The sequence below is a fragment of the Flavobacteriales bacterium genome, assembly GCA_021739695.1.
In the GTDB taxonomy this organism is placed as follows: Bacteria; Bacteroidota; Bacteroidia; order UBA10329; family UBA10329; genus UBA10329.
In genome coordinates, this window is record JAIPBM010000025.1 from 1 (window position 1) to 57671 (window position 57671).

The 57671-nt window shown below is 45.0% G+C and carries 51 protein-coding genes and 1 pseudogene (1 of these 52 running past the window's edge); 25 read left to right on the plus strand and 27 right to left on the minus strand.

Going from position 1 to position 57671, the window contains the following annotated elements; translation table 11 throughout:
- Positions 1-199: 199 nt before the first annotated feature.
- Positions 200-991 carry a pyrroline-5-carboxylate reductase gene (proC, locus tag K9J17_14130; GenBank protein MCF8277868.1) on the minus strand — a complete coding sequence of 264 codons (792 nt, stop codon included), beginning with the start codon at positions 989-991 and terminating at the stop codon, positions 200-202.
- A gap of 127 nt (positions 992-1118) precedes the next feature.
- Here proC and K9J17_14135 point away from each other — a divergent pair, with 127 nt between their 5' ends.
- Together K9J17_14135 and K9J17_14140 are read left to right on the plus strand one after the other, a co-directional pair.
- Entirely contained in the window at positions 1119-2732 is a 1614-nt protein-coding gene (locus tag K9J17_14135) for a T9SS type A sorting domain-containing protein (GenBank protein MCF8277869.1), read from the plus strand.
- Positions 2733-2785: 53 nt separating this feature from the next.
- On the plus strand, positions 2786-3259 hold the full coding sequence (locus K9J17_14140; GenBank protein MCF8277870.1) for a hypothetical protein: 474 nt from the start codon (positions 2786-2788) through the stop codon (positions 3257-3259).
- Here the strand turns inward: K9J17_14140 and K9J17_14145 are convergent.
- Positions 3245-4273: a PHB depolymerase family esterase gene (locus K9J17_14145; protein MCF8277871.1), complete on the minus strand. Its 1029-nt coding sequence runs from the start codon at positions 4271-4273 to the stop codon at positions 3245-3247. The two genes, K9J17_14140 and K9J17_14145, sit on opposite strands and share 15 nt — an antisense overlap.
- Between K9J17_14145 and K9J17_14150 the strand changes: the two genes are divergently transcribed.
- The 5 genes from K9J17_14150 (at position 4245) to K9J17_14170 (ending at position 10158) form a co-directional block, all read left to right on the plus strand.
- Positions 4245-5231 carry a L,D-transpeptidase gene (locus K9J17_14150; GenBank protein MCF8277872.1) on the plus strand — a complete coding sequence of 329 codons (987 nt, stop codon included), beginning with the start codon at positions 4245-4247 and terminating at the stop codon, positions 5229-5231. The genes K9J17_14145 and K9J17_14150 overlap by 29 nt on opposite strands.
- Before the next feature lie 28 nt (positions 5232-5259).
- On the plus strand, positions 5260-5442 hold the full coding sequence (locus K9J17_14155; protein ID MCF8277873.1) for a YegP family protein: 183 nt from the start codon (positions 5260-5262) through the stop codon (positions 5440-5442).
- A gap of 89 nt (positions 5443-5531) precedes the next feature.
- Positions 5532-7373 (plus strand): alpha-glucosidase, encoded by a 1842-nt coding sequence (locus K9J17_14160; protein ID MCF8277874.1) that lies wholly within the window; start codon positions 5532-5534, stop codon positions 7371-7373.
- 67 nt (positions 7374-7440) lie between these two features.
- Positions 7441-8868, plus strand: a complete 1428-nt coding sequence (locus K9J17_14165) for an amidase (GenBank protein ID MCF8277875.1) — start codon at positions 7441-7443, stop codon at positions 8866-8868.
- Between the two features lie 114 nt (positions 8869-8982).
- Entirely contained in the window at positions 8983-10158 is a 1176-nt protein-coding gene (locus K9J17_14170) for a T9SS type A sorting domain-containing protein (protein MCF8277876.1), read from the plus strand.
- A gap of 54 nt (positions 10159-10212) precedes the next feature.
- Here the strand turns inward: K9J17_14170 and K9J17_14175 are convergent, their stop codons facing one another.
- Entirely contained in the window at positions 10213-10899 is a 687-nt protein-coding gene (locus tag K9J17_14175; protein MCF8277877.1) for a 1-acyl-sn-glycerol-3-phosphate acyltransferase, read from the minus strand.
- Between the two features lie 161 nt (positions 10900-11060).
- On the opposite strand from K9J17_14175, the gene K9J17_14180 reads away from it, so the two are divergent.
- Entirely contained in the window at positions 11061-11558 is a 498-nt protein-coding gene (locus tag K9J17_14180; protein ID MCF8277878.1) for a hypothetical protein, read from the plus strand.
- Positions 11558-12358, plus strand: coding sequence for a hypothetical protein (locus tag K9J17_14185; GenBank protein ID MCF8277879.1), 801 nt, complete (start codon positions 11558-11560; stop codon positions 12356-12358). The genes K9J17_14180 and K9J17_14185 overlap by 1 nt, the downstream gene beginning before the upstream one ends.
- A gap of 16 nt (positions 12359-12374) precedes the next feature.
- Here the strand turns inward: K9J17_14185 and K9J17_14190 are convergent, their stop codons facing one another.
- The 6 genes and pseudogenes from K9J17_14190 to K9J17_14215 all read right to left on the minus strand — a co-directional run bounded on the left by K9J17_14190 (position 12375) and on the right by K9J17_14215 (position 20324).
- Entirely contained in the window at positions 12375-13550 is a 1176-nt protein-coding gene (locus K9J17_14190; GenBank protein MCF8277880.1) for a hypothetical protein, read from the minus strand.
- Between the two features lie 63 nt (positions 13551-13613).
- The gene (locus K9J17_14195; protein MCF8277881.1) at positions 13614-15050 is read right to left on the minus strand and encodes an NAD(P)/FAD-dependent oxidoreductase; all 1437 of its coding nucleotides are present in this window, start codon (positions 15048-15050) and stop codon (positions 13614-13616) included.
- A 154-nt stretch (positions 15051-15204) separates the two neighbouring features.
- Entirely contained in the window at positions 15205-16614 is a 1410-nt protein-coding gene (locus K9J17_14200) for a TolC family protein (GenBank protein MCF8277882.1), read from the minus strand.
- 2 nt (positions 16615-16616) lie between these two features.
- Positions 16617-17969, minus strand: a complete 1353-nt coding sequence (locus K9J17_14205; protein MCF8277883.1) for an HlyD family secretion protein — start codon at positions 17967-17969, stop codon at positions 16617-16619.
- Positions 17970-17979: 10 nt separating this feature from the next.
- A complete protein-coding gene (locus K9J17_14210) occupies positions 17980-19653 on the minus strand; it encodes an ABC transporter ATP-binding protein/permease (GenBank protein MCF8277884.1) in 1674 nt (557 codons plus the stop codon).
- A 2-nt stretch (positions 19654-19655) separates the two neighbouring features.
- Positions 19656-20324 (minus strand): annotated as a pseudogene (locus tag K9J17_14215) (TetR/AcrR family transcriptional regulator).
- Positions 20325-20441: 117 nt separating this feature from the next.
- Between K9J17_14215 and K9J17_14220 the strand changes: the two are divergent.
- Positions 20442-21122 (plus strand): YdcF family protein, encoded by a 681-nt coding sequence (locus K9J17_14220; GenBank protein ID MCF8277885.1) that lies wholly within the window; start codon positions 20442-20444, stop codon positions 21120-21122.
- Here the strand turns inward: K9J17_14220 and K9J17_14225 are convergent.
- Positions 21116-22036: a LysR family transcriptional regulator gene (locus K9J17_14225; GenBank protein ID MCF8277886.1), complete on the minus strand. Its 921-nt coding sequence runs from the start codon at positions 22034-22036 to the stop codon at positions 21116-21118. The two genes, K9J17_14220 and K9J17_14225, sit on opposite strands and share 7 nt — an antisense overlap.
- A gap of 344 nt (positions 22037-22380) precedes the next feature.
- Here K9J17_14225 and K9J17_14230 point away from each other — a divergent pair, with 344 nt between their 5' ends.
- The 7 genes from K9J17_14230 (at position 22381) to K9J17_14260 (ending at position 27060) form a co-directional block, all read left to right on the plus strand.
- Positions 22381-22683, plus strand: a complete 303-nt coding sequence (locus K9J17_14230) for a hypothetical protein (GenBank protein MCF8277887.1) — start codon at positions 22381-22383, stop codon at positions 22681-22683.
- Positions 22680-23639, plus strand: a complete 960-nt coding sequence (locus tag K9J17_14235; protein ID MCF8277888.1) for a sodium-dependent bicarbonate transport family permease — start codon at positions 22680-22682, stop codon at positions 23637-23639. The genes K9J17_14230 and K9J17_14235 overlap by 4 nt, the downstream gene beginning before the upstream one ends.
- Positions 23640-23788: 149 nt before the next feature.
- Positions 23789-24445: a hypothetical protein gene (locus tag K9J17_14240; protein MCF8277889.1), complete on the plus strand. Its 657-nt coding sequence runs from the start codon at positions 23789-23791 to the stop codon at positions 24443-24445.
- The gene (locus tag K9J17_14245; protein MCF8277890.1) at positions 24439-25053 is read left to right on the plus strand and encodes an outer membrane beta-barrel protein; all 615 of its coding nucleotides are present in this window, start codon (positions 24439-24441) and stop codon (positions 25051-25053) included. Before K9J17_14240 ends, K9J17_14245 begins: the two co-directional genes overlap by 7 nt.
- 94 nt (positions 25054-25147) lie before the next feature.
- Positions 25148-25825 (plus strand): YdcF family protein, encoded by a 678-nt coding sequence (locus K9J17_14250; GenBank protein ID MCF8277891.1) that lies wholly within the window; start codon positions 25148-25150, stop codon positions 25823-25825.
- Between the two features lie 122 nt (positions 25826-25947).
- Positions 25948-26361: a hypothetical protein gene (locus tag K9J17_14255; protein ID MCF8277892.1), complete on the plus strand. Its 414-nt coding sequence runs from the start codon at positions 25948-25950 to the stop codon at positions 26359-26361.
- 180 nt (positions 26362-26541) lie between these two features.
- The gene (locus K9J17_14260) at positions 26542-27060 is read left to right on the plus strand and encodes a hypothetical protein (GenBank protein ID MCF8277893.1); all 519 of its coding nucleotides are present in this window, start codon (positions 26542-26544) and stop codon (positions 27058-27060) included.
- Positions 27061-27162: 102 nt separating this feature from the next.
- On the opposite strand, the gene K9J17_14265 is transcribed toward K9J17_14260, so the two are convergent.
- Entirely contained in the window at positions 27163-27645 is a 483-nt protein-coding gene (locus K9J17_14265) for a TlpA family protein disulfide reductase (GenBank protein MCF8277894.1), read from the minus strand.
- A gap of 139 nt (positions 27646-27784) precedes the next feature.
- On the opposite strand from K9J17_14265, the gene K9J17_14270 reads away from it, so the two are divergent.
- Positions 27785-28051: a hypothetical protein gene (locus tag K9J17_14270; GenBank protein ID MCF8277895.1), complete on the plus strand. Its 267-nt coding sequence runs from the start codon at positions 27785-27787 to the stop codon at positions 28049-28051.
- On the opposite strand, the gene K9J17_14275 is transcribed toward K9J17_14270, so the two are convergent.
- From K9J17_14275 to K9J17_14290, 4 genes are all read right to left on the minus strand, one after another.
- Positions 28048-28704 carry a sterol desaturase family protein gene (locus K9J17_14275; protein MCF8277896.1) on the minus strand — a complete coding sequence of 219 codons (657 nt, stop codon included), beginning with the start codon at positions 28702-28704 and terminating at the stop codon, positions 28048-28050. The two genes, K9J17_14270 and K9J17_14275, sit on opposite strands and share 4 nt — an antisense overlap.
- 93 nt (positions 28705-28797) lie before the next feature.
- The gene (locus tag K9J17_14280; protein MCF8277897.1) at positions 28798-29340 is read right to left on the minus strand and encodes a hypothetical protein; all 543 of its coding nucleotides are present in this window, start codon (positions 29338-29340) and stop codon (positions 28798-28800) included.
- Positions 29341-29435: 95 nt separating this feature from the next.
- Positions 29436-31349: a tetratricopeptide repeat protein gene (locus K9J17_14285; protein MCF8277898.1), complete on the minus strand. Its 1914-nt coding sequence runs from the start codon at positions 31347-31349 to the stop codon at positions 29436-29438.
- A 125-nt stretch (positions 31350-31474) separates the two neighbouring features.
- Positions 31475-34435 carry a T9SS type A sorting domain-containing protein gene (locus K9J17_14290; GenBank protein ID MCF8277899.1) on the minus strand — a complete coding sequence of 987 codons (2961 nt, stop codon included), beginning with the start codon at positions 34433-34435 and terminating at the stop codon, positions 31475-31477.
- A gap of 357 nt (positions 34436-34792) precedes the next feature.
- On the opposite strand from K9J17_14290, the gene K9J17_14295 reads away from it, so the two are divergent.
- From K9J17_14295 to K9J17_14315, 5 genes are all read left to right on the plus strand, one after another.
- Complete coding sequence (locus tag K9J17_14295; GenBank protein MCF8277900.1) at positions 34793-37036, plus strand: tail fiber domain-containing protein; 2244 nt, start codon at positions 34793-34795, stop codon at positions 37034-37036.
- A 118-nt stretch (positions 37037-37154) separates the two neighbouring features.
- Positions 37155-38726, plus strand: coding sequence for a T9SS type A sorting domain-containing protein (locus K9J17_14300; GenBank protein MCF8277901.1), 1572 nt, complete (start codon positions 37155-37157; stop codon positions 38724-38726).
- A gap of 5 nt (positions 38727-38731) precedes the next feature.
- Entirely contained in the window at positions 38732-38920 is a 189-nt protein-coding gene (locus tag K9J17_14305; protein MCF8277902.1) for a hypothetical protein, read from the plus strand.
- 9 nt (positions 38921-38929) lie between these two features.
- Complete coding sequence (locus K9J17_14310; GenBank protein MCF8277903.1) at positions 38930-39805, plus strand: hypothetical protein; 876 nt, start codon at positions 38930-38932, stop codon at positions 39803-39805.
- 63 nt (positions 39806-39868) lie between these two features.
- The gene (locus tag K9J17_14315; protein MCF8277904.1) at positions 39869-41890 is read left to right on the plus strand and encodes a hypothetical protein; all 2022 of its coding nucleotides are present in this window, start codon (positions 39869-39871) and stop codon (positions 41888-41890) included.
- Positions 41891-41947: 57 nt separating this feature from the next.
- Here the strand turns inward: K9J17_14315 and K9J17_14320 are convergent, their stop codons facing one another.
- Complete coding sequence (locus K9J17_14320; GenBank protein MCF8277905.1) at positions 41948-42610, minus strand: SCO family protein; 663 nt, start codon at positions 42608-42610, stop codon at positions 41948-41950.
- A gap of 135 nt (positions 42611-42745) precedes the next feature.
- On the opposite strand from K9J17_14320, the gene K9J17_14325 reads away from it, so the two are divergent.
- The gene (locus tag K9J17_14325; protein ID MCF8277906.1) at positions 42746-43297 is read left to right on the plus strand and encodes a hypothetical protein; all 552 of its coding nucleotides are present in this window, start codon (positions 42746-42748) and stop codon (positions 43295-43297) included.
- A gap of 3 nt (positions 43298-43300) precedes the next feature.
- Here K9J17_14325 and K9J17_14330 read toward each other — a convergent pair whose 3' ends face one another.
- The 3 genes from K9J17_14330 to K9J17_14340 all read right to left on the minus strand — a co-directional run bounded on the left by K9J17_14330 (position 43301) and on the right by K9J17_14340 (position 46417).
- Entirely contained in the window at positions 43301-44881 is a 1581-nt protein-coding gene (locus K9J17_14330) for a peptide chain release factor 3 (protein MCF8277907.1), read from the minus strand.
- 67 nt (positions 44882-44948) lie between these two features.
- The gene (locus K9J17_14335; GenBank protein MCF8277908.1) at positions 44949-45659 is read right to left on the minus strand and encodes a DUF4197 domain-containing protein; all 711 of its coding nucleotides are present in this window, start codon (positions 45657-45659) and stop codon (positions 44949-44951) included.
- Entirely contained in the window at positions 45656-46417 is a 762-nt protein-coding gene (locus tag K9J17_14340; protein ID MCF8277909.1) for an MBL fold metallo-hydrolase, read from the minus strand. Before K9J17_14340 ends, K9J17_14335 begins: the two co-directional genes overlap by 4 nt.
- Before the next feature lie 90 nt (positions 46418-46507).
- On the opposite strand from K9J17_14340, the gene K9J17_14345 reads away from it, so the two are divergent.
- Complete coding sequence (locus tag K9J17_14345) at positions 46508-49972, plus strand: hypothetical protein (protein MCF8277910.1); 3465 nt, start codon at positions 46508-46510, stop codon at positions 49970-49972.
- Positions 49973-50071: 99 nt separating this feature from the next.
- Here the strand turns inward: K9J17_14345 and K9J17_14350 are convergent, their stop codons facing one another.
- From K9J17_14350 to K9J17_14385, 8 genes are all read right to left on the minus strand, one after another.
- Positions 50072-51046, minus strand: a complete 975-nt coding sequence (locus tag K9J17_14350; protein MCF8277911.1) for a hypothetical protein — start codon at positions 51044-51046, stop codon at positions 50072-50074.
- A gap of 250 nt (positions 51047-51296) precedes the next feature.
- Positions 51297-51581 carry a hypothetical protein gene (locus K9J17_14355; protein ID MCF8277912.1) on the minus strand — a complete coding sequence of 95 codons (285 nt, stop codon included), beginning with the start codon at positions 51579-51581 and terminating at the stop codon, positions 51297-51299.
- A gap of 147 nt (positions 51582-51728) precedes the next feature.
- Complete coding sequence (locus tag K9J17_14360; GenBank protein MCF8277913.1) at positions 51729-52127, minus strand: hypothetical protein; 399 nt, start codon at positions 52125-52127, stop codon at positions 51729-51731.
- A 389-nt stretch (positions 52128-52516) separates the two neighbouring features.
- Positions 52517-53017 (minus strand): hypothetical protein, encoded by a 501-nt coding sequence (locus K9J17_14365; GenBank protein MCF8277914.1) that lies wholly within the window; start codon positions 53015-53017, stop codon positions 52517-52519.
- A 527-nt stretch (positions 53018-53544) separates the two neighbouring features.
- A complete protein-coding gene (locus tag K9J17_14370; GenBank protein ID MCF8277915.1) occupies positions 53545-54330 on the minus strand; it encodes a hypothetical protein in 786 nt (261 codons plus the stop codon).
- A 308-nt stretch (positions 54331-54638) separates the two neighbouring features.
- Positions 54639-55109: a hypothetical protein gene (locus K9J17_14375; GenBank protein ID MCF8277916.1), complete on the minus strand. Its 471-nt coding sequence runs from the start codon at positions 55107-55109 to the stop codon at positions 54639-54641.
- Between the two features lie 167 nt (positions 55110-55276).
- The gene (locus K9J17_14380) at positions 55277-55669 is read right to left on the minus strand and encodes a hypothetical protein (GenBank protein ID MCF8277917.1); all 393 of its coding nucleotides are present in this window, start codon (positions 55667-55669) and stop codon (positions 55277-55279) included.
- A gap of 526 nt (positions 55670-56195) precedes the next feature.
- Positions 56196-57671, minus strand: the 3' portion of a protein-coding gene (locus K9J17_14385) for a type I restriction endonuclease subunit R (GenBank protein ID MCF8277918.1). It continues 1482 nt past the right edge of the window; the window shows 1476 of its 2958 coding nt (coding positions 1483-2958); the start codon falls outside the window, past its right edge; it ends in the stop codon at positions 56196-56198.

Below are 57671 nucleotides of genomic sequence, written 5' to 3' on the forward strand. Positions count from 1 at the left end.
GAAGTAAATAGCGTCATTGCGAAGGAGGAACGACTGAAGCAATCTCATCATCAGGCAACCGCCCTTCGCAAGAGATTGCTTCGTTCCTCGCAATGACGTAAGTGTCACTTCGAGTGATCTGAGGAACGAAGATCGTATCGAGAAGTCATTTCAACCGTTCTCGATACGTTCCTATCGGAACACTCGAACTGACCCACCGCTATTTCTCAATCTTCTTATAACTGGCCACAATTCCCTTTATCAGCGCAGAACTGAAACCAGCGTGTTCCATTTCGTTCAGTCCGGTGATGGTGCAGCCTTTAGGCGTAGTTACCTTATCAATTTCACTTTCAGGATGTGTTCCATTCTGAATGATGAGTTCTGATGCCCCTTTCATGGTCTGACTGACAATGGCCGTGGCGGTCTTGGCATCAAAACCTACTTCTATTCCACCTTGTATCATGGCGCGCATAAAACGCAGCACGTAGGCAATGCCACAAGCACCCAAAATGGTGGCAGCTTCCATCAGACTTTCATCGATATAAAGCGTAGAACCGATCTTATCGAACAAAGAGGTGATGTAATTCCGCTGCTCGGCAGAAGCACCGTTATCGCAGATCATGGTCATGCTTTCATTCACATCGGCAGCCGTGTTTGGCATGGCCCGAAAGGTCGGTAACGATTTTCCACTCCACTCTGCCAGTTCGCTAAGTGTGATTCCTGTGGCCAGACAGACCACAATATGTTTTTCATTCAGCGAAGCACCGATTTCCTTCAAGATCGGTTTGACATTGTAAGGCTTCACGCCAAGCACGATCACCTCCGCTTGGGTAACAGCTGCCACATTATCGGCAGTGATCACCACTCCTTTGCCTCCAAGCTCACTCAACGATCTGATATTTCTGCGCGTAGCGATCAGATTTTCGGCTTCAAAACCATCATCCAATAATCCATGTGCAATGGTCAATCCAAGGTTTCCGCAACCGATAATGGCAATTTTCTTCTCTTCCATGATCAATATTTCCTGCTGGCGAATTTACGCACAACAATGCTGAATGGAGGACTAAAGGCCAAAGGTGACGCTTATCACATTTAAAGATGCTTGAGCGATCTACATTCACGCCCTCAACCTTTGTACAATGAAACATCTACTTACCGTTTTCCTTCTTGCTGCAACGCTATCTGTATTCGGACAGACGCATTTCAACCTTTCTATTGAAGAAGTATCGCTTACAGATGCTCCGGGTCTACAATCCTTCGTAGTTGGCCAATATCAAGGCAAATGGCTGCTGATTGGCGGTAGAACGGATGGTTTGCATCAACGCCAGCCCTTCGCTTCTTTTTTGGCTTCAGGCAATAACCTGATGGCTTACGTGGTTGACCCTGTCAATCTTCAGCATTGGTCTGTTTCGCTTTCCAGTCTTCCAACAGCCATGTATGAGCAGTTGCAAAGCACGAACATGTCCTTCATTCAGCGCGATACGGTGCTATACATCGTTGGTGGTTATGGCTACAGCGCAACCGCTGGCGACCACATCACCTACGGACAACTTACCGCAGTGAACGTACCTACGTTGATGTTTCGGATCATGAACGATGGCGACATCACAGGGCAATTCCGTTCACTCAGTAACTCAAACATGGCCGTAACGGGCGGTTACATGGGTTTGATGGATGACACCTTTTATCTTGTTTGCGGACAGTATTTCGAAGGCCGCTACAACCCGATGGGACCGAACAATGGACCAGGATTCATTCAGGAATACACAGAAGCCATTCGCAAATTTAACATCACGGATAGTGGTTCTGTGCTTGGCATTACCAATTACACCGAGACCGTAGACAGCGAAAACCTTCACCGAAGAGATTACAACATGGTTTCTCAGATTTTTCCGAATGGCGATGAAGGTTTTACCGTCTTCTCGGGTGTGTTTCAACCAACGGTGGATCTTCCTTGGCACAACACGGTTGATGTGACGGCTACTGGCTACACGGTCAACAACAATTTCGATCAATTATTGAATCAATATCATTCGGCCAACTTGCCAATTTATGATGCAGTGAACAATGAAATGCACACGCTTTTCTTCGGAGGAATCAGTCGCTACCACTATGATGTGACCACTGGCAATCTGATAGACGACCAGAATGTTCCCTTCGTGAAATCAATCAGTTTGGTTACCCGTCATAGCGATGGCAGCATGGACGAAACACAATTGGAATTGCAGATGCCAGGCTTTTTGGGTTCAGGTGCTGAGTTTATCCCTGTAGAAAATGTGTCGTTCATCAATACCGAAATTCTTGAACTGAATACGTTGCAGCCAGAGCAGCCAACATTGGTCGGCTATATCTATGGCGGTATTGAAAGCACGGCTGAGAACATCTTTTTCATCAACACAGGAACTCAAAGCCAAGCAAGCGGGCGCTTATTCAAAGTGTTCATCACTGCTACAGAGACCACGGGCGTTGGCGCTACAGAGGTAACTGCCAATGATGTTTTTCAACTGGAAGCCTTTCCGAATCCTGCCACCCAAATACTCAACGTAAAAGTGTCTTCTGCTTACCGCACAGTCGGAACCGTTGAATTACTCGACACAGCGGGGAAACTGGTAAACAGCAACCAACTGAACCTTCAGAAAGACCACAGCGGAACTGTTCAATTCGACTGTTCGAAGCTGAAGAAAGGGAATTACAGCGTACGATTCAGCAATGGGGCTTTTTCAACAGCAAAGCAGGTGATCATTGCGCGATAACGCTACTTTTAGTTGGTCAAAAACGACCAGCTATTAGTTAGACAATCGTATTCATGAAGGCTGTTTTCGTGTTCCTTAAGGTTATTCCAATGGCACTTTGCTTGATTGGAATGACGGGTTGCACAAAGGACACGACCGAAACATGCTCCGAACAAACCACCACTGCGAATTTTAGCGTCAACGGTTCCGATTTTAATTCCTTGCAGGATAAGACATGGCTGCATTCTGGCGACTTGAATTCACTCTTATTCATGCAAGCTGAAGCAAATGGCGATCAGTACGTGGTCAACGTCATATTTGTAGGAGATACCATCGGAACCTACCGGCTACTGGGCATCAACGCTACCAACCGCGCTTCCTATTTTGCGCCAGGCATTAACGGAACCACTTTTCCAGATACGGTGATTCCAGGAACGCTCGTTATCACCAACTTTGATTCGGAACCAGCTTGCCTTTCAGGACATTATTCATTCGCTGTTGATACGCTCATAGTTTCGGGCGAATTCCAGAGTCTACGGCCGGATTAGACCAAACTCCTTCGCAATCCAATAGGTGGAGTGAAAACCGATATCTACTGAGAACAACCCATCGCTGCCGCCTTGGTCTTCGCCAGCACCTACATTCACAGCCAAGGCGTGGCCCATTCCTTTGAATTCGTATTGAACAATCCATTCAGTTCCTGATGTATCAGCCCAAGAACTGCGCTTCACCTTCTGATTGTCCTGAAAATTCTCCTCTACTTTTTCCGCTTCGCGATCAATCTCCTGCAAGCCTGTCCATTGCTCCACAATCTCATTGGCATTCTTTGGATTACACACAATATCATCCGTTCCCTGAAGTACAATCATCTTTGGATATTGTCCACGATAGCCACCATTGGCCAAGCGCACCCTCCTCGCCCATTCCCATGGCTTTCTGTCTACCCAACCGAACATGCTTCCAACACCTGAAATGATATTTCCAGAACCGAAAGGTCCGCCAGCGTAAGAGGCCACGCCCGAATAATCTCCCGGATATAAAGCTGCTGCCGTTACCGCCATCACAGCACCTGCAGAAACACCCGTTATGCAAACGCGGCTTTCATCTACCGAATAGTTCGATTTCATGTATTCCACCGCCTGATGGATGGAAGCCACTTCGCCTTGGTCCAATTCCGTGTCTTTCCCATAAAACCAATTGAAGCAGCGATTGGCGTTGTTTGTCCCTTTCTGTTCGGGATAAGCAACAATAAACCCTTGTTCATCTGCCAGTTTATTCCAACCGCTTAGGCGCATCATGCCATGCGCATCTTGCGCGCAACCATGCAGAACCACCACCATCGGCACATTTCCTTCGGGAAGATTTTCGGGGATGTGCACAAACAGCCGCAACTTACCCTGGTTCTTTCCGAAGTTTTCAATTTCGGGCATGTCTTGCGCGTTTGCGCAGAACGAAAAAAGAAAAAGGGATATTGCGAAAAGGAAGCGAGGCATCGGTTGTATCTTCAACGCCAAAGCTGCTGAAAAGTATTCAATGCGTTTTACTCCACTGTCATTTTCCATCCTTCCACACACACTGATAATACTGGTGTTGTCTCTTGGAGCATGCCGTGATCATTCCACTACGCCATCAACTGATGGTGTCAATGAAGAAATGGTTGATTCTAGCGAATCGCTAGAAACAGTGTCGGTCATTCCGATACGCGGAATCTACACGGAGCCATTTCCAGATTCGGTAACCATCAAGGATTATTTCTGCACCATGGATAGCCTTGTGCTGCGCTACGATTCGCTGGAAACCTACCCGATAACCGAACACATCATTGTGCAGGCCAATCCGTGGATCATTGATTCTTTGGCTGCCACCGATTATTACGTTCTGAAAGCGCGAGGCATTTTCAATAACGACCAAAGATCGTTGGCAATCTTCAGGAAAGGTGACCGCTTGTTGATTCCAGATTCTGCCTATGCCTCAGAATTGAAACAGCGACTTGATTCCGTGCTGATTGACGTGAATGTGCACGAATACCGACTGCGTATTTTCTTAGGCAAAGACACACTTTACTCCTTCCCCGTTCGTGTTGGTCAGAATAAGACAAAATTCCTTCAGATGGCTGGATACGTGATGAGTTTACAGACCAACCTTGGCTCGGGTACAATCGTACGGATTGAGCGCGACCCAGCGTATATCAATCCCGTAAACGGCCACCGTTATTACACCACCCTCCGCGATGATGGACGAAGGACCAACTTACCGCAGATTCCATTTTTGGAGACGGAGTTGGACGGCATTCGTACGGGCGATATGATCCATCCGACCACCAACCCATCAACCTTAGGAAAAGCATGGTCTAACGGCTGTATCGGTACCCGAGAAGGCGATGCTTGGCGCATCTATTACCATGCTCCGTTGGGAACGCGGGTCACGGTGCGCTACGACTTGGATGTGGTTCAACCCAATGGCGATACGCTCCATCTGCCCAATATCTACGATCTGGTAAAGAAAAAGGCCTTAAATTGAGTTTTCATTAACATCAAATATTCAATACATGAGCAATCCAAAATTTCAAGTATTCAAAGGAGAAGACGACCAATTCTATTTCAGACTGAAAGCAGCCAATGGCGAAATCATCTGTGCCAGCCAAGGATACAGTACGAAGCAAAGTTGCCTGAACGGCATTGCAGCAATCAAATCGGTGGCCGCTGCCGCACCGATCGAAGAGCTTGATTAAATAGAGATCAAACAGTCATGTTTTCTGCTCTGTTGAAATTGCTATTCCTGCTTTTGCTAGGATTTAGTTGTTTATCAGCCTCTGCCCAAATGAGGGCTTCTGACATCAAGAAGATCGAATTTTATAGTGGAACCTTCACGTTTGAAGGAAAGCTTGGTTCATATAAAGTCAAAGAGCACAAACTTAAACCGCTGAATATTGACCCAACGGTTATTGTTACCGACAGCTCTCTTTTTGTTGGTTCAGAGTCGGCAGGAGTAACAGAAGTGACCGTCAAGGTACAAGAGGGTCTGCGCTATTTCGGTGGTGGCGAACAGTTCTCGAACATTGAATTGACTGGCAAGAAAGTGCCCTTCTTAGTGGAAGAAAATGGCATTGGCCGTGGCGATCGACCCGTTACACGAACCGCCAACCTTGCTGGTGTAGGCGGCCACGAATGGAGCGCCTACTGCCCTATTCCGCTGGTTATATCAACCGAAAACGCAGCATATCTGATTGAGAATGACTGCTACTCAGAGATAGACCTGTCCGTTGATGGAGAACTCACTTTCATCCTACACGATAACGAGTTGAGACTGCGAACGTTTGAAGCTGATTCCCCGAAGGAACTGTTAGGAAAAATCACTGCAGTCACTGGCCGAATGCCTGAGCTACCTGAATGGACCTACGGCACCATTCTCGGAATCCAAGGCGGAGCAGAACGAGTGACTCAATTGGTGAAGGATGCCAAGGATTACGGCAATCCGGTTTCTGCTATCTGGATACAGGATTGGGTTGGAAAGAAGCAGACAAATGTTGGTTCTCGCTTGCGCTGGGAATGGAAACCTGACGAAAACACCTACCCCAACTTCAAGCAATTCTGTGCGGATATGAACGCGCAGGACGTGAAAGTATTGGGCTACATTAATCCGTTCCTCTTAGAAGGCACCGAAATGACCAATGAAGCCTTGGAGAAAGGCTATGTCGTTCACAGAATGGATGGAAGCCCGTACCTCACTCCATTTGGTGGTTTCAAGGGATATATCATCGACCTTAGCAATCCAGCTACCAGAGAATGGATCAAGGACATCATCAAAACCAATATGATCGGTAACGGATTGAGCGGTTGGATGGCGGATTTTGCGGAGTACCTGCCATTCGACTGTAAGCTTCATTCTGGGCAAGACCCAAAAGATTACCACAACCGATTTGCTGCTGATTGGGCCAAGGTGAATCGCGAAGCTGTGGAAGAAGCAGGAAAATTAGGAGAAGTGGTCTTCTTCTCCCGTTCGGGATTTACTGGTTCTTCAGGTATTTCCACGCTGTTTTGGGCGGGCGACCAGATGGTTGAATTCGGAGAGAATGACGGACTTGGTTCGGCCGTTACTGCCATGCTTTCATCTGGGTTTAGCGGACTGGCCATAAATCACTCAGACATAGGTGGTTATACGGCTTACAAGTTTCCTTTTGTCAAGAACTATCTGAGAGATAAGGAAGTACTCTTCCGTTGGATAGAATTCGAGGCTTTCACTCCGCTTTTCCGCACACATGAAAGTGTTTTGCCAGAGGATGTCGTTCAAACCTACACCGACAGTTCCACTCAGGAATTCTTCGCCCGTTTTGGTAAGATTCACAAGGAACTGGAACCCTATTTCAAACAGTTGATCAAAGAAGCTTCCGAAACAGGCGTCCCCGTGATTCGGCATCCTTGGTTGGTGTATCCTAATGACACTAATTGTCTTGAAACCAATTACCAATTCTTTGTTGGTGATGATCTTCTTGTAATTCCTGTTACGGATCGAGGACAAACCTCTGTTCGTGGTTACTTTCCCAATGGGAAATGGGAACACTTCTTTACCAAGCAAGTGCTGGAAGGCGGTACTTGGCACGAGGTGGACGCACCGATTGGAACGCCTGCTGTGTTCATTAGAATAGGTTCAGATTTATTTTAGAATACTTGAACCTATGTAGCGTATTTGTGCGTTACAGATTTATATCTATACCTCAACCCCTATTAGAATGAATGAGAACGGAAAGAAGGTGCATGCCTTCAGAAATGATGCCCTTGGAGAACTGGATGCCGTGGGTATTGCCCAGCGAATCAAACAGAAAGAAATAAGTGCCAAAGAAGCAGTTGTCGCTTCCATGGAAAGGGCTCAGGCCATAAATCCGAACATCAATGCCATTGTGACGGAATTGTATGACCACGCGTTGAGTGAATCGGAAAAACCACATGATGGTCCGTTTGCAGGTGTGCCCATGTTCTTTAAAGATATGCTGATGATAAAGGGCGTTCCTGCCCATCATGGTACCACGGCCAACAGGAACATGAAGGCTTCTACGACCACTGATCCTATTGTAAAACAGATATACGCGCAGGGATTCATCAATATGGGTATGAGCACCATGCCCGAATTCGGGTTTACGGCCTCCACCGAATTCCATAATGCAGAAGCCACACGTAACCCATGGAATACCGACCACTCGGCAGGTGGTTCTTCGGGCGGTTCGGCTGCCTTGGTAGCTGCAGGCGTTGTTCCTTTTGCCCATGCGGCAGATGGTGGTGGTTCCATCCGCATACCTGCCGGTGCCTGCGGATTGGTCGGACTCAAAGCAAGTCGAGGACGCTTGTTGCAAGCCAGTAAGTTTAAGCGCCAACCAGTGGAAATTGCCATTGATGGTGTGGTGAGCCGAAGCGTGAGAGACACGGCAAACTTCTATGCCGAAGCAGAGAAATTCTACAAGAACAAGCGCTTACCAGACATTGGACTGATAAGTGGGCCATCCAGCCGCAAATACAAGATCGGATTCACGGGCAATTCGGTAAAGGATATGAAAGCCGATGCTGCAACGATGCACGGACTAGAGCAGACAGCCAAACTGCTGCAAGCAATGGGGCACGAAGTGGTGCCCTTCGACCTTCCTGTAAAAGACCGTTTTGTAGAGGATTTTGCCAACCTGTGGAGTGTAGGCGGATTCTACTTTGAACGTTATGGGAAAAAGGTATTTGGCGATCATTACGAACCTGCCGAACTTTCTGGACTGACCAAAGGTCTGTCGGAACATTTTCAACAGAACAAGGCCAAGACAGTGGGCTCCATTGTACGATTGCGCAACTCTTTCCGCCAATACCGAAGGATGTTCAATCAATCGGGGTTGGACCTGATTCTCACTCCTACTACGGCACATGTTCCGCCAGCCATCGGCTATCTGAGCATGACTCTGCCCTATGAAGAACTGTTTCAGCGTATTCAGCAATGGGCAAGTTTTACTCCTTACCACAATGCCACAGGTGGCCCTTCTATTTCGGTGCCTGTTCAGCATTATCAAGAAGAAGACCTGCCTATGGGCATGATGCTTTCTGCCAACCTCGGACAAGAGGCTTTGCTACTTGATATCGCTTACCAACTGGAGGCTGCCAATCCGTGGAGGAAGATCACAGATTGACCATTGTTTGAAGCAAAGCTTGCACGAAGTCTTTTGCTTTTATGTGACATAACTCATGATTGCTGCGATTTCGGGAGTCTAACTTTGTGAGTGACTTTTTGAAGGAGAGAGAAAATGAAAACGTACTATCTGGGATTGCTACTGACCATTACCTGTTTTGTAGCCAATGCACAGCAGCCCATCAGCATTGTCCGTACCGACATGCCAAACATCAACGATACGTTCCGTTACAGTATTGTCGATAATCTGTTGGGCCTTATCGACCTCAATGACACGGGGGCTGACATGGTTTGGAACTATTCCACCTTGGGTTCTTTCACGCAACGTGTCGATACGATGGTTGACCCCGTTTTCGGAACACCGTTGGTTTACAACATCACGTTCAGTAACTTTTTCGACATGAACCACTTTGCCACCATTGCCGGGCGCAATGTGCTGGGGCAGTTCAATCAGAATTTCATTTCCATCGAGAACGTGTATGATTTCTTCCGCGAGACGAACGGATTCTACGCCAACGTAGGATTGGGACTTACCATCAATGGCTTTCCACTCACCTCGGTAATGGAACCAAGGGACCTGGTCTACGAGTTCCCTTTGGAATATGGCGATGCCGATAATTCCTTCGGGCAATACGGAGTGGATGTGCCGCAGTTCGGCTACTTCGGACAAAAGATAAGCCGACAGAACACGGTGGATGGCTGGGGCGAGTTGACCACGCGTTTTGGCACCTTCGATGCATTGAGGGTCTTCACGCTACTCAACATCACCGATACCTTCAGCATACAAGGTTTTGGATTTGAACAACCACGGCCGACACAGTTCGAAATCAAATGGTTAGCAAAGAATATTGGCGCACCTGTGCTTTCTGTAAGAGGACAGATCCTATTCAATCAGCGGGTGGTGAACACGGTAGAATACCTCGATTCGCTGAGAGATTTTACTGCCAGCACATTTCCTCCTGAGCCAGTAGACACGACCAGCAATCCAGCAGACACCACCTCATCTGGTATTTTTGATATCCTGACGCCAGAAAACATAGCGGTGCATCCTAACCCATTCACAGAATCCTTCCAGATTCGACTGAACCTACCTGAAGCGGCTATCCTGCACGTTCAGGTATTGGATATAACGGGTAAGATGGTGGCAGACCTGGGCATAAGAAGATTGTCTGCAGGCAGTCAACTTTGGAATTGTGACCTGAGTAGTTACGCTATCTCTTCAGGCCTGTATCATCTCGTCATTTCTGATAGCAACGGTGGCCGATTGGTGAAGAAAATGGTGCGGCAGTAGTTCCATATCGTAAGCTATCAGCTAGCTCAACCTTCAGTCAACGCTGCGAAACGCCTATTGTGGTTTGTACTTGGCCAAGCGGGCTTCCATATCTCGCGTCACCGCTTTCTTGTACGGTACGTCAGGCATGTTTTTCATTGCCTTCACATATTCCTTTATGTTCACCTTCTCGCTGCGCATGCGAATGCGTTTGAAAAACTTGGGTAGCATTTGTCCGGGCGCTTGCACGTGGTGCAATCCACCACTATAAACGAACACCAGTTCGCCATCGGGCATCATCTCCAGAATATCGGCCACTCCTCCCCTTACCGACATTGGCTTCCCATTCTTATCCAATCCATCAGCCCGCATCATTCTGCCTTCTGGAAGAATGATCACCACAGATTCGGGTAGAATCGCTTTCAAGAAGTTATCCCAGGTCTCATCCCGCTCGCGCGATATGGGAACCATCCTCGGTGCAATGAAGCTCAATATCCAACCAGCGAGCGGTCGATTCATCGTCACATCGGCCCCTGGAGCGATGATACGCCCAGCAATACGCCAGAGCATGCGCCATGGTGCAGCACCAAGAAACAAAGGTTCGAACAAACTGGTGTGATTGAGCAAGGCCAGCACTTTCATTCCAGCCCAAGGATCGCTTTCATGCGCATGCACCCACTCGTTCTCTACACGGTAGAAAAGTCGCGACCAAAGCTTAACACCAGCCAATACCATGAAATTGGCTACCCGTTGAATATGCATTCGCGAATATATACCACGTAGATCAATGGAATGTGACCAATATCAACGTTGTAAAAATGGCATTCAACCATCTAAAACTAAACGCAAGCATTGGTTTTTGTATACGGTTTAACGATTAAGGCTATTTTTCACTTCTGAATCATGGAATATAGGATTACTGAATGACCGAAGACCAGAAAATACTTTGGGCCAAGATCAAAGAATTTGAAATCGATGACATTGATTCTGAATTCACATTTACAGATAGGCTGTCGCGTGAGAATGCTTGGACCATGGAGTTCACCTTGCGAGCGGTTTATGAATACAAGAAGTTTCTTTTTCTTATCTGCACAGCCGACCATCCCCTCACGCCATCTGACCAAGTAGACCAAGTATGGCACCTGCACCTTATTTACACCCGATCGTACTGGCACGACCTATGCCGAGACACGATAAAACGTGACATACACCACGGCCCTACCAAAGGCGGCCAGCAGGAAAAGGATAAGTTCAAAGACTGGTATGCTGAGACCAAGCGGTTCTATGAACGGCAATTTGAAGCAATTCCACCTACCGATATCTGGCCACCAAGCAAGATCAGGTTTGGCGAAGTGATATTTACAAGGGTCAACCGCCATCGGAACTGGGTTCTCCCTAAGCTAAACATGAACAAGTACTAATGGAGATATTATCAAAGCTTACTCCTGCCGAAACGCATTTAGTTATGGCAACTACCGATGCGGAACTTAAGAATATGATGAAGTACACCTTCATGGATCTGCTACTGAAGCAGGTCATCCAAACAAAGAGGATCACAAAGCAAGCTCACCGAAACGACAGGGCACGTGTCTATACCTATGTGGTGGCAGGAAAGAATTTTCTGAGTTATAAACCTTTACGTCATGAAGAGATCTTCCTGAGCCCGTTTTACACATCTCAGAGCTTAGAGTTGTTATTCCGGCACTTGGTAACGATGGGGTTTCAGAACGCAGACGGAACCAACAACTATGTTCACAAGCGTTTGATAAAATCGCCTAATCTCAAAGGAATATTTGAAATAGGCTTTTTCATACAACTCTTCGGTACTATCAAACTCACTCCGCAGGGTAATGCATTGCAAAGGGAGATCAAACGAGCTTTAGACCGCTTAGAAACTGAACTTCCACAGGTCATTCATTCAGATAAGGCCAAAGCTTTGGAAATTCTGCTCGCTATTGGCGGCAACATTTTCCTTCTCAAGAATCTAGATTTCGCATTGCTCAATCAGATTGACAGCGAATTGATGAAAGAATTCAAAAAACAGCGTGGAGAAAATGACAGTAGCGGTTGCTACGGTTGCGGTGACTGGCATCAGTATGATCATTACGGAGACAGCTTTGATTCTGACTACGATGCGGCCGATGCTAGTTTTGGAGATAGTGGTTGTAGCAGTTGTAGTGGATGTAGCGGTTGCAGTGGATGTGGAGGCTGCGGAGACTAGAAACTCGCGCGCTGTTCTACCCTCCAATAATCGGACAGCGTTCGAAAGGTTTCTGCCGATCAAAAAGATAACGATACGTGGCGTGTGTCTTGATGATCTCGCCACCCAATTGTTCGCACACGCGCATCATCTTCGGATTGAAATCGCCACACCAGTTCATTTCGATGGTGTCGTATGGCAAACCCTTGCCCCAAGCCAGTTTACTGAAAGCTACCACGATGGCTGCCTCTACTCCTTTCCCGTGCCATTCTGGAACAACTCCGAATACCAATCCCAGCGCTTTATTGCACGACCCTGTTAGTTTGTGGTACATGAATTTGATCTTCCCAATCAGATTCATATTTCCATTCACGTGCTTAAAAAGCTGGTTCAATTCAGGAATAGAGATGAAAAATGCAATGGGTTGTTCCTTGTAAAATCCGAAATAAAGCAGACGTGGGTCGGCAATCGGCTTCAGCTTCTTGAACATCTTTTCGCATTGCTCCAAGGTCATTGGTTTTACACCAGAATGGCCGCCCCAAGCTTTACTATACACTTCTTGGAAGTAAGCAGCCGCTTTGTGCATATCTGCTTTGGTCAAATGCTTGAATGTAAGATCAGGATTCTCTAAGGCCATTTGTGCCCGTTCGTAAAAACGAGGTTCAAAATCCTTTGTTTTTCGAATATCCCGAGCATAGGTATACTGCTTGAAGTAAAGCTGAAAGCCATAGTACTCGAACAGTTTCTGGTAGTAAGGCGCATTGTAAAACATGCCGTAGTTCTGTTGCGCAAAACCATCTATAAGCACACCCCAGAACTTGTCGCGTTCGCCAAAATTGACAGGACCGTCCATAGCTTCCATACCACGCAACTGCAACCAGCCTTTAGCTGCGTCAAAAAGGGTGTTTGCCGCTACTTGATCATTGATGCAATCGAAAAAACCACAGCCACCAGTGGGTTGAGTTTCCTTGTCTACAGTCTTACCGTTAATGAAAGCTGCAATGCGTCCAATGGTCTTTCCGTCTCGCTTTAATAGCCAGCGAATGACATCACTTTTAGGTTCAGTAAAAACGCGATTCACCTTTGGGTCGAATACGTCTTTGATCTCTTGATCAATATTCCGAATGTAAAGTGGGTCGTTGGCATAAAGAACGGATGGAAAAACTATCCATTCATTCTCTTGCTCTGCTGTGGATACTTGCACCAATTGCATGGCACAAGATTATAGACATTTTTTCGCTCTTGCCTACGATTTGGTCAAGTCCGAGCGGAATGACTATCGATATTCCAAGTACTTGTCTTTGACCGTTCCAAGCTTGAGCGACACCAGATCACGCACATAGTTCTGATAGACTTTCCATGGATGTTTCGACCCTTGCTTCGGCAATACATCGCCTGCTCTTAAAATGTAACCAGCATCAAAATCCAGCAGTGGTTCGGTGTCGAACGCATTGCTATCAAACCGAGGCGTGCAAACGTTCTTGTCTTGCTGCTCCATGTAATTCAACACTCGAGTTACAAACTGACAACTCAATTCGCACTTCAATGTCCATGAAGCATTGGTGTAGCCAACGGCTATGGCAAAATTGGGCACGTCACTGAACATCACTCCTCGGTAGCAATGCAACTTCGAAGTATTCACCGCTTTTCCATTTATGGACGCGGTCATTCCTCCTAACATTTGCACTTGCAGTCCGGTAGCAGTTACGATCAGGTCGGCCTCCAATTCCTTTCCCGACTTGAGTAAAATCCCTTTGGGCGTAAATCGCTCAATGGAATCGGTAACCACTTCTGCCTTTCCTTTTCGAATTGCCCTGAACAGATCGGAATCTGGGACAACACATAGACGTTGATCCCAGGGTTTGTAGTTCGGACTGAAATGCGAAATGTCGTAATCCGCACCAAGCTGCTGCCTTACACCTTTTAGAATGAGGCGCTTCACGCCATCAGGCCATTTTCGTGAAGCTGAATACATGGCAATAGACAGAAGAACGTTTTTCCAACGAGCAATACCGTAAGCCATTTTCGATGGCAGTACTTTCCGTGCCAAATTGGCCAACTTATCTTCGCTTGGCAGCGAAACAACGTAGGTTGGCGAGCGCTGCAACATGGTGACTTTTGCTGCCTTCTTTGCCATTTCGGGCACCAGTGTCACCGCTGTGGCTCCACTTCCAATGATAACCACCTTCTTATTATCGTAATCTGTTTCGATGTCCCATTTTTGAGGATGCGTTATGATTCCTTCAAACGTTTCGCGGCCCGGAAACTCGGGTGTATAACCATTCTCGTAACTGTAATACCCGCTGCACATAAAGAGAAACTTGCACTTCAGAAGCGTGTTTGGAACGTTGGGATGTGCTGCTATGCTCAGCGTCCAGCACTTATCCGCATCGCTCCACGATGCATCTGTGACCTTATGATCGAATTGTATCTTCTTATCAATCCCGAATTTGGAAGCCGTGTCTTTGATGTATTGCAAAATGGAAGGACCATCTGCAATGGCTTTGGGGTTTACCCATGGATTGAAGGCAAAACCCAGCGTGTACATATCAGAATCTGAACGGATACCGGGATACTTGAAAAGGTCCCACGTTCCTCCCATGGATGAACGACCTTCCAAAACAGTGTAGGTTCTTGATGGACAATCGTGCTGAATATGATACGCAGCCCCAATTCCTGAAAGACCAGCTCCTACAACAACAACATCCAACATTGGGATTTCTCCACCTTGTCTGTTCACTTCCATTTTATCCGTTTTGCTGGTATTTATTGTGCGGTTTTGATTGAATGAACATCAACGACAACCGTGATTCGAAGCTATCAATTAGAATCGGGATTTGGCCCAACGACCAGATTGTCCTTTTATATCATGGCAATAGACCTGGCAAGACCCCAAGCGCGTATCCTGTAGCCAATTCGGCCTTCTGATTTTTTGCCAGAAGTGCAATGTATTTAAGCTGTGTTTCGATGTAGCCCACTTCGCGAGCATTTACCATGAAAAGCGAACTTTCGCCAGAACTGAACTTCTGTCGTTCGCCTTCTAAAAGGCCAGCGTAATCCGAAACCGTGCGTTGATAAAGCATCGCTTGATCGCGTGTTGTATACCAATCGTTGATAGACGAATTGATCTTGTAATTGATGTTTGCCTCCTGATCAGCTATCTGCAGGTCCGCTTCCTGGATCTTTACATTGGCCAAGCGCAAAGCTCCACGCTCTTTCCGTAAGGGAATTGGCATATTGAATTGCAATCCCCATGTATAATTGTTGGGCGAAAGATTGGCGAATGGATTGCTGCCAACTACTTGGTTGATCGCATTGTATTTGAGATCGAGCTGTGGTTTCAATTGCTCGATCTTCATGCGCCTGTCAATCTTAAGCTGTGCAATTTTGAAACGATATTGCTGCAGGTAAGGATGATCGGCAATTAAACTGTCGAGCTTACCCAACGGAGCGTCATCAGCAGACCTTGGAACAACCAATTCCATCCTTTCCGGAACTGTTCCTTCCGATACCTCCAACGGAATCTGACCCCGTTGCCAAAGATATATTCCGAGCAAAGCAGTAGCATTCTTGAAATCGAGCTGTGCCTGCTGTAGACCCAACTGCCGATTCTGAAGCTGAATACCGGCTTCCAAAGTATCAATGGTCGGTTTATCTCCAGCAGCCGCCTGCTGTTTTACCGCACCGAATCGGAATTCTGCCAATTGAATTGCCTGTTCGTATACCTTCAAAACCTGATAGGTCTCAAACCAATACCAATACGCTTTTCCTGCTTCGTACAACAACTCATTCAGCATTAGACGCTGCTCCACAACCGTGCTTTTTTGAAATATCTGAGCTTTCCTTAATTCTGCTCTGCGCTCGTCAATGAAAAGCCCACGACCAACCGGCAGCAAAAGACCTGCATAAATCAAACCTCCGCCAGAAGTACTATTCTCTGGATTGAGAAATTTACCTGCGTTCTGTTCATAGCCCGCATTCACCTCTATTCCGAACCAGGTCGGCACTTTCAGACCAGCATCCACAAGACTATAGTACTGATCTCCTTTAAAGTACTTCTGACCTATGTCGGTACCGATCTTCGGATCAAAACCGCCACGTGCCATTTGTACCGCAGCATCTCCACGCACAAGCTGCAGATCGGCCTGGACAGCCATTGGATGATGCTGACGCACGATGGCATTGAAATCATTGAATGTGAGCGTTTGGCCTTGTACAAAAACCGATGACAAACAGAAGAACAGCGCCCCGAAATAGAAACTACGATACGATCTCATCCTCATTTTCCTTTAGCCGTTTCTGGCTTCGAAATCGGTTTGTAATAATCGGGCGGAAATCCATTTACCTGTCGCCATAGCTCGTACCAGATCGGTACATCTTTCAACAGCATCATATTCAGCGTTCCTGCGCCAACACGCAATGCTTCGGGCCAAGGATGATCGGTTGGATCGGGCGCCACAAGCACACGATACATACCGTTATCGCTAATAAAATTGTCGATGGCAAACACATTTCCGCCATAGGTTCCGTAGCTGGTATTTGGCCAACCAGAAAAGACAATGGCCGGCCATCCATCGAACTGAATACGGACAGGTGCTCCTTTTTCCAAAAGCGGAAGATCGATAGGTTTTACGTACATGGCAACGGCCAGATCGTATTGTGCCGGCATTACACTCACAATGGGTGTTCCTTCTTTCACGGTTTCGCCAATTCCAGATTGAATGGCTTTGGTGATATAACCATCCTGAGGAGCAGTGATGTAATACATTCCTGTACGAACCGAATAGTTCATGTATTGATTCTGGAGTTTGGTGACCACTGCCTCCGCATCGTACATGCTGCTCATGGCTGTGAATTTTTCCGATTCTGCCTTGGCGATATCATCTCTGTATTGCGCCTGTATGGAAATCAATTCCACTTCGGCATTGATCAGTTCGTTTTTGCTGGTAAGTAGTTTATTCTCGCCCGAGATCATTTCGGCCTGTGCCTTTTGCATCGAGTTCTTCTTATTCTCAAGTTCTGTAAGCGATTTCAAACCATTATCATACAGTCCTTTGAAACGCTCGAATTGCGTTTTGGCAATATCGAAATTGACCTTATATGCTTGATAATCCATGCTATCGGCCACAACCTTCAGTTCTGCCTGTTTGTACTTATTCTTGGCCTGTTCCAATTTAAGTGCAGCTGTTTGAACTAAGGCATCAACCTGATTGTCCAAGGCGCGCACTTTATCCATGTACGCATCAACAGACATTTCCTTTGCCTTTAGCTGATCTTGCGTCCGGTTCAATAACTGAGGATCGAAATACTCGTCTTTAACCTCTGAAATAAAAAGAATGGTGTCTCCTTCTGCCACAAAATCGCCTTCTTGAACAAACCATTTTTCAATTCTTCCGCCTATTACGGAGTGAATGGACTGAGGCCGCTGATTAGGCTTTAGCGTGGTCACGTTTCCGCCTGCCCTAATATTCTGTGTCCATGGAACGAACATGAATAATAGGGCAATGGCGAAAAAGGTTCCAACAGTGTTTCGCAATACGTTATCCGAAACCCTGCTTTCGGCTTTATGCAAAGCCGAAAAGCGCTTTCGGTCGATGTATTTATTGATAGATACGTTTGAAATATTGAGCATAACTATCCTCTTATTTATTGTTAAGGATCAATTCCCCGTTCTCCATGAATGCCAATCTATCGACCTTGGTTTTGAAATAGGGATTAGCTGAAATTGCCACAATGCTCCAATCATTATTCTTATCAACCAGAAAGTCGACAATGGCGTTATTCTCAGATTCATCCAAGTGCTCCAAGGCATCTTCTAACAGCAGAAGTTTGGGTTTGTCGGCAATACTTCTTGCTAGAAGCAATTTCTGCATGATACTTTTCGGGAGCTTTCGTCCCTGCGGTTCTATCAGTGTATCAAATCCTTGAGGCAATTCGCTGATGAATTTGTCGAGTTTCAGATTTTCAACTGCCCATTGTACGTTTTCGAAAGTGGCATTCTTGCGCCCCATCGAGATGTTTTCCATAACGGTTCCATCAAACAACTGTTCGTGCGTCAGGCAATCTCCAATTGATGTGCGCAACGAATCCAAATTCAAACTTCCTTTGGCCAAACCATTGTATATCACCGATCCGCTGGACACATCATAAAGTCCGGCCACTATTTGAAGCAGCGTACTTTTTCCTGATCCATTTACGCCTGAGACGATGATTGATTCGCCACTTTTCAAGTGCAGCGAAACGTTTTTCAATATCTGCTTATCTCCATCAGGATAGGTAAAATCGACATTGTTCAACTTGACCTCCATTCCGCAATCCTTCGTTTTGCAAACAGTATCAATGCCTTCCGTCCTTTCAATTTCGAGATCAGTAACCTGCCCAATTTTTTCTAAGGCAGTAAGCACATCATAAATGCTTTCCATGCTCATCACCAACTTTTCTACCGAGGCCATTACCAACAGAATGATGATCTCTGCAGCCACAAACTGACCGATGTTCATCAATTGCTGCATCACAAGAATTCCGCCCATGGCCAATAGTCCTGCAGCAACCACTGCTTTAAAAATGACCATAAGTGAATACTGCTGAACGAGCACTTTGAAATGGCTTTCGCGGGCTTGCAGATAGTTCTCAACTTCCGAATTCATTCTAGTCAGCGGCAATTCCGTTTTGCCTGCCAATTTGAACGTGGTTCCGGTGCGTGCCAATTCCTCTAGCCAGTGCGCTACCTTGTATTTGTATTTCGATTCTTTGAGACTTGTTTCTAAGCCGCGAGCACCAGTAAAACGGAATATGGCATAGACCAGAATGATCAAAATCAAACTGAAAAGGATGAAGAATGGATGATAAAAAGATAAAAGAATGAGTCCGAATACGACCTGCAACACAGCGGTTGAAAAATCGATCAGGATCTTTGGAAGCCCTTTTTGAACCGTCAACGTATCGAAAAATCGATTCATCAATTCAGGCGCATAATGCTTATAGATGGCCTCCATTTTCACTTTAGGAATCCGAAAAGCGAATTCGAAGGCAGAACGGGCAAAGATCTTCTGTTGTAGATTTTCAGTTATTCGAAGTTGTGCTATCTGCAATATTCCTGTTGCTGCCACACCAGCTACAACCACCGACACAAGAACCACCCATGCAGTGCTTACCTCTCCACCCTGTATGAGGTTGATAATTGCTTGAATTCCAAGTGGCAACGAAAGATTGATCAATCCATTAAAAATGGCATAAACGTATAGGTTTTTGATCTCCTTTCGATCAGGAGAGAGCAGTCTCCAAAAACGTTGAATCGGGCTAAGACTGGTTGTCATCGTTATGCTTCAATTGCTTTGAAAACCAATTTCAGGAAGAACTCCGATATCGAATCTTCACCGTCAATCACATCCGTCAATCGTGGCAGGTGTTCGGCAAAATAGCGCTGCAAATGCGCACCTTCGATAACGCTTGACACAAGCATATGCGGATATTGGTAATCTGGGTTGATTTCGATAATGATCTGACATACGCGTGCAACCAATTGCTTGTAATCGAGAAAAAAACCATCCTTGTTCTCATCGTCTACATGCTTATTAAGATAGGCCTTTGAAGATTCGGAAATGATGATCCTATTGAGTTTGACCTCATTTATGTGAGAAAAATCGCTGTCCTGCTCCACCTGCTTCACCAACAGAGACACAGACCTTTGAAGCCGTTCCTTAGGCGAATCGATATTGGCGGTTACCAACATCAGTCTATAATCCATCCATCTCCAATACCAACAGGAAAGATAAATGAGCAAGCGGTGTTTGCTCTCGAAATACCTATAGATGGAAGCTTCTGTAGTGCCGATCTGCTGCGCCAATTTTCGAAAAGTGAAAGCTTCGAATCCGATCTCATCGATCATATCAATCCCTCCTGAAATTATACTCTTACCCAGATCGCTCGATTCTGGGTCTTACAGATAAATGCGGTCATTGACTTTTATACCTATATGTGTAACCATTTCACTTTCGTTTTATTTGGATGCAAAAATAATAGTATTACTTTTGATAAACATAATAGTATTACTTTTGTTTATGCGATTATAACTAATTCACTGTTCGAGATAATTAATCACGTCATGAAACTCATTTTTAAGTTCCTGTTCCTCTTTACCGTATGCGCATCTTTAAGCCATTCCAGTTCGGCAAAAAGAAATTCAGACGTGCTTTACGATGCCATAATTGTGCCTGGCTATCCGTTTTACCCTAGCGGAAAAATGAATCCGATTTACAAAGCCAGACTGTATTGGGCTTATCATTTATACAAGACCGGAAGGACTAAGCACATCATTGTTTCCGGAAATGCTGTAAGTTCTCCTTACGTGGAAGCAAAGGTTTATGCGCTTTATCTCGTAGAATTAGGCATAGACCCGGAACATATCATCATTGAAGACAGAGCTGAACACAGCCTTGAGAATGTATTTTATTCGATGGAAATAGCTAAAGCACATGGATTTGAAAAAGTGGCTGTTGTTTCTGATAAGGCTCATTCCATCATGATCAAATACTTGAACCGCAAATTCGATCACGAAATAACGGCCGACTTTATTCCTGCTCGATGGCGATTCGTTATCCTAAACTATTGGAACAAATTTGATCTCGACATAGATCACTCGAAAGCATTTGTAGATGATTTCGTGCACATCTCAGAAAGAAAGACAGAAGAGGAACGCAAACGGGGCACCAGCGGTCACCTTTGGAAGCCCTCAAGCGAAGTTTGCTGGAGTTACGCTTCCGACCTCGTATCAAGCTCTCAATAGTCTTCGTACCAACTGAAGCGTTCTGATACAATTCGATCTTTTTGATCAATCAGATAACTGGAAAAAGCCTCGGCAACTGGAGACAGTTTTTTGGCACTCAACCAAATAAGATTCCATTGAGTTATGAGTGGAAGTCCAGGATGATCAACAATTACCAGATCTCCGTTCTTAAGCTCATTCTTGATTCCAATAAGTGGCATTATCGTGTAACCAAGACCAGCAATTACTGCCTGCTTTACCGCTTCATTAGAAGTTAATTCAACTTTCTTTACAATTGGAATTGCGTTTTCCTTAATGAATTCCTCCATAGAATATCTTGTTGAGGAGCCCAACTCTCGGAACAGAAGTGGAAATTCTGAGAAGATGCTATTCACATCCGTGCCTCTTGCATGAACCTTTGGACTTCCAACAAGAAATAACTTGTTCTGCAGCAATTCAATCCTGTTCAAATTCATTTGTTCAGGAATCATGGATACTAGGGCGAAATCGACCTCGTTGTTTTCGAGACTTTTTATCACCTGCGATTTATTGGTCACATCCATTAACAGATCAACACCTTTATGCGAGTGCATGAAGTCTGAAAGAAAATAAGGCATCACATATTTTCCGGTAGACGCGATAGAGATTTTCAATCTGCCACCGAGTTGGTTCTTGTACTGAATGGTCTTGTAGTTGATCGCCTCTACTTGATTCAAAATATTTTCAGCTGCAACTGCTATTTCCTTCCCAAAATCGGTGACATACAATTTCCTACCAACCACCTCAGTCAAAGGAATGGTGAATTGATCTTGCAACTTTTTGAGTTGAATGGAAACGGCCGGCTGAGTAAGAAAAAGGTCTTCAGAAGCTCTAGTGATGCTTTCGTGCTCTACCACTTTCAAGAACACTTTCAATTGATGCAAAGTGTAATTCATAACTAAATCTAATGTTTTTCATTGCAATATTAAATAATAATTAATGCATTACTCAGCTCAACTTTGCGTGGAAATGAAAAAAGCAATGGAGCTATGACGAACTCAACTGTTAAAACTTACTCACAAGACATGGATGCTACAAAAACTGTTGCTACATCAACTAGAAGATCAGTGTTGCTTTTGATATTCTTCCTCATAGCCGCTTTGGTTGTGGTAATTGACTCCAACCGAAGCGTGTACGCTCAACATCTGGCTTCAGCATTTGCAGTTATAAGTCTGCTCATCGTGCAGAAAGCAGAACAGAATCGTAACAAACAGGACTCTAAATATTAAATAGGAATAAGATGAAAAATCAAACTCACACATTCAAACTCATTGACAGCACCTACTCGGCCTTTGATGCACGAGAGATCATCTCAACCTTGCTTACTGACAAGATTCGGTTTTTGAACGTTCAGATCTTAAGCATACGGGAACGATACGGACATGACACATTTGATTTGGAAAATCGCGTTAAAGAACTTGAAGCTGACAGAGCAAGAATGGTAGACGTATTGACAGCCGCCATTAAGGATGGCTCAATAGTGGACATCTTGAGCGAGGTGCACGTAAGCACTCGAGAATCTGTTCATATAGATTCTTTATGAACACGGATCTATTACTTGACAATCTCACTAATCCTGCACTTCTTTTCTTCTTTTTAGGAGCGATTGCAGTTCAACTAAAAAGCGACCTAGAAATCCCAGGAACTTCTTCCAAGTTTATTTCGCTTTATCTTTTGATTTCCATTGGATTCAAAGGAGGACAAGAATTAGCACACACTCATCTCGGATTAGAGATCTTTTGGGCTGTGATGTTCGGGATAACGCTCGCTTTGGTAGTTCCGATCTACTCTTTCTTCATTTTACGTTCAAAGCTTGGAATAGCAAATGCTGGAGCAATTGCAGCCGCATATGGTTCTGTGAGTGCTGTGACATTCGTAACCAGCATTGCATTTCTAGACACTCAAGAGATCACCTTCAGTGGACACATGGTTGCCGTAATGGCTTTAATGGAAGCCCCATCCATTGCCGTGGGAATTCTATTGATAGCCCTTTTTTCGACAAAAAGGGATGCTGCTGTGTCAGTTCCCTCAGTGATCAAGCATTCGCTAACCAACGGAAGTGTTCTTCTCATTCTTGGAAGTCTTTTGATCGGCTTTCTGACCAACGACCATCAGGCCGAAGGAATAAGGCCATTCACCACAGACATCTTCAAAGGATTTCTTGCTGTTTTTCTATTAGATATGGGAATAACAAGCGGAAAAAAGCTCTCTGCATTTTGGAGCAACGGTTGGTTTCCATTCGCGTTTGCTGTGATCGTTCCTTTATTCAATGGGTGTTTTGTATCTGTAATTAGTCAATTCATCACCCCAAACCCTGGAGACCGCTTTCTGTTTGCAATTCTAGCTGCGAGTGCATCTTATATTGCTGTACCTGCAGCTATGAAGATAGCAGCGCCAAAAGCCAATCTTGGGCTATATCTTCCGATGGCTTTAGCAATCACCTTTCCGCTTAACATCACCATTGGAATGCCATTGTATATGTCTCTGATCAGAATGTGATCAAGATATTCCCATCTGCAAGCTCAGTCTAGATTTACCGTAGCTAGTTGAAAACACGCAGGATGTGTTGCATTCTCTTTAACAAAAGTTAACATGAACAATTTTTGATTTTGGAGCGGGTTTAAGCATCAAACCAACACACCAAGATCATGCTGAAAAAAACCTTTTTATTGCTGATGCTGTCAGTTTCAATATTGGCCTCAGCTCAAGAAAAATCAGTTCGACCTGCAAAACAGGAAACGCTGAAACTCAAGAATCATCACGGTGGTCTCTTTTCGCTTGGAATGCGAACCACCATCAGCACTTTCAACCACGGAAATTGGCAAGATGTGGGAACGGGAGTTGGCGGCCAATTCAGGGTGCAGGTCCACGACCGGATCAACATGGAATTCTTTGCTGATTATCTCACGTCCAAAATTGGGAATTCAGGTCATCGGAACGATGCGCATATCGGCTGGTCGGTGATGTATTATCCACTAAAGGACAAAACCTTCACCCGTTTCATGAAACCATACTTGATCATGGGGCATTGCTTCGACTACAGCAAAGTGGCCGAGAATGCCGATCCCGACAATTCAATGGAAAGATGGAGTGCTGCTATTCAGTTGGGAGCAGGAAATCACTTCAACATCACGGAGCGATTCGACCTCACGTTTGTTGCGCAATACATGTTCCATTTAGGACATCACGTAGAAGCACATGAGACGGAAGGTGTATTCGAAATCCACGACCATGGTGGCGCCAGTCTCGAAGGTCATTTACTATTCACACTTGGTATTAACTATAAAATCGCTGACCTATGGTAACCAGAGCCTCCCTCCTATTATTGCTTGTGAGTACACTTGCATTTGGACAGAAAAAGAACCGTCCGGAACTTACAGGACCAGACATCATCCGAAAAGGACTGGTTCGTGCACAGATGACCATTTCCCCCGGTTGGACCATTGCTGATGGCAACACCAACATCTACCTACAAGGAGATATGGAATATCATCTTCAAGATCGGATTTCGCTCAAAGGTGATGTCTCTTACTTCATCGACTCGCAGGAAAATGGATACCTGAAACACAATCACAGTTTGTTTTTCGGGGCTCAATATCACTTTCCTGTAAAACGCTTCGATCCGTATATCGGCTTCCATCCAGGCATCAGCCTAATTCAGGTTAAAAATCCTGATCAAGGAACGCCCGAGATTCCCGTTGCCTACTCCGTGTCAAACTTCAAAGCTTCACCCGCAATTTCGGTAGCAACGGGATTCAACTTCTATGTATGGAGATACATCCATTTCATGGCCAATCTGAAGTACGTCCACGCTTCACATCCAACAGAATGGGGCACCAATTATGCCTTAGATGAATTCAGAATCTCATTCGGATTGGGTTGGAATGTGAACATGATAAGGCGTAAATCTTAATGCGGCAAGCAGGACGTTCGGGGTTTGTCAAGCACAGACCCCGGACACTCTTTTTACATCGCAACATTTCCATTAATTTTCGGTTTCTATCCTCATGAAATCCATGATCAAGTTCATTTATTATAATGTGATCATCGCCCTTGTGGTTGCGGTGGCTTCGTGTGGCAGCACTAGAACTGCTTTTGAAAAAGTTAGACCTCAGATGCCGTTTGATGCGGTCATAGTTCCGGGTGTTCCCTTCGATACTGCTTGGAGCGACATCATGCGCCTGAGAGTGCTTTGGAGCTATCATTTGTACAACCAAGGACTGACAAAAAACATCATATTCTCTGGCAGTGCAGTTTATACGCCTTATGTGGAATCGCGAATCATGGCAGAATACGCGATGAAATTGGGCGTTCCGGCCGAACACATTTTCACTGAAGAACGTGCCGAGCACAGCACCGAGAACATTTTTTATTCGTACTACATGGCCAAGGATCTAGGCTTCGAGAAAATTGCAGTTGCCACCGATCCATTTCAATCGAAGATGGTAAAGTCCTTCGCGAAGCGCAAAAAGCTAGATGTAGCGTACGTGCCGACCATTTTCGATACGATTCATGCCTATTACCCAGACATCCAAATTACCATTGATCCAACCAAAGCTGAAGTTGACAATTTCACTGCATTGCCAGAACGCGAAGGATTTTGGAAGCGATTTGCTGGAACGATGGGAAAGAATCTTAAATATCGACCAGAAGAAATCACTGATGCTTCTATGAAGCTGCACTGATTTTATCTAGTTGGAATATTAAATATCCATCTTTCTGCGGCAAGCTAAACTGAGGAGCTTGTCTTCTAAATTACGTTTTTCACGTAGTGCTAGTGGTAGCTTCATGGCATATCTCGAAAGGTATGTTGAAGCGAACAGTCAGGTCCGATTTTGGAGAAGTCTCCATCCGTCAGGAAGGCGTTACCTTGGCTAAGGTCGCACATAACGTAGAGATAGACCTGAATCGAGCTAAGACGTACCATTCTCTATTAGAATATCTTTCGAAAGGCGTTGAACATTGCAGCGTCATTGACCTTTCTGGTATTTCATCCATTACAGAAGAAGCGAGAAAATATCTTCAAGATGTAAGTTCAGCTTGGGGAAAGACAATAGCCGTAGCTATTGTGACTGACTCTTTCACAGCAAGAACCATCGCAGGATTCTTCCTTTCGACCAATAAACCTTCCTATCCTGTCAAGGTTTTTACCAATACACTGGATGCACAGAATTGGGCACGTAACGAATATTTGAAGTTCGTTACTAAGGTGGCCTCTTAATCAACAATTTCCTACAGTTGAACAGATTACGTGTCGTTTGTCGACACATTACGTATTTCACGTATTTTGATCAGTATTTGAATTTGTTTTCAAATGTAAAATAGGACACATTATCTACGCATTTCTCGTAACCAAGAAGCCAAACAACCGTTATTGTCTTCAACCTAAGAACCATAAAGGTTGAGAACCTCCAAACACATCCAAAAGATATTTACCTACCTGAGCCTACTGGCTCTGGCGGTATCTGCTTTGTGCGGTGACAGCGTTCTTGCTCAGGAATTGACCATTTCTGCCAAATTGAGTTCTGCGGTCAGCGATGTAGACACAAAAATCATTCTTATGAAGGATTCGATAGTTGTACAATCATACAATACATCCAAGAAACGAATCAAACTATCCGTTGAGTTCAATCATGATTACACGATCCTATTCGAGAAGAAAGGCTGTTCAGAAAAGAGTATTCATGTATCAACGAAAGAGGTTCCAAAACACATGCAATATGAGCTTCTAGACTTTGGGTTCGAAGTTCAATTGGAACCAAATCCAGAACCGGCAAAAATTCAAACTGACTCGTTGGTTGCCACTTGGCGTTATCATTCAGATTTTGGAGAATTCGTTTTTGATAAGCTCAACGATGACAAACTACTTCAGCAAAACGAAGTAAGCGTGGAAATCCTTGATCTGCTCGAAATCAATTGATAATCTGACTGTCAGAAATTAATTGCTGCGTTTATTTAAAATTCTAAAACGGTTGTTGGATCAGCTCGAGTGACTCAAAAAATTGGAGCATTTCATAGTGCCCTATTTCCCAAGCGTAGCAGCCAAATAGACATCCATCTGGTTGAAATCCATACCAGATATCAACTTACCATCAGGAGTTATTAGAAACTTAGCTGGAATATTAGCGACACCATATTCGCGCGCAATCGTTGAACCGAGAACGAATGGAGTCTCCTCTACGATCTGATACTTCCAGTCAAAACCAGCCTTTTCTGCAACGGTCCTCCATCTTCTGTCATTCTTCTCTAATGCAACAGTCACAATCGTTACCTGCGTTCCATATTTATGATGTACGGCCATAAGTTTAGGAAAGTCTCCAATGCATGGACCGCACCACGAGGCCCAAAAATCGAGAATAACGTATTGCCCTTTGAGACCTGACAATTTGAATGCTGAACCATCGATCAATGTGGCTTCAAAATCTGGTGCTGTGTCATCCGTTGGTGTGGCATTGCAACTGGCCAAAAGAATAGCAACTGAAAGGGAAACGAAGTATTTTTTCATCTTGACAAACCTACTGAGGAATCAACATCAGTATGACTAAGAAGTTCTAATACTGAACTGGCCAAATTCCATTTCGACAAACGGCATGAGCGAAACAACCTTATGCACCTATCTTTAGGAAAGGAAAAGGAATTGCATCATGGAATTTTTAGCACTACAGGAATTCAAGTTCAGAGCTTGGAGCCAGCAACAGGCAGAAAGGTTTGTTGCCCACATACCCGACCTATTGGTATTAGATGCCGATTATCATAGATGGTCAGATTCAAGTTTGGACGTAATTGTTACGCTGCAAGTGAACGCGAGCATCGAACAATTGGAAACAATCCTGAACGGAATGAAGGACGTGGAAATCATCAAAAAGACAATTGGTTTAAGCAAAGGCTTTAAACCATTCAAAGAGAACTAACTCCCCAAGTCCACTTTTTTAAGCACTTCCGGTGGATGCATGGTTCCGAACACACGGTCCCAAAAGATCGTGCTGAGTCCAAATCCACTGTTCGGTTCGCGATAATGGTGAAGCAAATGGCTTCGTTTTATCTGCTGAAACCAACGATTCTTGAAATTGAAGAAGTGCGATGCAAAATGCATCAGGTCGTAAACCATGTAGCCAAACACAAAGCCTGCAAAGAAACCTGCAGTTAATCCTTTGTCTTGGATGAGCCCGTAAAAACTCCAGTAAAACAGAAATGCAAGCGAAAGATTAATCGCAGGCGGCATCACCAATCTTAAGGAATCGTTCGGGAAATCGTGATGGATTCCATGAGCGATGTAGTGGATCTTCTTCCCTATTTCGGTCGTAAACTCCTTATGAAAAAAAAAGCGATGAATGCAGTATTCCATCAAGGTCCAAAAAAAGTATCCAGCAAAGAACAGGCCTGCAACTGTAAGTAAATCTACCTCGAACATAAATGCCGATCGGTAGACGAAATAGACCGTAATAGGCACAAAAAGAATTGGAACCGAAGAGAAATGGATACGGGAAAAGAAATCGAGAATCGGATTCTCGAACATCTTAGGAGACTCATTCCGGTTAGATACGAATAGTCGTTTGTTTGACATGCGGCAAAGGTATGAACTCGATTGAGAGAGCACAAAGAAAAAGCCCTGTTCAGAACGAATCTGAACAGGACTTCTCAACATATATGGACAACCTTAGAATTGGTTGTTGAGGTACTTCGGTCCCTTGTCTGAAGGACGGATATCGGTCGTGGTCTTAGTAAGCTCAATTCGAATGCGCTCATTGCCGAATAGCTGCTCAATCACAACGGTCTCTCCCATGGCTGCATCCATCTTGTAGTTTCCGCGTTCTTCATAAAAACCATTCGGATTACAAATGAGCATGAGGTAGGTATCTGCTCCTGCCAAGCCTACTTCTCCGTTGGATCCACCTGGTCCTCCAGCATTTCTGAAAATGCGGTAAGTACCATACCAGTATTCATAAGGATTGATGAAATATTCGAATTCGAACGCTCCAGCATTCGTGGGATAAAATGAGCCCAAAATCGGATTGGTAGGAATGCTCGGGTTATTATCCCAATAACTGTATGGCATGGCATAGTCGTAATCGACACCGAAATAAGCGGCACCAGCCGGACCATTTGGACCTGGCATAGGATCGACCACAAATACACAGCTCGAAAGTGTAAGAGATAATCCACTTAGGATCAACAGGAGGGAATTAAGTCGGCTCTTCATGACATTTGGTTTTTGGTGTTATCCAACAAAACCAAACGTTGTGCCACTTTAATCAGACCGCCATTAATAAACTGATTATCAAATACTTAAAGTTTTTATTCGCAATATCGTTTAATGATATTGTAGGAATCGGTCAACCCCAATTCACCTGCCAGACTAAGGTCTTCGCAACCTTTCGAGATCTTACCAAGCATGATCCGAATGAGTCCACGATTGTAATTGGCTTCAATGAAATTTCCACCAGATGATGCTGCCAACCCGAACTGGCTTTCTGCTTCTTCATAACGTTCAGCAGTAGCCAGAAGATATCCTAAATTGAAGTAGGCAAAGCGCATTTCCTTATCGAGTTCAATCACTTTCCGATAATCTGATTCTGCCTTGGAAAGCAGCAATTCCGTCTTTGCCTGATAGGCAGAATCGATCACATCGAGCATCCCGACCATCTCATCAAATTGCTCTTGATGCTGCTCCAATTCCATCTGCAACAAACACGCACGTGCAAAATAGCAGGCCACTTGCTGTCCGTCAGACTTCAAGCAATCATCCAACTTGCGGTAAGCAGATTCAAAATCGCCTGCTAATGCATACAATGGTGCCAACTTTATCATTTGATCCGCATTGATGCTTGGTAGTTCGGAAAGCCGCTTCAATGCTTCTTTGGCCTCTTTCGTCTTCTGTTCCCTAACGGTGATGAATGCAATGACCCCAGTGTTGTAAAACGGACGATCGAAACCATCGTAAACTGCAATGTTCCTATCGGTTTCCGGAAAAGCGGAAATGCGATAAAACGGCAACAGTCTGATATCGACTTTCTGATGCTGAACCTTGCCAACCTCTTGCTTTATCGGTTCAAAATCACCCTTCAATTCAGTTAGTTTCTTCAATTTGATGTTCTGCTCATATTTCACTTCATCATCTGAAATGGCCAGCATTTGCTTGATCTTGTTCAAATCATCTACAGCTGCATCAAACTTTGCTCGGTCTTTTAAGATCCTATACACTTCTATTTGATTCTCATGCGCCTCAATAAATTCTGGAAAGAGTTCAATCGCCTTGTTGAAATCGACCAAAGCAGATGAATATTCTTTCCTGTTGAATTTGAGATTTCCACGATTATAGTAACCAAGAATATTATTCGGATTCAGCTGAACGACACGGTCATAATCTGCCATAGCATCTCCAAAACGCTTCATATCAGATAAAACCATCGCTCTATTGAAATACACCACTGCATTGTCAGGATGTTGTTTAAGCACCGAATTGAAATCCTTCAATGCTTGGTCGTATCTACCCATTTCCGAATGCGCTACTCCGCGATGAAAAACCGGAAGCGCATTTTCAGGTTCTAGTTTCATGGCCTTTTCAAAATCTTTGATGGCCGTGTCGAACTCCTGCAGTTTAGACCGCGCAATTCCTCGATGCAAATAAGGTCGCATACTGGTTGAATCCATTTTAATGGCGCGTTCAAAATCTTCGATGGCAACCATATACATTTCCAATCCAGCCTTTGCTTCTCCTCTGATCAAATAGGTGAAATTATCATCCTTTTTCAGGTCGATCACTTTATTGCAATCGCTGATCACATCCACATATCTATCCAATTGAAGACTGGCCAAGGCTCTATTTGAATAAACGCGCCAATCCTCATCATTCAGCTTTATCGACTGGTTGTAATCTGCAAAAGCGTCCTTGTAATTCAGTTGTTGGCTTCTGCAAACACCACGGTATAAAAAGGCTTCGTGATTCTTTGGATTCAATTCTATGGCCTTACCGAAATCCTTTTCGCCACCTATAAAATCTTCTAACTCGTACTTGGCAATTCCTCGCAGAAAATAAGCTTCTGAGTTAAAGCTGCTTTGCTGAATGGAAAGATTGAGCAGCTCGATGGCCGCGGCATAACGTCCTTTGCTGATCTCGTATCTGCCTTGACTTGTGTAATTGCCACGCACTTGGGCAAATGCCAACTGACAGGTAATTAAAAGCACAAGTCCAATTATAAATCCTCTCATCAGCAACTACAACCGTTTTCCGACCTCAAAAAACGCGAACGGTTTAATGTACAATAGATTATATTGAAAATTGTTTCTAACAAAAAAGGCCGCTAATAGCGGCCTTTTTGTAAAATCTTGGATCATTATCTGATCACTTCCAATCTTCTTACCAGTTGACCATTTTCGGTCAATATCCGCATTTGGTAAATTCCATTAGAAACAGTGCCAAGATCGAGGTTGATGGTCTGTTTTCCAGTTGCCATCTGACCATAGTTCTTGCTGAACACCATCGATCCAACCAAATTGAAAACTTCCATTCTGATCTCTGTCGATGATGCTAATTCCAAATCAACCCGAACGTTTCCAGCGCTAGGATTCGGATACATGGCCAATTGAGCAACTTCAGTTTCATCAATTCCGCTTTGAGCGCCACCTACTATCTCCCAAACTTCCAAGTCGTCCAGCGCACCTTCCACGAGGCTTCCACCGTCAAGATCTTGTCCTAAACGTGTACTGTCTGAAGCAATGAACTTCACTCTCACGTTCTCTGTCAGATCAACATAATCCTGAACACGGAATGCGACTCTTCTGAAGCTTGGATCAGAAACCTTTGTATTCTCAACAAAAACCCAATCTGTTCCATTGTCGGTTACAAGTACTTGCCACCAATCAGCTCCTGGATTTGCTCCTGAAGGAGGACTGTTTGTGTAATACCTCCAATAAGAAATGGCCGGATTGGTGTAAACCGAAAGATCGAATTCTGGCGTCATCAATGTAGTATGACCTCCATCTACATCGTTATCTCCAAGAGCTGCAGAAGTATTGGAGGCATTTCCGGTTACAGCGCAGGCAAAGTTTCCTGTTCCAGGCGTGTGATCCGTATCTGTTTGAACCATGACACCATCATCAGAGAACGATCCCATTGGTGCATCAATTGTCCAGGTTCCAGTGGTATTGTTATCTGAAGAAAGACCTTCTTGCCAATCGTTATCTTGGAAATTGTCAAAATCTTCAATTCGGTTCTGATCAAAACCGACCATGATGTAGTAAGGAACATTAGGCTGATCAAGATTTGCCGCAAATGGATTGATATTGGCTAATGTTCCATTCAAGTTCTGCAAAGCGACATAATACGCAACCACTGTTCCATTGGCTTGAGCTGGAATATCAGCAGAAAAAGCATTACCACCTTGATTGGTCATGTTTACTGTATTCCAAGTTGCTTCAGCGTTTATACGGTATGCGACAATGGCATCACTAAGCGCCCATGGATAATCGTTGATCACGGTCATGTCAACGTTTATCGCTGCATCATCATGCTGATCAATTGGCGTGTGGTTAAGTGTGGCATTGGAAAGCAATGTGATTCCGTGAGCATCAAACGCATTGATGATGTCAAGGTCGTTAGGTGTTCCGTTCGTAATATCATTGTCACCTCCGTTTGCAGGAGAATCATCTACCTGTAATGCTTCCACAAGTATATCAACGTAAACTTCTCCTTCATTGCCATCCAAACCAGTAATAACAGCATCGAAAGTTGCCGAATACAGATCCATCATCTGCTGTAGATTGCCAAAATTCTGAGCCAGATCCCACCAAGCTCCGGCAATGATCTCTCCGTCTGAGTGCACTTCGCCAACAAGATCTTGAGGATAAACCTTTGGGTCAATGTCATATCTGCGGATGTGATCGTTAGGCAAACTTTGGCTGTTGCCAACTCCCAGAACAGGATTATCAGTTATTCCCAAGGCCCATAGGTCAGCATAACCTTCGCCCATTGCTCCGTTCAGAAAAAATCCACCTTGAGATTGATAATACTTATCATTTATACCATGTCCATACTCATGATAAACTACATCAGCCACCAACGCGAACGAGTTGCAGCCAGCGCCAGACTGATAGAAATTGATGGATGAACCATCGTAAAATGCATTGCAAGTTCCAGCCACATCAATATTGGTTGGAAGCGCATTATCCATCGCTGTGAAACTTGGGAATTTGGTCTTCATGTAATCGTGAACAATATTCACGTGGTAGTAGGCAGATGATTCGCGCGAATTGGCATTCGTACCCCAATCAATGTTATTAGCTCCGGTGGTCAATACCGTAGTGAAACTTGGGGTAGTTCCGTTGGTAAAAACCTGAGACCATAATCCTTTCAATCTGAACGTGGCACTGGCCTCATTCAATCCCACAAATGTTCCATTCTGATCGGTGTAAACGGTGCTACCTCCTTGCGTGATCTCTAGGTTTGGCAACAGCGAATTGGTCTCCGTATCGTAGGGCTGCGTAAGGCTGATATCATCTGTAACCGAAACGGAGGCTGCCGCTGGTGGTTCGCTAGCACAATGCGAAACCAGATTCTTGCGCATCCAAATCTTTCCATCCACCGCATCCACGTAAGTAAGATATCGGGCAGGAACTTTATCCTCATCAATAGTTTGAACGGTTACCTGATACACTGGTCTGAAAACGGTTCGTTTTCGGGTGTATTCTGGCACAGGCAAAATCTTCACATCGGAGTTCGCTTCAACGGTTACTATTTCTTCAGCTATTCCAGCAATGGCTACAGCTGAGGCTTGAGAAGGATCTAAACTCACATTATCAAAAGCAATATGATCAAACACATCTGATTGAAATCCAAGCACTTTTCCATCTAACGAAATCCGAACGGATATCCGTGCGTTCAGCACTTCCTTTCCAGCATGTACCTGACGAAAGAAAACGTGTTCTGCATGGGCGTTTGATGTGCTACTTACAAACTCCAGCTCATTTGTTGGAACTCCAAATCCGGACAGATGATGTTCAATAAAATATGTAGCTCTATCTATTGCATTCATACCAGGAACAACTATCGGTTTTCCGAATGCTTTGTGTGGTTTGTCATTTGCTTCGTTGAAATGCACGTACCATGCGCCATTATTAATCAAGAAATTCTGCCAATTAGGCTGATTTCTAAGCAAAAACTGATATTGATCATTAAAAACCCGCTTGGATTCTTTCACAAGTCTAACTTCATTCGGATCTTTCTTACCGTGGACATCATTGGATGCCTGAGAAGTAAATGCAAAAAATGCTAATGCAACGAGGAGGGATGATTTCATAGATTTGGATTAATGGATTACAATAATATGGATATTCAGTCTGTAAAATGTCGTAGGATATTCACACCGCGTGACAGCAGAAGACCAATAAATTCTTTTGGAGCTATTCAAACATCAATTTAGTTGTGGCACCAAATGATCATCATTAAGAAAACCGCCAATTTGATGTCATCGAAAACCATTTAGTAAAGTATTATCAGCCCCATCTGACCAAAATTATGTATTGGCATTTTATGCCTAAAATGCGGTTTTAATCCTTTTTTAATACGAAAATCACGTAGCTGTTATCGGTATTACTATTTTTGACTCGCGTCTCTCTAAACTATTACAGATGTCTCACGTTCAGCATAAACCAATATGAAAAGACTTTTTATCGTTATCTCGGCTTTCGCAGTATCATCTTTTATGGCAAAAGCACAACAAGGAATGGGCGTTGGAAACAACAATCCTTTAGAAATGCTGGATGTGACTGGTGCTATCAAGATTGGCACGAACATCAATACAAATGATGGAACTATACGTTGGACTGGAAGCGACTTTGAAGGACGTAAGTCTGGATCTTGGGTTTCCCTTACTTCTGCAGGTAATTCTGGTACGGTTACAAGTGTAGGTGTTACCACAGTCAATGGGGTTTCAGGCACCGTTTCAAATCCAACAACTACACCTTCTATTTCTTTAACATTAGGTGCCATTACACCTACAAGCATTGCAGCTTCAGGAACCGTTACAGGGTCAAATTTATCTGGTTCAAGTAGTGGAACTAATACCGGAGACCAAACCATTTCGCTTACAGGTCCAGTTACTGGAAGTGGCACTGGCAGTTTTGCAACTACTATTACCAATAGTGCTGTTACCTATTCAAAAATTCAGAACGTTGCGGCATCGCGGCTTCTAGGAAACCCTAGTGGATCCGCGGCTGCACCTTCCGAAATTTCTTTAGGCAGTGGCTTGTCTTTTAGCGGAACATCTCTTACGGTCACTGGTTTTGTCACATCTGTAACTGCTGACAACGGTCTAACGCAGGGTGGGACAGCAGCAGCTCCGACAATCAAACTGGGTGGAGCGCTCACTCAAACAAACACAACCATCACACAGGACGGGGCTGAAACTCTGATTATCGCCAATAACAGTACTGCAAGTACTGTTATCGACCTTCAAAACACAGGTGATTTTGAAGTTAAAGATAACGGTGGTGTTTTATCTGCTCTGATTGTTAAAGACGATGGGAATGTTGGTGTTGGAACGAACGTGCCAACTCAAAAATTACAGGTTGATGTCAATAACAACGGATTCAATATCCCACTGTTTGTTAAAAACAGAAATGGTTCTGTTGGGTCTGCAAATGGCGTTGGAATAGGATTCAACAGTGAAAGTAGTGCGAACGGGGATTGGATTAAAGCAGCCATTTACCACGAGCGCACCACCAATTTTGGCGTTGGAAAATTGCACTTTCTTCTTAATAGCACTGGGGACGGAAGTAGTGTTTCAGGTGCAAATATTGGTACAGAGGCAAAACTTACCATTCAACCAGACGGAAATGTAGGTATTGGAACGACTGGGCCAACGGCAAAACTGGTTGTGAATGGTTCTGGAGCCATGTGGAATCATAATGAACTGAAATTCTATGATGACGCAGGAACAACTGTCCGAGGCACAATTGGGCAATATGCTTCAAACTCTGATATGGTGATGGCTTCTAATGTGAATAATGCATGGTTGAGAATAGGTGCCAACAACAGCAATATTGCTTTTATGCCTGATAATACATATGCTGGCGGAAGTAGCCCGGCTGTGGTCATTAGTGCAAATAAGCGAATGGGTATTGGAACCACGGTTCCGATTGCCCCTTTACACGTAGAATCGCAGACAACAGCTGGAAATGAGGCCTCCTACGGTAATTTCTGGTACTATGCTGGCGGTGGTTATGCTGGTGGCGCATGTTGCGGAGGCAACGTTGCCGGGGTATCCATTCACGCTAGCGGCAGGGTAATGGCCAGTGAATTTGACGCTTTTTCAGATGCCCGTATTAAAAACATCATTGGGGTTTCAAATAACCAAGAAGACCTGCAAACATTGCTAAATATTGAAATCACCGACTACAAAATGAAGGATGCGCTTAAGGGAGACAAAACCTTTAAGAAAGTGATCGCTCAACAAGTGAAAACCGTTTACCCTCAGGCCACTAGTACCATTACTGAAGTGGTTCCGGACGTTTACCAAATGGCTACGATCAACAACGGAATGATCAACCTTTCAACTGATATGAAAGTAGGAGATAAAGTGAAATTGATTTTTGAGGAAGGAAATGAAATGGTTGAAGTTGTTTCAACATCAGAAGGAAGTTTCACGGTTAATTCAGAAAGATCTGGAGACGTGTTCGTTTACGGAAGAGAAGTGAACGATTTCCACGTAGTTGATTATGAAGCCATTGCGATGCTAAATGTTTCTGCCACGCAAGAATTGTTCAAACTGATTCAACAACTTCAAAAGGAGAACACAGAGATCAAAACAGAGCTGAAAGGATACGCTTCGTTGCAATCAGATATTGAAAGATTGAAGGAAGCTTTGGGAATTGATGCGCAATCAAGTATCAACAAATAAGGCTATTATTTTAACTTAAGATAATTCCTTGACACTTGATTGACTCTAGTTTTGAAATCCATGACACTGCCCTATGAAACATACTGATTCTCCAATTTTCGGAAGCATACTACATGGCATGAAACTGACACTTTCCTTCGGAATATTGTTCGCTTCTACAGCCACAGCTCAGGTCACAAACGAAGTATCCGTTTATGTAAAATCAGGAACGGATGTGTACGTAACGGGCACAATGACAAACACATCTACTGGAATTTTCACTGTTGAATCTGATGGCCTGCTTACAGTTGGAAGTACATTGGTCAATAACGGAAGCATGACCTTCAACAATAGTGCTTCTTTAATGAGAGGTTCTGCTGGAAGTGACGGAACTGGAAGTGGAACATATTACGTTAAACGACAAGGCAGTAACAGTGGTTCGGTTTACAATTATTGGAGTTCGCCAATGACCAGTTTCTCAGGTGTTCCTGGAAACAATCCTTATCTCTATGATTCTGACGAAAGCACGCAAACATATACAGATGACCAACCCGCAGATCCAGGTTGGTTCTCGTACAACGGCCTGATGACGCCCGGAAAAGGATACATTGGACGTGGTGCCGGTTTAACCACATTCAGTGGCAATGTCAACAATGGCAATGTCAATTTTCCAATGATATATCATGCCTATTCTCCAGGCAATACCGCAGCCGGAACTCCATTTAATCTTTGTGGCAATCCTTATCCTTCAGCTATCAGTTGTGCATCATTGGTTGCGGCCAACACGGATGTGAATGGCTCTATCTATTTCTGGGATGACGACCTTAGTGGCGGAAGTGGTTACAGTTCTACAGACTATGCGATCTGGAATGGTACTGGTTCTCTTGGAACAGGTTCAGGTTCGGCTGGTGCACCTAACGGATATATTTCTTCGGGGCAGGCCTTCATGATTCGGGCACTGAATGGTTCAGCCGTTTTGAACTTCACCAACGCCATGCGAGTTGGGCATTTCAACACTCAATTCTTTAAAACTGAATCTGCTGACGCAAAACTCTGGTTCAGTATAGAGGGGTTGGATTATTTCAATCAGATTTTGATCGGAGTTTTGGAAGATGCTACAGATGGAGAAGATCGATTATATGATGCGGTTAAGATCCGTGGTAATTCCAATATTTCTCTTGCGGCAATTGACAATGGAACTGACTATGCCATCTTAGCTTTTCCCCCACCAACTGAAGGTAAAATAATTCCTCTAAGTGTGCTGATCACAGAAAGCGGCACCTATAGGTTCAAAGCCAATACAATGGAAAACTTTGCTGGCATGGATGTATATTTCGTGGACACCCAGACCGGAGAGCAAGTGCTTCTTCAGGAAGGAACAGAAATTTCTCTTCAGATTGATCCTGCATTATACGAAGACAGATTCTATTTGAATTTTGGCCAATCAGGAATGGTGACTGGAATTTCTGAAGAATCCGCAGGACTTAATATCTACTCCTTTGGTGAAAATCTTTACATCTCTTCGTTAGCAGACGGCAACGCTGAATTTGAATTGTTTGACGTAGGAGGAAGGGCAATTATGCAAATGGCCAACATCGGACTTAATCGAACAGTTCATACCATTTCTTTGAATGGAATAAGTACTGGAATATATTTGGCACATGTAAAATTCAATGGCCATTTCTACGTGCAGAAAATTGTAAGACCATGAAAAGTATGAATAAGAGACTCGTTTTTATGATTCTTGCTTGTGTATTTGTGGTCATGTCCGTACACGTTTCTGCACAAACTCCTCCACCTAGTGGACCTGTTAACAGTTCTGCTCCTTTAGATGCCTTAGCAGGTGTGCTGCTCATCATCGGAGCTGCTACAGGTGGATGGAACTTAAGGAAGAAGGCAAAATAGGTTTAATTCATGCTTCAAAACTTTCCAAGATTCTACACTGGAGTTGAGGATCGAGAAGCGCACCTACTGAAGTTGTTGTACTCAGCAACTTATTTCGCATTCACCTTTATTCTAGTATCCTACGTAAGTCATGCTTTTAGCACCGCTAACGCTTGGGATGTTGGTTACCGACCGAATTTCAGCTATGATGGAATGGACGACCTTCGAGGCACCACAGGTTGGACCCCGTTCAGGATCGGCTGGGTTTACTTAGCTCCGCCAATTTGGGGATTAGCAATCAGCATTTTCGCGCTAATCTGTTTCCGATTTATTGACGGACGACAGGCGCACCTTAGAACAATCCTTTTTTGGCTTGCCGTAAACGGGTACTTATTATACTTCTCATACATTATAAGTGGCCTGCTTTCTGGAATGGATTATGGATCACCACTGTTTTCAGGATTTGTTGGTTTTTACAGCTGGTTAGATTGGGAAAAGCCTAAGGTCATTGGAGTTGTTATCATTCAGCTTATCATTTCTATTCCGTTCGCTCTTCTCTTTTCAAAAGGGGTTCTTCAACTCAATTATTCTCGACTTTTGGCTGCCAAAAACAATGGAAAACCAGTCATTTTTCTTCATGTTTTCATCATACCAATTGCCATTGGCGCTGTCCTCATAGCACTAAGCACATTTCCAATGGATCTTGGTCTTCAGGTAATACGGTTGCTAAGTTTTCTACCAGTGGTCATTGTAGTTTTCCTCGGATTGGGATTACATAAAGCGAAGCACATCAGTATTGTTAAAGGCGGTTTACGCAACGTTTCAATAGCCGGTGCTATTGTTTTGGTCAGTCTATTGTTGTTATCTCGTTTCGGACTTCAAGTTTCCGTTCAACCTTTCTGGTGATCCAGAGAAAAGAACGTACAGCCTTCTGCGAGTCTGTCTTTCAGACATTATCTTAGCCCACCAATGGAATCTCTTAAAAAGTACCTCAATCATCGCGCTTTTGTAGTGCTGTATTTGTTTTTATTGACCATTCTGTTCTACAAAACGTACGACAGGGTATTCGACAAAAAGGTTCACCTCGGTGGAGACAATGCTGGATATTACATTCTAGGCAAAGCTTTGGCGCATGGCGATGGATATCGATCCATTCACACGAAAGACCAAGTACCGGCCAATCACTTCCCACCCGGATATCCAGTAATGATTGCTGCTGTGATGAAAACCTTTTCAGGAAAGATCACTACAATCAAAACGGCCAATGGATTTTACATGTGGGCTGCATTGATGGTGCTATTTTTCCTATTCCGTGCGCTTACTCGAAACATTCATCTTTCGTTCATAGCCTGCCTTTTGGCAGCCTATAACTTCCACTTACTGGAATACAGCACCATCATGATGAGTGAGATTCCTTTCGTACTCTTCTCTGCCATAAGTCTGTTGCTTTTCGTACTTACAGATTTCGAGAAAACGTTCTTCAAGAACTGGAAATTCATTCTTTTCATCCTTGTCCTTGTATTTGCGTTCTACATACGCACACTGGGCATTTCGCTGTTCCTATCGTTCATGCTCATACTGCTCATTCAGAAACGATGGAAGTATGCTGGTTTCTTGGCTTTTGGGTTCATTCTGCTCGTATCGCCATGGCAGATTCGAAGTCATAATCTTGGAGGAAACTCCTATGTGAATCAGCTTACCCGAAAAAACCCATATCGGCCTGAGTTGGGTCCAATGGAATTGGCAGATTGGCCAGAGCGAGTAACGATGAATGCCAAACGGTATTTTACGCTAGAGATCACCAATGGAGTGCTTCCCTTTGAGACCATCGACTACAAGCAATGCGTGACACAATTAAAGCGAGAAGCTGGAACACTAGAAATTGACTCTACCGCCACCCAAGCACAGACGCCTCCTAAGGAATTGACCTTGGCAGAGAAACAAGAAGATGCCGCTAAAAGAGGTATGCCTGGTGCAAAAGTGGAAATTACCACCAACGATTACCTTCTTGCCATTTTACTTCTAGTGCTTATGGCCATTGGATTGGCCAGAATGAAGGATCACCGAATACTCATTGGGCTTTATCTGGCTGGAACATTTGCCATTGTTTTCTTATGGCCTGAGGCTTGGTTTGGAATACGGTTCATGTTACCGTTGGTTCCTATTCTTATCATGCTCGCTCTATTCGGGTTAACACAGATTCCTGATCTGATTGCTGAACGAACCAAAAAAGACCAACCATGGCTTTTGTCAATCCTCATTCCTTTGGTCGTTTTCTTCGCCATGCAAAGCAAATTGGACAATCGTGTGGATGAACTTGAAAAACGGGCGAAGGGTATTTACATCAACAAGTTCAAGAACTACTTTGACATTGCCACTTGGTCTAATAATAACTTGCCTCGCGAAGCAGTTGTAGCCTGCCGAAAAGGGCAATTGTTTTATTTGTATGCCAGCCGCTGGGTTACGGGCTACAAAAACACGCTCGACAAAGAAGAATTGATTGAGAATTTACACGAAAAAGGAGTAACGCATGTGGTATTGGACCAACTTGGCTATGCTTCAACTTCGCGCTACCTCTACCCTGCCATCAAAAAGTATCCTGGAAAATTCAAGGTCATTTACCAATTGAAAGAACCAGACACCTATTTAATGCAGTTCAATTATGACCTTGACTACACTGGCGAGTGGAAAGATGATAAAAAGGATGGTCATGGAGTTTTCCGATGGGAAAATGGAATGAGTTATGAAGGCGAATGGAAGGAGAACAAACGTACAGGACACGGAACCTTCTCTTGGCCAAATAAGCAGGTGTTTGAAGGTGAATGGACGGAGGACAGACGCAACGGCCCAGGAATTCTGACGATGCCTGATGGATCTCGGTTCGAAGGAAATTGGACGAATGATGTCCTTAATGGTTCAGTAAAACTTTACGATAAAGACGGCAAGTTGACTGAAACAGCCACATTCAGGAACAACCAGAAAGTGAGTTGAAAAAGCTGAAGAAAGCTCTTTCAGCCGACAATCATTTTCAAGACAATTTTCCGATCATCATTCTTCGTACTCGTAACGAAGAATGGTGATGTCGTTTTTCAGGCGTTCCATGTCTTTGGACGAAGTGCCGTCATAAAAACCACGGATCTTCCTTTCCTTATCCACCAAAATGAAGTTTTCGGTATGAATGAAGTCGCTTGCACCTCCATCGCCTTCTGTTGTTACAGCAAAATAACTTCTGCGGGCGAGTTCGTAAATGTGCTTCTTATCGCCAGTAACCAACTTCCATTTTTCAGGATTTACCTCATACTTCACTGCATAGGCAGCCAAAACGGGCACACTATCTTTTTCTGGAGTGACTGAATGAGAAAGGAACATGATGTCTTCATCGGCAGCATAGAACTTAGATAGGTCGCTCAGACTGGCCGTCATCTTGGGACAGATACTTGGACAGGTTGTAAAAAAGAAATCTGCCACGTAGATCTTGTTCTCAAAATCCTTGTTGGTAACCGTATGCCCCGTTTGATCGGTAAGACTGAAATCTGCAATTCGGTGTGCTTTGGCCGTACGCTGCATATCCGTATCTACCAATTGCGGGTTTACATCTGATGGTTGAAAAACCTGCAACCGTTGACTTTTCTTCAACATCGGATAGGCGAACATCATACCTATCACCCAAATGGCAATAAATGCCAAAATGATCCACTTATACTTCGTCATAAATGCAAAAGTGAAACAAATTGCGATCTTCCATCCAAGTTGTGGATAAAATGAACTTCGATTGTCGACTGAAAAACAAATGCGACTCCGTGTTTTGAACTTAGCAACATATATTGCAATCGATTAGACTAAGGAATGCTTCAGAAGTGGAAATCGAAACAGGAACCTTTGGGAAGGAATTCTCAAACTCGATTGCCAACCGATCTTAGATACGGATTGAATGAATTCGGTTTAGGACTACTTGCATCGTTGTTCCTTGCCTGTTGCATTGCTATTTTCTGCCTTCTTCAGATTACGGTCATACCAATACTTACAGCAAGTAGAATTTTCATCTCCTTTGGCCTTATTGGTTTTGCCACTGCTTTTTTATTTCGGAAAAAGCTCAATTGGGGAATTCTTGATGGGCTGTATTACAACGTTTTTGCAGTTGCTCCCATCTGCATGCTCGTTTTTTTAACCCTCAACATGCTTTGCTCAGATACCTATACAGAACAGTACGAAGTGGTATCGTATGATCTGCACGGGAATCAGTATTCCTTTGAATTGGAAAACGATGCTTACGCTGATTACTGGAGAATCCGAACCGTTGACATCGAATCCAGACCAGCTCGAACCTCGCACATCGAATTCACCTTTTGCGATGGGCTATTCGGCTACAAAGTGCTGAAGAATACGCGGCTTTTCTGACTATCAGAACTCGCTCTTGAAATGGAACTGGATCTTTGGATATTGTTCCTGCGCCATTTGTAGCGCCCAAGCGCTATCTGCCAAAAACACAAGTTTCCCGTCTTTGTCTTCGGCCAAATAGTTCAATTTCATATCCACAAACTTGTCCATTTCCTTTTCATCTTCGGAACTGATCCAGCAAGCTTTGTAAAGACTTACGGCTTCGTAGCGACACTTGGCTCCATACTCATGTTCCAATCGATGCTGGATAACCTCAAACTGAAGTGCACCAACGCAACCAACTATTTGCCGACCGTTGGTTTTTCGGGTAAAAAGCTGCGCTACGCCTTCATCCATCAGCATATCAATTCCTTGACGCAACTGCTTGGTTTTCATCGGGTCTGCATTCTCAATGTAACGGAACATCTCTGGTGCAAAACTCGGAATGCCTTTAAAATGCAGTTGTTCTCCATCCGAAAGCGCATCTCCGATCTTGAAGTTCCCTGGATCTGGAAGACCAACAATATCGCCTGGATAGGCATCATCGATCACTTCCTTCTTTTGCGCCATGAACGAAGTAGGGCTGCTGAAGCGCAAGGTCTTGCCCAACCTCACATGATGATATCCCTTATTCCGCTCGAAAGTACCTGAAGTAACTCGGAGGAAAGCAATTCTGTTTCTGTGATTCGGGTCGATGTTGGCGTGTATCTTGAACACAAATCCTGTGAACTTATCGTCCATTGGGTCGATGGAACGTTCTTCGGTCTGCATGCCGCGTGGATATGGCGCAATGGCAATAAAGCAATCGAGCATTTCGCGTACACCGAACATGTTCAATGCACTACCGAAGAAAACCGGAGCTACTTTGGCATCCAAATAATCTTGAATGTTCAGCGGATTGTAAACTCCTTCAACCAATTCAATCTCGTCTCGAAGGGTTTGAGCTGCAGCCTGACCAACAAGCCTATCAACCTCAGGATCATTCACATCCGAAATGTCAATGGTATCTTCCTTCCGTTGTTTGTCTGAGCCAGAAAACAGACTCAAATTGTTCTCATATAGATTGTAAACGCCTTTGAAACGGCTTCCCATTCCAATAGGCCAACTCATTGGTCGCACTTTTATCTTCAGCTTCTCCTCTACTTCATCCAGTAACTCAAACGCGTCTTTTCCTTCGCGGTCAAGTTTATTGATGAACACGATAACAGGCGTATTCCGCATCCTGCAGACCTCAGCCAATTTCTCGGTCTGCGTCTCCACTCCTTTCGCCACGTCAATCACCACAATAACGCTATCTACCGCAGTGAGCGTTCGGTAGGTGTCCTCCGCAAAATCCTGGTGACCGGGCGTATCGAGAATATTGACCTTCTTGCCCAAGTATTCGAAACCCATAACGGACGTGGCCACGGAAATACCTCGCTGTTTCTCAATCTCCAAAAAGTCGGACGTAGCCGTTTTCTTGATCTTATTGCTCTTTACCGCACCCGCAATTTGAATGGCACCACCAAAGAGCAGCAATTTCTCTGTGAGGGTGGTTTTTCCAGCATCTGGGTGACTGATAATGGCAAAGGTTCGCCTTCTTTCTACTTCCTGTTTGTGCGTCATGGCTTTTTACGAGGGCGCGAAGATAGGAGAATCAAAAAGTTGGATGCCGATTGAGGTACGAATAGCTTCAAGCTTGCTTTTTGGCACCAAAAACCTTGCGTAGCAATTCTGAAACACGTGCAATGGGATGTTCTCGGATCTTACGTTCTTCATCAGCAATAAGCGTGAAGAGCCCGTCAACCGTTTTGTGGGTAACGTACGACTCGAGATCTGGATTGACCTTTTGCACAAAAGGAACCGAATTGTAGGCATCAGCCAAGGGTTTCCAATGCTTGGTCACTTCTTCTCTGCCAATGCTTTGCTTGACGATCGGAGCGAAAGCGGTTAAAAGATCAGGCTCTGTTTTCAGCCTCAAATAATCTGTTGCTGCCGTTTTTCCTCCGAAAAGTATATCCCACACATCTTGGAATCTTATTTGGCGAATGGCGCTGACCAAAATAGGTTTTGCCTGTTTGGCAGCATCTTCCGCAGCACGATTCAAACTCAGTTCAAAGCGATCTACCAGCGGTTTCATTCCAACTTTTAAGGCTGCTGTGCGCACCTTTACAAGTTCTGGCGGAAACAGGATCTTAATAGCTGCATTCTTGAAAAAACCATCTTCGGCTGCAGCTTTTTGAGCGGAATTATCGGCTCCTACAAGCAATGCTTCCACCAATGCTTCGGTGGTTTCCTTTACCGTAAGACCGCCTGAATTTCCAGTTGTGCCTCCATCCCGCAAAACGGAACAAGCACTTACTGTAATCGCAACGAACAATAAGATGACCGAGGCCTTTTTCATGCCTCGATGATCAATCCATCATAGGCCAACCTGATGTTTGACGGGAGTTCCTTCTCAACTTCTTCGTGTTTTCCCAACAGATGACTGATGTGTGTGAAATAACCACGCTCAGGCTGTAGTTTCTCCATTATTTCCAAAGCCTGTTCCAGGTTGAGGTGAGAATGATGGTCCTTCCTCCGCAGCGCATTCAGCACAACGACTTTCGAACCTTCGATCTTCTTCAATTCGCTATCTGCAATGAATTTGGCATCGGTGATGTAGGTCAGATCGCCAAATCGAAAACCCAACACGGGCATGCCTCCATGCTTTACGTTAATGGGAATGACCTTGGTTCCAAGCACATCAAAGGGCTCATCGCCAATAAGATTGAATTTGATGATGGGCGCACCCGGATACGGATTCTCCGCAAAGGCATAGTGATAGATACGATGTAAAGACTCCTCCACTCCAACCGAACCGAACAAGGGCATGTTCTTATGTTGCAGGAAATTAATGGCGCGAATATCATCCAGGCCAGAAATATGATCCATGTGTTCGTGAGTATACAGCACAGCATCCGCATCCACGTTACCGGAACGGAGCATCTGTTGTCTGAAATCGGGCCCCGTATCGATGACAATTTTCAGGTCATTTATCGAAACGATGACGGACGAGCGTAACCTCGCATCGCGTGGGTCGTCTGAAGTACAGACGGGACAATTGCATCCCAGCACTGGAACTCCTTGGGAAGTTCCCGTACCTAAAAACTCAAGACGCAGCGATTGATTCATGTAGTGTTCAAATATAGGTGGAAGCTCAATAGTTACGGTTGCAATGTTGAATTCGATTCAATGTCTATTTTTGAAGCAATGCGATTGCTCCGTCTTTCATACCTGAGTCTAGTGATGTTGATGTCCGCTTTTTGCTACGGGCAAGAAGGACATCCGTTCATGACAGATATTGAACTTGGGCGCCAATACAGCGATCTACGCATTGGAAGTATTGCCCAAGAAAGCGAAGAATCGATGTTCTTTTCCACTTCGCGTGGATTGCTGAAGTACGATGGTTCTACTTGGATAAGGATCAACACGCCATCTCCCGTCATTAAGGTTTACAACCACAGCGTTTCGGATAGGATCTTTGTGGCGCTGAAACACGGAGCCATGGAGGTGGTACTTTCAGACTCTGGGGTATATATGGTGACCCCTATTGCGGGCATCAGTACCGATCAACCGATAAGTCACATTCTTGGTACCGATAACGAGGTCTTTTTCATTGGCGAAAGCGAAATCCATCGCTACAATCCACTTACAAATGAAGCTGCCGAACGCTTTCCATTCGCTGAAAAGCTGATAAGTGGCGCGTTTTTGAATGAGCAGCAACTGTTCGTTCTGTTCTATCAGGAAGGCCTTTTCCAGTGGGATGAAAAAGCCTTGAAAGCCATCGGAAATCATGTTCAATTGGCCGAGAATCAGCTGTTGTTCTCGTTTGAAACGGCCAACGGAACCTTCCTTGGTTTTGACAGCGACCGTGTGTATCGTTTTGCTGACGGGAAATTCCATGTATCGAGCGAAGAACTGAAGAAGTTCCTTTCTGATAATATCCTATCAGACGGAACGAACATCAACGATTCGCTGATGGCCTTCTCTACCCTTGCAGGAGGTGCGGTAGTGGTCAATATCAAGACCCAGCAGATCAAGTACCGCTTCGATTATTCAACGGGCTGTAAAGACAACGAAATATTCTGCCTTGGAAAAGACCGCGATGATGGGCTTTGGCTGGCGTACGAAGCAGGGCTTAGTCGCGTGGATATTTCTCAGCCTGTGAAAAATTTTAGCGGATATCCGGGGCTTGAAGGGAACCTGATATCGAGCATTGTAGCCAATGGCGTGCTGCATATCGGAACTGGAAATGGCGTGTACGTGCTGAAAAAGGCCAGCAACAAGGCCGAGATGGAACGTGTGATGGATGACATGCTCCGCAAGAAGCAAGAAGCCAAAGAGGTTCAGAATTCAAACTTCATCCCACCAGAATCGAAGCCAAGCAGTACTGAAACACGCGAATCTGCCGACCTCATTCAACGCTTCAAGGAAAACCCTGCCGAAGTGAAGGAAGAACTGAGCAGAAAGGAAATCCGAGACCTGAAAAAGGAGCTTCGAAGGCAGCGGAAAAATGGTCAGCAGAATAACGTTTCTGATGATCTTCCCGAAGATCCGCCTGTTGAAGAGGAACCTAAAGGAACCACGCAGGAAACAAGCGGTCCGGACCCTATGAAAGGGCTTATACCTAACCCTAGCTCTGGACCAGCAGGCAGCGGCATGACAGCGCCCCCAGGAAGTGGTAATCAGCAGCAGAATCGGCCAGCTGTACTCAACCAAAGCTCCGCTGCAAAACCAGCCACCGACCAAAAGGCGGGCAAAATGCTCGATTCTTACCTCTATAGGAAAGTGAAAGGAATTGACATTAAATGTCGCCAGCTCATTAGCCTTGGCAATCAGGTTTTTGCCGCTACCAACAATGGGCTTTACGCCATCACGGGCGAGAATTCCAAGAACCTTACGCCTGGAATGTACATCAACTATGCAACTGTTTCTTCTGATGGGAAAAAGTTGCTGTTGGCATCGCTTACCGGGGTGTTTGAACTGGCGCAGGACCGCGCTGGCAATTGGGTATCCAAGGCTTTGAATGATTCTGTTCAGTTTGCGGCTTACAACCTAAGCCAAGATGCCGAAGGCGATGTGTGGGCAGGAACAGACAATGGTGCCTACCGTTATTCGAAGGATCAGACACGGTTCTATCCGCTTCCCGAAATAGTGAACGAGCGGGTGCTTGTGGCCAATGTTTATGGCAAGATCCATTTCCTGCTGCCCTCTTCCCTCTTTCTGTATATCCCGTCTTCAGATAAGATCATCCCTGCTACGTTGCCGGAAGTGCCAACCAGCGACAGGTTGGAGTTCATTCTTGGAAATGATGGCCTGATCTGGATACAATCTACCAACGGATGGCACGTACTGAACGGGGAACAGTACGAACCGATGTTGCCCTATTTGGAACTTTTTGAAGATATCCGTCATCTAAGTACGGACGACAAAGGGAATATCTACCTGATAGAGAAAGGGACTGCCGTTTATTCGGTGATGAAATCGCTTACATCGGAGAAACGGAAATTCAACATCTACTTCAGGCAGGTGGTAGATGCCAATGGCCAATCGTTCTCGCTGCAAGAGATGAAGATCAAGACAGATGGAGACGCCCTCATCTTCAATGTTTCTGCGCCATTTTACCTCAAAAGCCAAGGAACGGAATATCAGTATCGCATAGAAGGTGTGAGAGATAATTGGAGCAGGTGGTCCTCCAAAACAGAGATTGAACCCGGAATCATTCCATCGGGCGATTATGTCTTGCAGGTACGTGCACGCAATATTCTGGGAGAAGTGAGCGATATTAAGACCCTCGAGTTCAGCGTGCCGCAGCGTTTATTTCTACGATGGTACTTCTTACTCCTTTACGTGATTCTCCTTTCGTTGATCATTCTCGGCATCATCAAAGTGCGCGAACGAAGCCTGAAGGAAACGCAGCGAATTTTGGAAGAGAAGGTTGCTCTGCGTACCGCTGAACTTGAAAGTGAGAAAGTGAAGACAGAGGAACTGTTGCTGAACATTCTTCCGAAAGACACGGCCAACGAACTGCAACTGAACGGCAAGGCAACAGCACGGCATTACAATCAGGTTTCGGTACTTTTTACCGACTTCAAAGGCTTTACGCAGTTTGCCGAAAACACGAAACCGGAAGACCTCGTCAATGAGCTACATCGCTACTTTGTGCGTTTTGACGAGATCATTGGCAAATATTATCTGGAAAAGATAAAGACCATTGGCGATGCTTATATGTGTGCTGGAGGTGTGCCTATCAGAAACAACAGCAACCCGATATCCATCACCTTGGCAGCACTGGAGATCCGCGATTTCATGCTGCAGGTGGCAGAAGAGAAACGGAAAAGCAATGAAGCCATTCTTGAAATCAGAATAGGCATGCACACAGGACCATTGACCGCTGGTGTGGTAGGTCTGAAGAAGTTCGCCTACGATATTTGGGGAGATACCGTGAACACTGCCAGCCGCATGGAATCCGCTTCAGAACCGGGACGCATCAACGTTTCGGGAACTACCTACGAGATGATCAAGAAGTACTTTGAATGCGAATTCAGAGGAAAACAGGAAGTGAAAGGAAAAGGACTGGTGGAAATGTACTTCGTCAATAGCATCAAAGCAGAGTTTTCGGAGAATGGCGATGGCCGCACGCCTAACAGCCGTTTGTGGGAATTGATCAGCTGATCAAGCTGCGCGGATCACATCCGACATGCCTGTCCTGAGCCTGTCGAAGGGCTCAGTGCAAGGCCTGCGGAAGATCTGTACTAACCCAACAAGGAAATTCTATTGAAAATGAACCGCTGTACATTGACCAGCATAAATTGTCACCGTACGTGAGACACTATAGGGCGAAGGGGTAATTCCATCCAGACCTGTTAGAAAATAAATGATGCCGTTGATCTGGTATGTGCCGGGATATAATTCTCCAGTGAAACAATAGGTAGAATTGCATGCTGGTTCAGATGTGTAATGACCTCCATATATAGTGCCTGTCAGACCCATTACCGACATATTCATAGCATTGTAGCCATTAGGAAATCCGTATTCTGACACACTTGTCCACGCCACAAACTTTCCTTTAACAGCTGCGTTACAGTTGCTTTCGCAAGCCGATAAGGTGGAATAACTTGCCCCAGAACTAACATAAACGCAACTGCCACCCGAGCAGGTATAACCAGCACTGCCTCCGCCTGAACATGCGCTTTGACACTGCGATAAGCTGGAATAGGTGGCCCCACTGCTTACATATGTACAATTTCCGCCCGAACATACATAGCCTGATCCGCCTTGGCCATTGGACCCTAGCACTACCGTGGCAGACGAACATGCCGCATCAGCCGCTTCGCAAGTGGAGTAACACAGGCCAGTCTCTGAACAGTGATACGGATAATCTACAGGACAACAGGCCGTGGTTGAAACAGGGACATACCCTTGCTGGCTACAAGTTCCTCCACCCGACCATACATCATACGAACAAGAGCTTGCACAGCTGTTGTAGCAATCGGAATAGCTAAGGTAATCTGCATTGGACGATACGGAAACGCAGGAGCCCGATACACATGTATAGCCAGATCCTCCGCAGCTATTGTAGCAATCGGAATAGGTAAGGTAATCTGCATTGGACGATACGGAAACGCATGAGCCCGATACACAGGAATAGCCCGGTCCTGCGGCTGTTTCGTATTGACAGGCATCGCCATAGTATCCGTCAAAACATTCGCATTCGCCATTACGACAAGTTCCATTACCGCAGTCCATATCAAGACAACGGAAACATGATGACATCAGAAACATGGAAAGAAACACAAGGACGTGCGAAGTAGCTCTTCGAAAGGAGGTGGTTGGTAGCATGGGGGTGGCGATGGGAACAACTTGGATGCAGAACGTTCAGCATGCAGTTGAGTGCAGGAAAAGTATGCAAATTCCGTACAATTTTCAGATAATATTCACTGAACCCTAAGAGGAAACTGCAGCGCCATGTTTTGGAAAATATACGATGGTCGTGAGCTTAATTATACCCACTATCAAAAGCTTCTTCTTTGATGCTCCAACCTTTGGCCTTGGCATTGGCCATGGCTTTCTTTAGCTGTGCCTCTGTTTCTTGGAGGGTACCATACATAGGAAGCAGATCGATAAAGTCGGTTACATAGCCTACGGCACTGTAGCGCACATTGCTTTCCAGTAGTTTTAGAAAGAACTGCTCATCATCGCTATCATCGCGCCAGAACCAAAGCACCTTAAAGCCTTGGTTGGCCAAGCGGAACACATAGATCTTGCCGGGTATCACTTCCATACTTCAAATGTAGAAGATAGGAGTTAGGAGTTAGGCCTTCGGTTTTAGCTGTTTGCTGTACAAAAAGAAACCCCCACTCGTTTGCTATGCTAACGAGTGGGGGCAACTTAAATGTAGCGCTCAGTTATTGACTGCAGGTACTTGGTTTCAGAGTTTTTTAATCTGACCTTCTGATACCCACTTGGACTTGAAGAGGGTATTGTCGTACTTAATATGATACTTATTCTCTCCTACTTCAATTACGGTTGCTGGTTCAGGCACCATTCCGTATTCCACTTCTACGCGGTCGCCAATCTGGTATTTACCTGTAGCAGCAGGTGAGGCAGGCTGCTCCAGCAATTTAATACGGTCTTTCTCCACCCATTCGTCCCAACCTTCGCCATAGTCGGCATAGCTTACAAAGTACTTGCCTCCCTCTATTTTCTTGATGGAACCTGCATACCACGTACCACTGCTTTCAATTTCAATTTTCTCCCCTACCCGTTGGGCAGAAACAGAAATAGCAGTAATTATTAAAAGAAGAAGTGTCAATTGAAGTGTTCTCATTGCTTTTAGATAGATGGTTTAACAAAAATTAGTGCTACCCAAATATCAATATTGATGCCAGATGAAAGCACACTTGAAAAGAAATTTAACATAGCAATCGGAAATAAATGAGCTGCTAGGTGCTAGGAGTTAGGAGTTAGGAGTTAGGAGTTAGGCATTAGCTTTTAGCTGTTTGCTGTACAAAAAGAAAACCCCTGCTCGCTAATTGTGATCACGAACAGGGGCAACTTCTAACTTGTCTTATCTCTTCTATAACGCTGGTGCTTTGCGTTTATTGTAAGAGCACCACCTTCCCTTCCCTACGACAAGCTCATGTTCAATTACACATGATGGGTCATGGAATGTGTCTTTGATTACAGATAGAACGGGGGCTCATGTGCCAGTCTTGCTTACTTTATCCAACCGCGTTTACGGGCCATCACCAATCGTTTTTTGGCATCGTCCACGTTGGTCAAATGTCTGTTGGCTATGCGCAGCATATCATTAACCGTGCTAAGCAAGTAGCTCACAGCGTAGGGGTAATCTGCCACACGTTGGATGTGCCAAGTGGTCATGTTAGGCTCCATGCCTACGGGAGCCCGTAGCACCTTGAGCGAAGCCTTACAATAGCGTTCTTCATGGGCACGAAAACGCTTTAGTTTCTTGTCTATGAGGATGAGTTTATTTTTGGCAAGCCGTGTAGGTTTTAATATACCGTACCCATACCATTTTTGGCTGTCCTCGTCCAAGGTGGACAGGTACTTCTCTGTCCGCTTCACTTTATTCTTTGCCGAAGCATAACTCTTTTTGAAGGCAGCAAAGTTGATGCTGGCTTGTTCATGTCGTTGTAGCGCGGCTTCTAGGGCAGGAATCAGTTGGGGCCAAACGCGTGGGTAACCTGTAGTATCCATGGGGTTGGGGTTTGTATAGCTAAGATAAAAGGTTTTCAACAAATTACCAACTCTACTTGAGGATGCAAGAACAGCGGTCTCTCTGCCGCAGGCGGAAACTTAGCGAAGCGGTCTCACCAGAGGTGAACTGATCGTGTTTCATTCCACAAGAGTCATCACATTCGACATGCCTGTCCTGAGCCTGTAGAAGGGCTCCGTGCATCATCACCAGCGGAAGACTTGGGCGCAATGTCATTAAGTTAAGCCGTTTGAGAGATTGCTTCGTTCCTCGCAATGACGCTCGGAGCATCGTCATTGCGAGGGAGGAACGACCGAAGCAATCTCTATTCAACATGGCTGATCTCTTAACTTAATGACATTGGATTCGCGCGGGCGTGGGGAGCTCCCTAAATCCCCCAAAGGGGGACCGAGGTGCGTTGAGGAAGGGATAAGGGGATAAGTGATAAGGGATAAGAGATAAGGGATAAGAGATAAGGGATAAGGGATAAGGGATAAGAGATAAGAGACGGGAGAAAATGGACGGGGGTTCAGTTTTTTGGAAAGAAATTCAGCGAGGTCCAAGCGCCTGCGTGGAGCCATGATTTAAGCTCACCCTGATATTGCCTGACTTCGTTCTTGGATTCGGGTGACACGATGAAATGATAAGGAAAGCGCCAAATACGACTTACTTCATAGAGCGTACTTACGTGAAGCTCGTTGAGCAGTGATCTAACTCGAATGGAAATCGGCACAGGAACACTATCGATAAGAATGGCAGAACTGATCAGTTCCAACTGTTGCTCTGAGCAGATGATCGGTTCTTCCAGCACGTTGCCCGCATTACGGGCATTCAGGATATGTTCCTGCACGTATTGCAGCTGGCTGCGTTTGTAAGGTGCAAGGTCGGATTGCCTGTTCAAGATGCGGTTTTCGTAGGTCACATGTGAAATGAACAGGACGTCTTGGAGGGATGCTACGCGTTCCACGGTGAAAAGATGGCGCAACGATTCGGGCACTGATAAGCTATTTGGATCAATCAACTTGAAGCATGCACTTACAGGTCTGTTCGGTTCGTAAATGATGTCTCGTATATCGATGAGTCCCTTTTCGGCAGCGATCTTCACATAGACGTCAATATCCTGTATCAGACTTTTTTGAAGTTCGTGGAATTCGGTCAGGGTCTTAGCTCCTACATTCCTTTGGTACATAATGTACATTGAAGGATGATTGATGAGGTCGTTGACCGTTTTGTGCCCCAGTCGACCAATGCTATTCAAAAAACGCGTGGATACGAATTCATTGATGACCGATAATGGTATGTCGTAGGGGCTCATGGTACGGCAACTCAAAACTAGAATGAAGGTAATAAAAGCTCAGATCATTAGCGAGGGAATCAGGTTTTCAGCTCCCCATGGGCATTTACCTTCTGCGCGTGGGGAGCCCCCTAGATCCCCCAAAGGGGGACCAAGCTGCGTTGAGTAGGCGATGGCAGAGACCTCGGAGGTCTATCTGTCTATCGGGACGGGATGATCGTGTCTAGCTCCACAAGAGTCATCACATTCGACATACCTGTCCTGAGCCTGTCGAAGGGCTCAGTGCATCACCTGCGGAAGACTCGCTAGTGATGGATTGAATCACTCAACTATTTTCTCCTCTTTTTCTTATTCCAGTACCCTTGCCACGGGTCGAATGGTGGCTTCATCTCCTTATCACTGAGCAATGGTAAGTCATTTGTATTAAGGACTTCCTCCACCTCCTTTTTCGTCATACCAAATGATTTAGCGAGGTCTTTGACTGGCACACCTTTTAGATAGGCGTCTATGATTTTATCCTGAATGCTTTTCAATGGCATTTTGCTTCGAGACTTGCTTACATCACCAACTGCGTTTTTTACATTTTCGATTCCGAGAAAGACTGCCGCATCTAAAAGCACTGGCAACAGTTGCTCCACTAATGACGCATTCAGCACCAATTTGCTTTGCTTAGGGGCATTCGGAAAATTATCAATGCTTTGCAATAATCGTACATAGAGACGTCCGTCTCTACTCATTACATCCGAAACAATGGTGGATTTGCCCGATTCAATCAAGGCGCTATGAAGTATCTGGTCCATGAGCTCAAGGATTTGATACTCACTAAACTAATCAAAATCCTTAAAACTAACACCTAGTACCTAGAACCTAAGACCTAGTACCTCCTCAAAAAACTTTAGCTCCATTTAGTTTAGCTCTTAGCGGCACCGGTTAGGCGAAAGGCTAAAGCCACACAGGCTTAGCTGGTTTAGTGGTTTTCCTTCAGGCAACCTGTTTTAGCGTGGGTGTGTTCGTATACCCAACTAAAGGGGTCGTAATCAATGGAGCGCCATTGGCCTCTACGATATTCAAAACCATAGCGATGCACGCCTTTAGTGCCTTTAAAGTTGAGCAGTAGCCTGTCTTTGGTTTTTGGTTGCAGGTCTACATCAAAGGTTTCGGGTTTATTGAGAAGCTGGGTGAGCACGCTTAGATTGAGCTTCTCTTGCGCTGGGTCTATGGGTGGCGGGCCAGCCATGGTGCCTATGATGAATTCCGCTTTACCTAGCACATGCGGGTGGAACTCCCAGGTATCGCCTAGGGCTTTCTGCTCTTTATGCGAACAGCTACAGAGTTTAAGTGTGGCGGAGGGTTGGCACATGAAAATTAGGTGTTAGCTATTAGGAGTTAGGAGTTAGGCATTAGCTTTTAGCTGTTTGCTGTACAAAAAGAAAACCCCTGCTGCTAAATGAATAACAGACAGGGGCACTCTTCTAACCGAAGGGTAGGACAGGCTAATCAAAGATAAAAAAATGTTTTTGAAAATTGCAAATGCGCCTGTGTGGCATGCTGTTCTACCTCGTTGTTCGGAGGCGCAGAGATGTCTAGACCTATTCGATTTTGGAAACCTCGTACATCCCTTTCAAGGGCATTTTTTGGTTTTATCTAAAGATCAGTTCGGAACTTAGCGAAGCGGTCTCTCTGCCGCAGGCGGAAACTTAGCGAAGCGGTCTCTCTGCCGAAGGCGGAAACTTAGCGAAGCGATATCTCTGCCGCAGGCGGAAACTTAGCGAAGCGATATCTTTGCCGCAGGCGGAAACTTAGCGAAGCGGTCTCACCAGAGGTGAACTGATCGTATTTTAACCAAACAAGTGACCCTTCGGAACACTTGCTCGGGCGGGGATTCATCATGCAGTCATTCCCTTCACGAACACCTCCACAAACTCCTTCATCCTTTCGATGATGCGCTCACCGATGGAACGCGCCTGTAAGATGCTTGGCCGTTGTTCCAAGCAAGCGAACACCTGTTCTTTCAGGGGTTCCTGACCGCTGAAGATGTAGGTCTCGATGAGGTTGCTGAACTGCTGTCTGTCCAGGTTCTCCTCTTGGCAGATGTCATTGAGGGCAAGCACCTTCTGGTCTTCCCAATACTTTTTGAACTCATCTTCAATGCTGTCCAAGTCTGAGATGTGGGGCAGCATCTCGTCAATGAACTTTTCGATGAGGTCGCGCTTGCTACGCAGCTCCACCTCGCCTTTCAGCATGTCGAGTATCTGCTTCTTCTGCCGCTCCTTTTCCGTTTTATCATCCGTCTTCTTCTGCTGTGCCAGCAGTTTGAGGATGTAGGCCACATTCACCTCATCGCGGTGCAGGAGTTCCACCTCAAAATCCACATCATTCAAGATGGAGACCTTCTCTTTGCTGTGTTTCACACTTTCGCGGATGTCCTGATACTTGCTTGAATAGTCCGCGAAGGCCTGTTCGCTCATCGGCAGGTCGTCCCATGTGAATTCGGTATAGGTCTTCAACACATTGCGCAGGCGTATGAGCTCGCGGAATGCCTGTACGAACTGTAGTATCTCCTCCTCGCTTTCGAGGTTGTTCACGCTCTTCACCGTTGGGGCTATCTTCAACAGCTCGGCAAATGCCTTGCTGAAGCCTTCCACCATCTTCTCATATTCGGGCAGGAAGATGACCTCCTTGGCTTCCTTGTTCGAAAAGAGGGCGATGGCCTCGTCCGTAGCCGATTTCAGGTTGCGGTAGCACAGGATATTCCCCTGCGACTTCTGCTCGTTCAGTATGCGGTTGGTGCGCGAATAGGCCTGTATCAACCCATGATGTTTCAGGTTCTTGTCCACATACAGGGTATTGAGTTTCTTGGCATCAAAGCCTGTGAGGAACATGTTCACCACCAGCAGAATGTCCAAGCGGTCGCTGTCGGGGAAGTTGGCCTTCTCGCGGTTCTTCATCCGCTGGCTCAGGTCTTGGAAATAGCGCTCGTAGCCCGTGTCGCTCTTCATGTCCAGTTTGACCCCGAACATCGCGTTGTAATCATCCACAAAGGCGAAGAGCTTGTCGCGGCTGTGGGTGGACACATATTCCCCGGCCGCTTCACGGGCCATGGTCACATCATCAGGCAGCGCGCCCCTGTCCACATCATCCTCCTCGTTGGCGCCATAGCTGAAGATGGTGGCCACGCGCAGGTCGTGTTGGCCCGCTTCCTTCTTGGCCTTGAAGATGTCGTAGTAGCGGATAAGGTTCGGGATGCTGCTCACCGCGAACATGGCCGAATAGGCGCGGTTGTGGGTCTTCTGGTCGTGGTACTGGATGATGTGATCCACCACCTTCTCCATCCGCTCGTCCGATTCGAGCACCTCCTTGGT

What these genes read in the sequence shown, in the direction of transcription:
- K9J17_14275 (MCF8277896.1), bottom strand. Translation starts at nt 28,704, where the DNA reads ATGTCAAACAAACGACTATTCGTATCTAACCGGAATGAGTCTCCTAAG.
- K9J17_14205 (MCF8277883.1), bottom strand. Translation starts at nt 17,969, where the DNA reads ATGCTCAATATTTCAAACGTATCTATCAATAAATACATCGACCGAAAG.
- K9J17_14200 (MCF8277882.1), bottom strand. Translation starts at nt 16,614, where the DNA reads ATGAGATCGTATCGTAGTTTCTATTTCGGGGCGCTGTTCTTCTGTTTG.
- K9J17_14295 (MCF8277900.1), top strand. Translation starts at nt 34,793, where the DNA reads ATGAAAAGACTTTTTATCGTTATCTCGGCTTTCGCAGTATCATCTTTT.
- K9J17_14270 (MCF8277895.1), top strand. Translation starts at nt 27,785, where the DNA reads ATGGAATTTTTAGCACTACAGGAATTCAAGTTCAGAGCTTGGAGCCAG.
- K9J17_14225 (MCF8277886.1), bottom strand. Translation starts at nt 22,036, where the DNA reads ATGAATTACACTTTGCATCAATTGAAAGTGTTCTTGAAAGTGGTAGAG.
- K9J17_14290 (MCF8277899.1), bottom strand. Translation starts at nt 34,435, where the DNA reads ATGAAATCATCCCTCCTCGTTGCATTAGCATTTTTTGCATTTACTTCT.
- K9J17_14325 (MCF8277906.1), top strand. Translation starts at nt 42,746, where the DNA reads ATGCTTCAGAAGTGGAAATCGAAACAGGAACCTTTGGGAAGGAATTCT.
- K9J17_14155 (MCF8277873.1), top strand. Translation starts at nt 5,260, where the DNA reads ATGAGCAATCCAAAATTTCAAGTATTCAAAGGAGAAGACGACCAATTC.
- K9J17_14165 (MCF8277875.1), top strand. Translation starts at nt 7,441, where the DNA reads ATGAATGAGAACGGAAAGAAGGTGCATGCCTTCAGAAATGATGCCCTT.
- K9J17_14300 (MCF8277901.1), top strand. Translation starts at nt 37,155, where the DNA reads ATGAAACTGACACTTTCCTTCGGAATATTGTTCGCTTCTACAGCCACA.
- K9J17_14330 (MCF8277907.1), bottom strand. Translation starts at nt 44,881, where the DNA reads ATGACGCACAAACAGGAAGTAGAAAGAAGGCGAACCTTTGCCATTATC.
- K9J17_14255 (MCF8277892.1), top strand. Translation starts at nt 25,948, where the DNA reads ATGTTGAAGCGAACAGTCAGGTCCGATTTTGGAGAAGTCTCCATCCGT.
- K9J17_14315 (MCF8277904.1), top strand. Translation starts at nt 39,869, where the DNA reads ATGGAATCTCTTAAAAAGTACCTCAATCATCGCGCTTTTGTAGTGCTG.
- K9J17_14280 (MCF8277897.1), bottom strand. Translation starts at nt 29,340, where the DNA reads ATGAAGAGCCGACTTAATTCCCTCCTGTTGATCCTAAGTGGATTATCT.
- K9J17_14190 (MCF8277880.1), bottom strand. Translation starts at nt 13,550, where the DNA reads ATGCAATTGGTGCAAGTATCCACAGCAGAGCAAGAGAATGAATGGATA.
- K9J17_14345 (MCF8277910.1), top strand. Translation starts at nt 46,508, where the DNA reads ATGCGATTGCTCCGTCTTTCATACCTGAGTCTAGTGATGTTGATGTCC.
- K9J17_14370 (MCF8277915.1), bottom strand. Translation starts at nt 54,330, where the DNA reads ATGAGCCCCTACGACATACCATTATCGGTCATCAATGAATTCGTATCC.
- K9J17_14320 (MCF8277905.1), bottom strand. Translation starts at nt 42,610, where the DNA reads ATGACGAAGTATAAGTGGATCATTTTGGCATTTATTGCCATTTGGGTG.
- K9J17_14305 (MCF8277902.1), top strand. Translation starts at nt 38,732, where the DNA reads ATGAATAAGAGACTCGTTTTTATGATTCTTGCTTGTGTATTTGTGGTC.
- K9J17_14180 (MCF8277878.1), top strand. Translation starts at nt 11,061, where the DNA reads ATGACCGAAGACCAGAAAATACTTTGGGCCAAGATCAAAGAATTTGAA.
- K9J17_14150 (MCF8277872.1), top strand. Translation starts at nt 4,245, where the DNA reads ATGCGTTTTACTCCACTGTCATTTTCCATCCTTCCACACACACTGATA.
- K9J17_14265 (MCF8277894.1), bottom strand. Translation starts at nt 27,645, where the DNA reads ATGAAAAAATACTTCGTTTCCCTTTCAGTTGCTATTCTTTTGGCCAGT.
- K9J17_14240 (MCF8277889.1), top strand. Translation starts at nt 23,789, where the DNA reads ATGCTGAAAAAAACCTTTTTATTGCTGATGCTGTCAGTTTCAATATTG.
- K9J17_14250 (MCF8277891.1), top strand. Translation starts at nt 25,148, where the DNA reads ATGAAATCCATGATCAAGTTCATTTATTATAATGTGATCATCGCCCTT.
- K9J17_14170 (MCF8277876.1), top strand. Translation starts at nt 8,983, where the DNA reads ATGAAAACGTACTATCTGGGATTGCTACTGACCATTACCTGTTTTGTA.
- K9J17_14140 (MCF8277870.1), top strand. Translation starts at nt 2,786, where the DNA reads ATGAAGGCTGTTTTCGTGTTCCTTAAGGTTATTCCAATGGCACTTTGC.
- K9J17_14210 (MCF8277884.1), bottom strand. Translation starts at nt 19,653, where the DNA reads ATGACAACCAGTCTTAGCCCGATTCAACGTTTTTGGAGACTGCTCTCT.
- K9J17_14285 (MCF8277898.1), bottom strand. Translation starts at nt 31,349, where the DNA reads ATGAGAGGATTTATAATTGGACTTGTGCTTTTAATTACCTGTCAGTTG.
- K9J17_14245 (MCF8277890.1), top strand. Translation starts at nt 24,439, where the DNA reads ATGGTAACCAGAGCCTCCCTCCTATTATTGCTTGTGAGTACACTTGCA.
- K9J17_14195 (MCF8277881.1), bottom strand. Translation starts at nt 15,050, where the DNA reads ATGTTGGATGTTGTTGTTGTAGGAGCTGGTCTTTCAGGAATTGGGGCT.
- K9J17_14375 (MCF8277916.1), bottom strand. Translation starts at nt 55,109, where the DNA reads ATGGACCAGATACTTCATAGCGCCTTGATTGAATCGGGCAAATCCACC.
- proC (MCF8277868.1), bottom strand. Translation starts at nt 991, where the DNA reads ATGGAAGAGAAGAAAATTGCCATTATCGGTTGCGGAAACCTTGGATTG.
- K9J17_14355 (MCF8277912.1), bottom strand. Translation starts at nt 51,581, where the DNA reads ATGGAAGTGATACCCGGCAAGATCTATGTGTTCCGCTTGGCCAACCAA.
- K9J17_14380 (MCF8277917.1), bottom strand. Translation starts at nt 55,669, where the DNA reads ATGTGCCAACCCTCCGCCACACTTAAACTCTGTAGCTGTTCGCATAAA.
- K9J17_14365 (MCF8277914.1), bottom strand. Translation starts at nt 53,017, where the DNA reads ATGGATACTACAGGTTACCCACGCGTTTGGCCCCAACTGATTCCTGCC.
- K9J17_14335 (MCF8277908.1), bottom strand. Translation starts at nt 45,659, where the DNA reads ATGAAAAAGGCCTCGGTCATCTTATTGTTCGTTGCGATTACAGTAAGT.
- K9J17_14235 (MCF8277888.1), top strand. Translation starts at nt 22,680, where the DNA reads ATGAACACGGATCTATTACTTGACAATCTCACTAATCCTGCACTTCTT.
- K9J17_14220 (MCF8277885.1), top strand. Translation starts at nt 20,442, where the DNA reads ATGAAACTCATTTTTAAGTTCCTGTTCCTCTTTACCGTATGCGCATCT.
- K9J17_14350 (MCF8277911.1), bottom strand. Translation starts at nt 51,046, where the DNA reads ATGGACTGCGGTAATGGAACTTGTCGTAATGGCGAATGCGAATGTTTT.
- K9J17_14145 (MCF8277871.1), bottom strand. Translation starts at nt 4,273, where the DNA reads ATGGAAAATGACAGTGGAGTAAAACGCATTGAATACTTTTCAGCAGCT.
- K9J17_14175 (MCF8277877.1), bottom strand. Translation starts at nt 10,899, where the DNA reads ATGCATATTCAACGGGTAGCCAATTTCATGGTATTGGCTGGTGTTAAG.
- K9J17_14160 (MCF8277874.1), top strand. Translation starts at nt 5,532, where the DNA reads ATGAGGGCTTCTGACATCAAGAAGATCGAATTTTATAGTGGAACCTTC.
- K9J17_14310 (MCF8277903.1), top strand. Translation starts at nt 38,930, where the DNA reads ATGCTTCAAAACTTTCCAAGATTCTACACTGGAGTTGAGGATCGAGAA.
- K9J17_14185 (MCF8277879.1), top strand. Translation starts at nt 11,558, where the DNA reads ATGGAGATATTATCAAAGCTTACTCCTGCCGAAACGCATTTAGTTATG.
- K9J17_14360 (MCF8277913.1), bottom strand. Translation starts at nt 52,127, where the DNA reads ATGAGAACACTTCAATTGACACTTCTTCTTTTAATAATTACTGCTATT.
- K9J17_14135 (MCF8277869.1), top strand. Translation starts at nt 1,119, where the DNA reads ATGAAACATCTACTTACCGTTTTCCTTCTTGCTGCAACGCTATCTGTA.
- K9J17_14230 (MCF8277887.1), top strand. Translation starts at nt 22,381, where the DNA reads ATGAAAAATCAAACTCACACATTCAAACTCATTGACAGCACCTACTCG.